This is a genomic window from Actinoplanes sp. NPDC051513 (assembly GCF_044454685.1).
In the GTDB taxonomy this organism is placed as follows: Bacteria; Actinomycetota; Actinomycetes; order Mycobacteriales; family Micromonosporaceae; genus Actinoplanes.
Window position 1 is genome coordinate 1 of the sequence record NZ_JBITDW010000033.1, and the last position, 57,326, is coordinate 57,326.

Annotated in this window: 49 protein-coding genes and 1 riboswitch (1 of these 50 running past the window's edge); of the genes, 25 read left to right on the top strand and 24 right to left on the bottom strand. The window is 70.1% G+C overall.

The features are described from left to right. Positions 1-248 (bottom strand): sigma factor (locus ACIA5D_RS46650; protein WP_396037140.1); only part of this gene is annotated, 248 nt, incomplete at its 3' end. A 283-nt stretch (positions 249-531) separates the two neighbouring features. On the opposite strand from ACIA5D_RS46650, the gene ACIA5D_RS46655 reads away from it, so the two are divergent. Genes ACIA5D_RS46655 through ACIA5D_RS46665 form a run of 3 tightly spaced genes read left to right on the top strand, consistent with a single transcriptional unit; the run spans position 532 to position 2,512 of the window. After that, positions 532-942: an ATP-binding protein gene (locus ACIA5D_RS46655; protein ID WP_396037141.1), complete on the top strand. Its 411-nt coding sequence runs from the start codon at positions 532-534 to the stop codon at positions 940-942. Between the two features lie 28 nt (positions 943-970). Then, positions 971-1,282, top strand: a complete 312-nt coding sequence (locus tag ACIA5D_RS46660; RefSeq protein ID WP_396037142.1) for an STAS domain-containing protein — start codon at positions 971-973, stop codon at positions 1,280-1,282. Beyond that, entirely contained in the window at positions 1,283-2,512 is a 1,230-nt protein-coding gene (locus ACIA5D_RS46665; RefSeq protein ID WP_396037143.1) for an SLC13 family permease, read from the top strand. Between the two features lie 132 nt (positions 2,513-2,644). Here the strand turns inward: ACIA5D_RS46665 and ACIA5D_RS46670 are convergent, their stop codons facing one another. The 5 genes from ACIA5D_RS46670 to ACIA5D_RS46690 all read right to left on the bottom strand — a co-directional run bounded on the left by ACIA5D_RS46670 (position 2,645) and on the right by ACIA5D_RS46690 (position 6,953). Next, the gene (locus tag ACIA5D_RS46670; protein ID WP_396037144.1) at positions 2,645-2,887 is read right to left on the bottom strand and encodes a hypothetical protein; all 243 of its coding nucleotides are present in this window, start codon (positions 2,885-2,887) and stop codon (positions 2,645-2,647) included. A 25-nt stretch (positions 2,888-2,912) separates the two neighbouring features. Then, positions 2,913-3,638 carry an SDR family NAD(P)-dependent oxidoreductase gene (locus ACIA5D_RS46675; protein WP_396037145.1) on the bottom strand — a complete coding sequence of 242 codons (726 nt, stop codon included), beginning with the start codon at positions 3,636-3,638 and terminating at the stop codon, positions 2,913-2,915. Positions 3,639-3,670: 32 nt separating this feature from the next. After that, complete coding sequence (locus ACIA5D_RS46680) at positions 3,671-4,492, bottom strand: helix-turn-helix transcriptional regulator (RefSeq protein WP_396037146.1); 822 nt, start codon at positions 4,490-4,492, stop codon at positions 3,671-3,673. Between the two features lie 91 nt (positions 4,493-4,583). Then, on the bottom strand, positions 4,584-6,425 hold the full coding sequence (locus ACIA5D_RS46685) for a cation:proton antiporter (protein WP_396037147.1): 1,842 nt from the start codon (positions 6,423-6,425) through the stop codon (positions 4,584-4,586). Positions 6,426-6,431: 6 nt separating this feature from the next. Continuing rightward, positions 6,432-6,953, bottom strand: coding sequence for a TetR/AcrR family transcriptional regulator (locus ACIA5D_RS46690; RefSeq protein ID WP_396037148.1), 522 nt, complete (start codon positions 6,951-6,953; stop codon positions 6,432-6,434). Positions 6,954-7,060: 107 nt separating this feature from the next. After that, positions 7,061-7,152: riboswitch (ZMP/ZTP riboswitch) on the top strand. Between the two features lie 19 nt (positions 7,153-7,171). On the opposite strand from ACIA5D_RS46690, the gene ACIA5D_RS46695 reads away from it, so the two are divergent. Then, entirely contained in the window at positions 7,172-8,596 is a 1,425-nt protein-coding gene (locus ACIA5D_RS46695; protein WP_396037149.1) for a glycine hydroxymethyltransferase, read from the top strand. Positions 8,597-8,938: 342 nt separating this feature from the next. Beyond that, complete coding sequence (locus ACIA5D_RS46700) at positions 8,939-9,439, top strand: nitroreductase family deazaflavin-dependent oxidoreductase (protein ID WP_396037150.1); 501 nt, start codon at positions 8,939-8,941, stop codon at positions 9,437-9,439. Here ACIA5D_RS46700 and ACIA5D_RS46705 read toward each other — a convergent pair. Beyond that, the gene (locus tag ACIA5D_RS46705) at positions 9,370-9,870 is read right to left on the bottom strand and encodes a metallophosphoesterase family protein (protein ID WP_396037151.1); all 501 of its coding nucleotides are present in this window, start codon (positions 9,868-9,870) and stop codon (positions 9,370-9,372) included. The two genes, ACIA5D_RS46700 and ACIA5D_RS46705, sit on opposite strands and share 70 nt — an antisense overlap. A 397-nt stretch (positions 9,871-10,267) precedes the next feature. On the opposite strand from ACIA5D_RS46705, the gene ACIA5D_RS46710 reads away from it, so the two are divergent. Beyond that, entirely contained in the window at positions 10,268-12,481 is a 2,214-nt protein-coding gene (locus tag ACIA5D_RS46710; RefSeq protein WP_396037152.1) for a discoidin domain-containing protein, read from the top strand. Here ACIA5D_RS46710 and ACIA5D_RS46715 read toward each other — a convergent pair. Further along, on the bottom strand, positions 12,478-13,458 hold the full coding sequence (locus ACIA5D_RS46715; protein ID WP_396037153.1) for a LacI family DNA-binding transcriptional regulator: 981 nt from the start codon (positions 13,456-13,458) through the stop codon (positions 12,478-12,480). The genes ACIA5D_RS46710 and ACIA5D_RS46715 overlap by 4 nt on opposite strands. Before the next feature lie 134 nt (positions 13,459-13,592). Here ACIA5D_RS46715 and ACIA5D_RS46720 point away from each other — a divergent pair, with 134 nt between their 5' ends. From ACIA5D_RS46720 to ACIA5D_RS46730, 3 genes are read left to right on the top strand one after another with little or no spacing between them, the layout of a single operon-like run. After that, the gene (locus ACIA5D_RS46720; RefSeq protein ID WP_396037154.1) at positions 13,593-14,657 is read left to right on the top strand and encodes a sugar ABC transporter substrate-binding protein; all 1,065 of its coding nucleotides are present in this window, start codon (positions 13,593-13,595) and stop codon (positions 14,655-14,657) included. Positions 14,658-14,660: 3 nt separating this feature from the next. Further along, positions 14,661-15,677, top strand: a complete 1,017-nt coding sequence (locus ACIA5D_RS46725) for an ABC transporter permease (RefSeq protein ID WP_396037156.1) — start codon at positions 14,661-14,663, stop codon at positions 15,675-15,677. Continuing rightward, on the top strand, positions 15,674-16,462 hold the full coding sequence (locus tag ACIA5D_RS46730) for an ATP-binding cassette domain-containing protein (protein ID WP_396037157.1): 789 nt from the start codon (positions 15,674-15,676) through the stop codon (positions 16,460-16,462). Before ACIA5D_RS46725 ends, ACIA5D_RS46730 begins: the two co-directional genes overlap by 4 nt. Positions 16,463-16,507: 45 nt before the next feature. Here ACIA5D_RS46730 and ACIA5D_RS46735 read toward each other — a convergent pair whose 3' ends face one another. From ACIA5D_RS46735 to ACIA5D_RS46765, 7 genes are all read right to left on the bottom strand, one after another. Continuing rightward, the gene (locus tag ACIA5D_RS46735) at positions 16,508-16,741 is read right to left on the bottom strand and encodes a hypothetical protein (protein ID WP_396037158.1); all 234 of its coding nucleotides are present in this window, start codon (positions 16,739-16,741) and stop codon (positions 16,508-16,510) included. Positions 16,742-17,104: 363 nt separating this feature from the next. After that, positions 17,105-18,271 carry an L-rhamnose isomerase gene (gene rhaI, locus ACIA5D_RS46740; protein WP_396037159.1) on the bottom strand — a complete coding sequence of 389 codons (1,167 nt, stop codon included), beginning with the start codon at positions 18,269-18,271 and terminating at the stop codon, positions 17,105-17,107. Positions 18,272-18,277: 6 nt separating this feature from the next. After that, complete coding sequence (locus tag ACIA5D_RS46745) at positions 18,278-18,616, bottom strand: L-rhamnose mutarotase (RefSeq protein ID WP_396037160.1); 339 nt, start codon at positions 18,614-18,616, stop codon at positions 18,278-18,280. 6 nt (positions 18,617-18,622) lie between these two features. Further along, entirely contained in the window at positions 18,623-19,696 is a 1,074-nt protein-coding gene (gene rhaS / locus ACIA5D_RS46750) for a rhamnose ABC transporter substrate-binding protein (protein WP_396037161.1), read from the bottom strand. A gap of 20 nt (positions 19,697-19,716) precedes the next feature. Beyond that, positions 19,717-20,724 carry an ABC transporter permease gene (locus ACIA5D_RS46755; protein ID WP_396037162.1) on the bottom strand — a complete coding sequence of 336 codons (1,008 nt, stop codon included), beginning with the start codon at positions 20,722-20,724 and terminating at the stop codon, positions 19,717-19,719. After that, positions 20,717-21,697, bottom strand: a complete 981-nt coding sequence (locus tag ACIA5D_RS46760) for an ABC transporter permease (RefSeq protein ID WP_396037163.1) — start codon at positions 21,695-21,697, stop codon at positions 20,717-20,719. Before ACIA5D_RS46760 ends, ACIA5D_RS46755 begins: the two co-directional genes overlap by 8 nt. Before the next feature lie 20 nt (positions 21,698-21,717). Continuing rightward, the gene (locus tag ACIA5D_RS46765) at positions 21,718-23,223 is read right to left on the bottom strand and encodes a sugar ABC transporter ATP-binding protein (protein ID WP_396037164.1); all 1,506 of its coding nucleotides are present in this window, start codon (positions 23,221-23,223) and stop codon (positions 21,718-21,720) included. Positions 23,224-23,382: 159 nt separating this feature from the next. Between ACIA5D_RS46765 and ACIA5D_RS46770 the strand changes: the two genes are divergently transcribed. The 8 genes from ACIA5D_RS46770 (at position 23,383) to ACIA5D_RS46805 (ending at position 32,478) form a co-directional block, all read left to right on the top strand. Next, entirely contained in the window at positions 23,383-24,408 is a 1,026-nt protein-coding gene (locus ACIA5D_RS46770) for a LacI family DNA-binding transcriptional regulator (protein ID WP_396037165.1), read from the top strand. A 118-nt stretch (positions 24,409-24,526) separates the two neighbouring features. Further along, on the top strand, positions 24,527-26,557 hold the full coding sequence (locus ACIA5D_RS46775; RefSeq protein ID WP_396037166.1) for a bifunctional aldolase/short-chain dehydrogenase: 2,031 nt from the start codon (positions 24,527-24,529) through the stop codon (positions 26,555-26,557). 77 nt (positions 26,558-26,634) lie between these two features. Continuing rightward, positions 26,635-27,978 (top strand): rhamnulokinase family protein, encoded by a 1,344-nt coding sequence (locus ACIA5D_RS46780; RefSeq protein ID WP_396037167.1) that lies wholly within the window; start codon positions 26,635-26,637, stop codon positions 27,976-27,978. 28 nt (positions 27,979-28,006) lie between these two features. Then, positions 28,007-28,735: a (Fe-S)-binding protein gene (locus ACIA5D_RS46785; RefSeq protein WP_396037168.1), complete on the top strand. Its 729-nt coding sequence runs from the start codon at positions 28,007-28,009 to the stop codon at positions 28,733-28,735. Beyond that, positions 28,732-30,156 carry a lactate utilization protein B gene (locus tag ACIA5D_RS46790; RefSeq protein ID WP_396037169.1) on the top strand — a complete coding sequence of 475 codons (1,425 nt, stop codon included), beginning with the start codon at positions 28,732-28,734 and terminating at the stop codon, positions 30,154-30,156. Before ACIA5D_RS46785 ends, ACIA5D_RS46790 begins: the two co-directional genes overlap by 4 nt. Then, complete coding sequence (locus tag ACIA5D_RS46795) at positions 30,153-30,755, top strand: lactate utilization protein C (protein WP_396037170.1); 603 nt, start codon at positions 30,153-30,155, stop codon at positions 30,753-30,755. Before ACIA5D_RS46790 ends, ACIA5D_RS46795 begins: the two co-directional genes overlap by 4 nt. A gap of 74 nt (positions 30,756-30,829) precedes the next feature. Then, positions 30,830-31,918, top strand: a complete 1,089-nt coding sequence (locus ACIA5D_RS46800; RefSeq protein ID WP_396037171.1) for a hypothetical protein — start codon at positions 30,830-30,832, stop codon at positions 31,916-31,918. Continuing rightward, the gene (locus tag ACIA5D_RS46805) at positions 31,915-32,478 is read left to right on the top strand and encodes a DUF1707 domain-containing protein (RefSeq protein WP_396037172.1); all 564 of its coding nucleotides are present in this window, start codon (positions 31,915-31,917) and stop codon (positions 32,476-32,478) included. Before ACIA5D_RS46800 ends, ACIA5D_RS46805 begins: the two co-directional genes overlap by 4 nt. Here the strand turns inward: ACIA5D_RS46805 and ACIA5D_RS46810 are convergent. The 7 genes from ACIA5D_RS46810 to kdpF all read right to left on the bottom strand — a co-directional run bounded on the left by ACIA5D_RS46810 (position 32,464) and on the right by kdpF (position 41,596). After that, positions 32,464-33,174, bottom strand: coding sequence for a LamG-like jellyroll fold domain-containing protein (locus ACIA5D_RS46810; RefSeq protein ID WP_396037173.1), 711 nt, complete (start codon positions 33,172-33,174; stop codon positions 32,464-32,466). The two genes, ACIA5D_RS46805 and ACIA5D_RS46810, sit on opposite strands and share 15 nt — an antisense overlap. After that, positions 33,174-34,298 (bottom strand): hypothetical protein, encoded by a 1,125-nt coding sequence (locus ACIA5D_RS46815; RefSeq protein ID WP_396037174.1) that lies wholly within the window; start codon positions 34,296-34,298, stop codon positions 33,174-33,176. Before ACIA5D_RS46815 ends, ACIA5D_RS46810 begins: the two co-directional genes overlap by 1 nt. A gap of 117 nt (positions 34,299-34,415) precedes the next feature. Continuing rightward, positions 34,416-36,872, bottom strand: coding sequence for a DUF4118 domain-containing protein (locus ACIA5D_RS46820; protein ID WP_396037175.1), 2,457 nt, complete (start codon positions 36,870-36,872; stop codon positions 34,416-34,418). Position 36,873: 1 nt separating this feature from the next. Next, positions 36,874-37,722, bottom strand: a complete 849-nt coding sequence (locus ACIA5D_RS46825) for a potassium-transporting ATPase subunit C (RefSeq protein WP_396037176.1) — start codon at positions 37,720-37,722, stop codon at positions 36,874-36,876. Between the two features lies 1 nt (position 37,723). Continuing rightward, positions 37,724-39,832 (bottom strand): potassium-transporting ATPase subunit KdpB, encoded by a 2,109-nt coding sequence (gene kdpB, locus ACIA5D_RS46830; protein ID WP_396037177.1) that lies wholly within the window; start codon positions 39,830-39,832, stop codon positions 37,724-37,726. Beyond that, positions 39,829-41,505: a potassium-transporting ATPase subunit KdpA gene (gene kdpA, locus ACIA5D_RS46835; RefSeq protein ID WP_396037178.1), complete on the bottom strand. Its 1,677-nt coding sequence runs from the start codon at positions 41,503-41,505 to the stop codon at positions 39,829-39,831. The genes kdpB and kdpA overlap by 4 nt, the downstream gene beginning before the upstream one ends. 1 nt (position 41,506) lies before the next feature. Beyond that, positions 41,507-41,596, bottom strand: a complete 90-nt coding sequence (kdpF, locus tag ACIA5D_RS46840) for a K(+)-transporting ATPase subunit F (protein WP_396037179.1) — start codon at positions 41,594-41,596, stop codon at positions 41,507-41,509. A 251-nt stretch (positions 41,597-41,847) separates the two neighbouring features. On the opposite strand from kdpF, the gene ACIA5D_RS46845 reads away from it, so the two are divergent. From ACIA5D_RS46845 to ACIA5D_RS46880, 8 genes are all read left to right on the top strand, one after another. Next, positions 41,848-43,761, top strand: a complete 1,914-nt coding sequence (locus ACIA5D_RS46845; protein ID WP_396037180.1) for an amino acid transporter — start codon at positions 41,848-41,850, stop codon at positions 43,759-43,761. A gap of 176 nt (positions 43,762-43,937) precedes the next feature. Next, entirely contained in the window at positions 43,938-46,844 is a 2,907-nt protein-coding gene (locus tag ACIA5D_RS46850) for a WD40 repeat domain-containing serine/threonine protein kinase (RefSeq protein WP_396037181.1), read from the top strand. A 122-nt stretch (positions 46,845-46,966) separates the two neighbouring features. Further along, the gene (gene nhaA / locus ACIA5D_RS46855) at positions 46,967-48,175 is read left to right on the top strand and encodes a Na+/H+ antiporter NhaA (RefSeq protein WP_396037182.1); all 1,209 of its coding nucleotides are present in this window, start codon (positions 46,967-46,969) and stop codon (positions 48,173-48,175) included. 288 nt (positions 48,176-48,463) lie between these two features. After that, positions 48,464-50,338, top strand: a complete 1,875-nt coding sequence (locus ACIA5D_RS46860; RefSeq protein WP_396037183.1) for a putative bifunctional diguanylate cyclase/phosphodiesterase — start codon at positions 48,464-48,466, stop codon at positions 50,336-50,338. After that, the gene (locus ACIA5D_RS46865) at positions 50,335-51,219 is read left to right on the top strand and encodes an ABC transporter substrate-binding protein (protein ID WP_396037184.1); all 885 of its coding nucleotides are present in this window, start codon (positions 50,335-50,337) and stop codon (positions 51,217-51,219) included. Before ACIA5D_RS46860 ends, ACIA5D_RS46865 begins: the two co-directional genes overlap by 4 nt. Positions 51,220-51,253: 34 nt before the next feature. After that, positions 51,254-51,880, top strand: coding sequence for a TetR/AcrR family transcriptional regulator (locus ACIA5D_RS46870; protein WP_396037185.1), 627 nt, complete (start codon positions 51,254-51,256; stop codon positions 51,878-51,880). Then, positions 51,877-52,770, top strand: a complete 894-nt coding sequence (locus ACIA5D_RS46875; protein ID WP_396037186.1) for an ATP-binding cassette domain-containing protein — start codon at positions 51,877-51,879, stop codon at positions 52,768-52,770. The genes ACIA5D_RS46870 and ACIA5D_RS46875 overlap by 4 nt, the downstream gene beginning before the upstream one ends. Beyond that, the gene (locus ACIA5D_RS46880; protein ID WP_396037187.1) at positions 52,767-54,344 is read left to right on the top strand and encodes an ABC transporter permease; all 1,578 of its coding nucleotides are present in this window, start codon (positions 52,767-52,769) and stop codon (positions 54,342-54,344) included. Before ACIA5D_RS46875 ends, ACIA5D_RS46880 begins: the two co-directional genes overlap by 4 nt. 42 nt (positions 54,345-54,386) lie before the next feature. Here ACIA5D_RS46880 and ACIA5D_RS46885 read toward each other — a convergent pair whose 3' ends face one another. Both ACIA5D_RS46885 and ACIA5D_RS46890 read right to left on the bottom strand, forming a co-directional pair. After that, positions 54,387-55,970: a hypothetical protein gene (locus ACIA5D_RS46885; RefSeq protein ID WP_396037188.1), complete on the bottom strand. Its 1,584-nt coding sequence runs from the start codon at positions 55,968-55,970 to the stop codon at positions 54,387-54,389. A 276-nt stretch (positions 55,971-56,246) separates the two neighbouring features. After that, on the bottom strand, positions 56,247-57,326 hold the 3' portion of the coding sequence (locus tag ACIA5D_RS46890; RefSeq protein WP_396037189.1) for an RNA polymerase sigma factor. Its footprint extends 120 nt past the window's final position; only the last 1,080 of its 1,200 coding nucleotides appear in the window; its start codon lies off the right edge, out of view — the gene reads right to left on this strand; its stop codon occupies positions 56,247-56,249.

The window sequence follows — 57,326 nt, forward strand, 5'->3', positions numbered from 1 at the left end:
TTGATCAGGCCGACGGTGGCGGTCTGGATCAGGTCGTCGGTGGGCTCGCCGCGGCCGGAGTAGCGGTTGGCGAGGTGGCGGGCCAGCGGCAGCCAGGCCTCGATCGCGCTGTCGCGCAGCGCGGCCCGCGACGGGTGGCCGATCGGCATCGCGGCCATCGCGTTGAGCAGCTCGGCGGCGCTGTCCACCGGCGCCTCGGCGCTCGTGGTGACGGCCGGCGCGATCTTCGAGGTCTCGGTGACGGTCATGCTTGGTCCTCCCTGGCACCTCTCCGGAGAGCCGGTCCCGTTATTTCGTGGGACCCGGTCGGTCGGGTGTCCCTATCGGCGGTCGATGGCGGTCGATCAGACCGCCTCCGACCGAGCACATTAGGCCGTTCGGATACCAAGACCCTAGCCGAGGGGATGAGAAAAGACTAGCCGAAAGTATGAGTGACTTTGCGTGATGACAACTAATACGGAGCGATCAACAGACGGTCATCACCGTATCGGCCCATGCTCCACAACGCCCGGTCCAGGCAGGATGAACGCCATGACCTCGCTGCCCGCTTCGGTCCCATACCCGGTGGCCGCGGAGATATGCCGGTGGACTTTGGCGAGCTTCGGCGACCTGCGCGGCCTGCGGGCCGAGCTGCGCGAGGCGCTCGCGGGGTCGGCCGGGGCCGGCGATGTCACCGACCGGATGACGGTGGTGGCCAACGAGCTCGCCACCAACGCGCTGCGGCACGGCCTGCCGCCGACCGTCGTGCGGCTGCTCCGCCAGGACGACCGCCTGATCATCGACGTGGCCGACCGCGACCGCGACGCCGAGCCGATGCTGGCCGAAGATCGCCCGCTCGGCGCCGGTGGCCTCGGACTTCAGCTCACCAAGACCTTCGCGATCGACGTCGGGTGGTACGCCACCGATGCCGCCAAACACGTCTGGGCCAGCTTCCCGAGCTGAATTCGCCGACTGCTGGTAGAAAGGCCCCGTGGCGGACTCCTACAAGATCGGCCAGGAGCGGGCGGCCGACGGGTCCGCGACGCTCCTGCACCTCGGCGGCGAGCTGGACATCACCGCCCGCGACGCCCTGCGCACGGTGATCCTCGCCGCCCTGGCCGTCGGCGACGTCGTGATCGATCTCGACGCCGTGACCTTCATCGACTCCGAGGCCCTGGGCGCGCTGGTCGACGGCTACAACGAGGCCCGCGCCAGGCCCGCCGGCTTCCGCGTCGTGAACGCGAACGGACTGGTCGCCCGGGTGCTGAAGGTGTCCGGCGTGCTGGAGCTCTTCGGCGCCTAGATGGCCCTCCTCGTCGCGTCTGTCCTGCTGGCCGGCGTGCTCGCCGTTGCCGTCGTGCGCCCGTGTGGCCTGCCCGAGGCCGTCGTCGCCGGGCCCGCGGCGGTCGCCGTGGTCGCGACCGGCCTGCTGCCGTGGCGGGACGCTTTCGCCGAGGTGCGAGAGCTCGGCCCCACCGTCGGCTTCCTCGCGGCGGTCCTGCTGCTCGCGTTTCTCGCGGGAGAGCACGGCGTTTTCGCGTACGCCGGAGCTTTGACCGCCCGCGTCAGCGGCCGTTCCGCGTCCCGCCTGCTGGCCGCCGTCTTCGTCGCGGCCGCGTTGACCACCGCCGTGCTCAGCCTGGACGCCACCGTCGTGCTGCTGACCCCGGTCGTCCTCGCGACCGCCGCCCGCACCGGCGCCCGGCCGCGACCGGCCGCGTACGCGTCGGCACACCTGGCCAACTCGGCGTCGTTGCTGCTGCCGGTGTCCAATTTGACCAACCTGCTGGCGTTCGCGGCGAGCGGCCTCACCTTCCTCGGCTTCGCCGCCGTGATGGCCCTGCCCTGGATGGCCGTGATCCTCGCCGAGTACCTGGTCTTCCGATGGTTCTTCCGGGAGGACCTGAGCGCCCCCGCCGCACACCGGTCGGACGGCGACAACCCGCACGCGCCTCGCTATGCCCTGATCGTGCTGGCCCTGACCCTGGCCGGCTTCGCGACCGCCCAGCCGCTCGGCGTGCACCCCGCCTGGGCCGCCGCGGCGGGCGCGCTGGCCCTGGCCTTGCCCCGGCGGATCCGTCCGGCCATCCTGCTGCGCGAGGCGAACCTGCCGTTCTGCGCCTTCGTCCTGGCGCTCGGTGTGGTGGTGCTGGCGGTCCGCCAGCACGGCCTGGATCGCGCGGTGGACGCGCTGGTGCCGCCCGGCGACGGTTGGTGGCAGCTGTTCGCGGTGGCCGGGCTGGCCGCGCTGCTGGCCAACCTGGTGAACAATCTGCCGGCCACGCTGGTGTTGGTTCCCGCCGTGCAGGGCCGCCCGGCGTTGCTGCTTGCCGTGCTGATCGGGGTGAACGTCGGGCCGAACCTGACCTATGTCGGCTCGCTCGCGACGCTGCTGTGGCGGCAGATCCTGCACACCCGCGACGCTCCGCCCGACGGCCGCGACTTCTTGAAGCTCGGCGCGGTGAGCGTGCCGGCCGCGCTGATAGCGGGCGTGCTCGCGCTGTGGCTGAGCATCTCGCTGGCGGGAATATAGAACGCACCGCCGCCGCCGCGCCGGGATCGGTCCGGGGAAAAACCGAGGTGATCCAGCGGGGGATCGGCGGCGGCGGTGCGTCCAACGCAGTCAGTCTTGTCGATGCAATTCGTAACATGCAAGCAATCTGAGTTACGGAACCGGTTTCGACACTCGGAAGTCCTGTGCGTGATCGCGGGCCCATTGCGCGTACGTGCGGGCCGGCTGCCCGGTGACCTCGGTGACCAGCGCCGAGACCTCGGCCGGTCGCCCCTGCCCGGCGGCCCACACCCGCAGGATCGCGTCGGCCGCGAACTCCGGCAGTCCCACCCGCCCGTCCGCGATGATCGAGGGCGCCCAGGCCGGCGTGTTGGTCGCGAACATCCCGGCCCGCACGAACGTCCACTCCAGACCGGACGGGTCAGAGGAGCATGCCGCCCGAGGCCTCGATGCGCTGGCCGGTGATCCACTTGGTGTTGTCGGCGAGCATGGCGACCATGACGCCGGCGATGTCCTCGGGCTCGCCCAGGCGGCCGAAGGCGATCTGCCCGCTCACGTGCGCACGGATCTGCTCGTTGTCACGCAGCAGGCCGCCGCCGAAGTCGGTGGCGGTGGCGCCGGGGGCCACCACGTTCACGCTGATGTTGCGGGGGCCCAGCTCCTTGGCCAGATAGCGGGTGAACGTCTCGACGGCGCTCTTGATGGAGCCGTACGCGGCGTAGATGCCCTCGCCGGTGAAGCGGGCGAGACCGGTGGACAGGTTGATGATCCGGCCGCCGTCGGCGATCAGCGGTAGCAGCGACTGGGTCAGGAAGAACATGCCGCGGAAGTGGACGTTGAACAGCTCGTCGAAGGCCGCCACCGGGAAGTCGGCGATCTTGCCGCCGATGCCGACGCCGGCGTTGTTGACCAGGAAGTCGAAGTCCTCGCGGCCGAACCGGTCACGCAGGACCTCGCGCAGCGACTCGACGAACGCGGGGTACGAGTCGAGGTCGCCGACGGTCAGCTTGAGCGCGACCGCGTCGATCTTCTCGCCCGGGTCGTCCCGGTAGGTGTAGATGACCTCGACGCCGTCCGCGATGAGGGCCTCGGCGGTGGCCCGGCCGAGTCCGCGGTTGCCGCCGGTGATCAGAGCGATTTTGGGCATGGTGGTGCCTTTCTCCGTTGGAACGAGGACTTTTACTCGCCGACTGCGGCGAGGAGCTGGAGCTTCTCGTGGCTCGGCGAGCCGGGTACGGCGGTGAAGACCAGCAGCACCTGCGACTGGTCGGGGTCGAGCAGGGTCTGGCAGTACAGCTCGAGCTCGCCCAGCGAGGGGTGGACGAAGCGCTTGCGGTCGAGGTGGGTGACGCCGACCTCGTGCGCGGCCCAGACCTCGGCGAACTCGGGGCTGACCGCCAGCAGGGCGTCGACGATCTCGGCGGCCCGGCCGCGGGGCGCCGCCGCGTACACCTCGCGCAGCTGGGAGGTGAAGACCCGGGTGTGGGTCGGGTGGTCCTCGACCGGGTAGATCTTGCGGGCGTCGGGGTTGGTGAACCAGCGGTAGACCGTGTAGCGGTCGAGGCCGGTGTACTGGGTCTCGCTGCCGAGCAGGGCGGCCGCCGGGCCGGTCTGCGCCAGCGTCTCGCCGAAGCGCGAGATCACCATGGCCGGGGTGTCCGCGAGCCGGTCGAAGATCCGCATCATGCCGGGGCCGATGTGGTCCTCGCGCAGGATCCGCTGTGGCGCGGGGTGCCCGCCGAGGCGGAACAGGTGGTCCCGCTCGTCGAGGCTCAGGTGCAGGCCGCGGGCGAGCGCGGCGAGCATCTGCTCGGAGGGGACCGGGCCGCGCTGCTGCTCGATGCGGCCGTAGTAGTCGGCCGACATGCCGGCCAGCGCGGCGACCTCCTCGCGGCGCAGTCCGCCGGTGCGGCGGCGCTGCCCGCGCGGCAGCCCGACGTCCTCCGGCTGGAGCGCCTCGCGGCGCGTCCGGAGAAAGTCGGCGAGCTGTGCCCGATCCATGCGATCAACCTCCCGTGGTGAACAAACAAAGAGTGGCCCGAACGGGAAACTTGAGGAAGGCCGGATCTATCCAGGGACAAGTTGTCCGCGTCTACGGCGTGGCCTGATCCTTGCCCTTCGGGGCCGGGCCCGGCCGATCGCGCCACCCGGGCGGGCCCGGCCGGCCGGGCCATGGCCGCCGGCCGAGCATCGCCTGCGGCGCGGTGTGCATGGCCGCCTGGCGCAGGTCGAGGTCCTCGATCAGCGCGCGGGCGATCTCCTCGGCCAGCCGCCGCTCCATCACCGCCGTGCCGAGCGCGCGCCGCTGGGCCTCGAAGGACGCGTCCACGTCGGCGGCCGGCTGGGCGGCGGCCTCCGCCACGATCTGCCGTCCGACCTCGCGCATCTCCTCCTCCTTGGCCTGCTCGGCGGTCAGGTCGAAGCGCAGCCGGCGGGTCAGCCAGCCGATCGTGGTGCCCTGGATCAGCAGCGTGCCGAGCGTGACGAACAGCGCGATCGCCAGGATCGCGTCCCGGCCCGGGACGCTCTCCGGGATCGAGCCCGCCGCGGCCAGCGTCAGGATGCCGCGCATGCCGATCCATCCGACGAGCAGCGTCTCCTTCTGCGTCGGCGGGCCCAGCGGCTCGCCGCCGCGTCGCTTGCGGCGCTGCCGCACGGCGTCCATCCGGGTGCGGTACCGCTCGTCGGCCGCGACCCGGCGCTTGATCAACCGGTCCTTGATCGTGTAGCGACCGAACAGCAGATACACCGCCAGCAGCCGGAACACGATCGCGACCACCAGCAGGACGCCGGCCGCCACCAGCGTGCGGGCCAGGCCCGGGTCCTCGGAGTCGGCGAGGTCGACGAGCACGAAGCGCAGCTGGAACCCGATGTACGCGAAGACGAACGTCTCCAGCATGAAGTCGAGCACCGGCCAGAAGTTCTCCTCCTGCAGCCGGGTGCGGTAGGCGCCCGAGTACTGGTGCTGAGGGTCGAGCGTGAGGTTGGTGCTCACCGCGAACGCCGCCACCACGACCGCGAGGATGCCCGAGGCGTGCACCTGCTCGGCGACGAGGAAGGCGGTGAACGGCAGCAGCAGCACGAGGGAGGTCTCCAGCGTCGGGTTGCCGAGCCGCTTGCGCAGCCACAGCGTGGCCACCGCGAAAGCCCCGCCGATGCCCATCCCGACGAAGGCGTTGCGCAGCAGCTCCAGCGCGCCGTGGCCCCAGGTGGTGTGCTCGCCGTTGACCGCGCCGATCGCGATGGCGAACAGGGTGAGCGCGGTGGCGTCGTTGACCAGGCTCTCCCCGGTCAGGATCGAGGTGACCCGTTTGGGCAGCCCGATCTCGTCGCCGTGCGAGACCGTGGTGATCGTGTCGGGCGGCGCGAGCACAGCGCCCAGCACGAACACGGCGGCGCCCATCGACGGCAGCAGCCACGAGCCGACCACGCCGAGCACGCCGGTGGTGAGCAGCACGAGCACCACGCCGAGGGTGACGACCGGGCCCAGATTGGCGCCGAACGCGGAGAACGACGCACCGCGGGTCGCCGAGTAGAGCAGCGGCGGCACCACCACCGCGAGGATGAACTCGCTCTCCAGCTCGAGCCGCGGCACCCCGGGTATGAACGACGCGGCCGCCGCCAGCACCACGATGATCAGGCCCGGTTCGAGGTTTCGTTTCTTGGCGACCGCCGAGATCGCGATGCCGGCACCGATGATGAGCAGGAGCTGCACGCCGTCCACGAAGATCAGGCTAGAGCGTCGCGGGCTCATCTCGGGCGTCGCGCTCACCCTTGTCGCGAGCCCGCTGACCGTCATCGGCACGGCGCAGGCGGCATCCGCGTCGCACTTCGAGAGCCCACCGGTCGTGCAGACCGGCTGGACCGACTCGGCGACGCCGGCGACGCGGCCTACCGCTACGACTTCGGCGCCGCGCAGGCCGAGGCGCACCATGCGCGATCACGGCCGCAGCCCGGTGGTCACGATCTCGATCATCCGGGCTCGGTCCGGCGCCGCCACGCACGCCCCGAGCAGCGCCTTCACGTCGTCGCGGGTCGCGTCGGCGCGCACCGTGCCGGCCGCTTGCGCATCGACCAGCAGGCGCTGCTCGATCCCCTCGAGGGCGCGGCCGGTGCGCCCGCCCGCCGCCTCCACGTCGAAGCCGCCGCCGGACAAGGCCTCGGCCAGCCCGCGGTTCGCCGCCGCCTGCCCGACCATGTAGGCGAAGAACCGGAAGAACGCCTCGCCCGGCGGCGCGACGGCGAGCAGCCGCTCGGCCTCGCCGACGATCTCCTCCACCCGGGCCAGCACGATCGCCTCGTACAGCGACTCCTTGGTGGGGAAGTGCCGGCTCACCGTGCCCGTGCCCACCCCGGCCCGCCGGCCGATCTCGGCGACCGGCACGGACAGCCCGTCCTTCGCGAACGCGGTCATGGCCGCCTCGATCACCTTGGCGCGATTGCGCTCCGCGTCGGCCCGCATCGGCCGCCTCCTCCGGATAATCGGGATGCCCGTCCCGACTATAGGAGTGTGGGAGACCGCGCATCGCCGAACGGGGGTGAACTGGCCCGCCGACGCCGGTATGCTCTCGGGCGGGCCGTGACTGGCGCGTTCGGATGGGACAACCATCGGGGAGCGGCCCCGTCGTCATGACGTCTTGCCGTGCGCCTGGGCCTCTTCCATCGTGATAGGGAGGTCCTATGCCTGAGCTCAGTGTTGAATCCAGCGCATTCCGCTCCGCGCTCGAGGTCGTCCGCTCCGTCGAGCCGCGCATCGCCGACGCGATCGCCAAGGAGCTGCACGACCAGCGCGAGTCCCTCAAGCTGATCGCCAGTGAGAACTACGCCTCTCCGGCGGTGCTGCTGGCGATGGGCAACTGGCTCTCCGACAAGTACGCGGAGGGCACGATCGGCCGCCGCTTCTACGCCGGCTGCCAGAACGTCGACACCGTCGAGGCGATCGCCGTCGAGCATGCGAAGGCCCTGTTCGACGCGCCGTACGCGTACGTCCAGCCGCACTCCGGCATCGACGCGAACCTGGTCGCGTACTGGGCGATCCTCGCCGACCGCGTCGAGGTGCCCCACCTTCGTCGCTTTGAGAAGCGGCAGGTCAACGACCTCACCGACGCCGAGTGGGCCGAGCTGCGCGCCGCCTTCGGCAACCAGCGCATGCTCGGCATGAGCCTCGACGCCGGCGGCCACCTCACCCACGGCTTCCGCCCCAACATCTCCGGCAAGATGTTCGACCAGCGCAGCTACGGCGTCGACCCGGCCACCGGCCAGATCGACTACGCGGCGCTGCGCGAGTCCGCGCGCGAGTTCAAGCCGCTGATCATCGTGGGCGGCTACTCCGCGTACCCCCGCAAGGTGAACTTCGCGACGATGCGCGAGATCGCCGACGAGGTCGGCGCCACCTTCATGGTCGACATGGCCCACTTCGCCGGCCTGGTCGCGGGCAAGGTCTTCACCGGCGATTACAACCCGGTCGAGCATGCTCACATCGTCACCACCACCACCCACAAGAGCCTGCGCGGCCCCCGCGGCGGCGCGGTCCTGGCCCAGCCGTCGCTGGCCGAGCAGGTCGATCGCGGCTGCCCGATGGTCCTCGGCGGCCCGCTGTCCCACATCATGGCGGCCAAGGCGATCGCCTTCGCCGAGGCCCGCCGTCCCGAGTTCGCCACTTACGCCCAGCAGATCGTCACCAACAGCCAGGCGCTGGCCGAGGGCCTCCTGAAGCGCGGCGTCCAACTGGTCAGCGGCGGCACCGACAACCACCTGGTCCTCATCGACGTGCACCCGTTCGGCCTCACCGGCCGCCAGGCCGAGCAGGCCCTCCTGGACAGCGGCGTGGTCACCAACCGCAACGCCATCCCGCAGGACCCGAACGGCGCCTGGTACACGTCGGGCATTCGCATCGGCACGCCGGCCCTCACGTCCCGAGGCCTCGGCACCGCCGAGATGGACCAGATCGCCGACCTGATCCACACAGTCCTCGCGAACACCACATCGGCCGAGGCTTCCAAGGCGAAGTACACCCTCGACCCGGCCCTGTCCGACCGCATCAGCAAGCAGGCGACCGAGCTGCTGGCCCCGTTCCCCCTATACCCCCAGGTCGATCTCGGCTGAGCCGCGTCCGCAAAGCAAGTTCAAGTTCATGATGTCGTGCGTGGGTGGTGGGTACAGACCGTCGCTCACGCCGAGGGCGGGCCGGGGCCCAGCTTTGCTGGCCCTGGCCCTTCATTCTGCGTGAGTGGTGAGTTCCCGCGCGCCGGGCGCACCACTTCACCAAGATCGCCAGCGGCGGCGGCCCCACCGCAACGCTCCACCGCAGCAGCCCCACGCCCCGGGCCACGGCTGGCCGCTGCGGACTCTGCCGACGTTTCGAGAGCACTGCTCTTGACAGTGTGCACCGCTCAGGTGTTCACTGGTTACAGGAGAGAGCAGTGCTCTCGAAATGAAGGAGGAGACATGCGTTACCTGGCCCCCAAGCGCGCCGCGAACATTTTCAACGACACGGCGAAATGGCTCACCGCGCGTGGCGTCAGCCTGATGGGCAGCCGGGTCCTGGCGGTCCGCGGCCGCAAGTCCGGCGAGGTCCGCACCACGATCGTCAACCTGTTCACCTACGAGGGCGAGCGCTATCTGCTGGCGCCGCGTGGCCACACCCAGTGGGTGCGCAACCTGCGCGCGGCCGGCGAGGGCGAGCTCCGGCTCGGCCGGCGTCGCCAGCTTTTCACTCCGGTCGAGATTGCCGACGAAGACAAGGAACCGCTGATCCGGCTCTACCTGAAGAAGTGGGCGTGGGAGACGGGCGCGTTCTTCGACGGTCTCAAGGCAGACTCCCCGCAGGCCGAGATCGAGGCCGCGGCCTCCGGCTTCCCGATCTTCCGTATCGTCGCTCAGCGGCCCGGCAGCTCGTGCAGCGTCACCTCGGTCAGCCGGCCGGCGGCGACGGTCGCGGTCATGTAGGTCGCGAAGGGCTGACGCCGCCGATCTGTCGGCGAGCCAGGGTTGAGCAGCCGTAACCCGTTGGCCGCCGTGGTGTCCCACGGGATGTGCGAATGCCCGAACACCAGCAGATCCACCTCCGGAAAGCGGGCCGCGCAACGCTCCTCGCGGCCCTGCGCCGGCCCGGTCTCGTGCACGACGGCCATCCGCAGCCCGTCGAGGTCGGCGAAGGCGACCTCCGGCAGCCGCGCCCGCAAGGCAGCGCCGTCGTTGTTGCCGTGGCATCCGATCAGTCGCGCGGCCCGCGCCGACAGGGCGTCCAGTGTGGCCACGTCGACCCAGTCTCCCGCGTGCACCACGATGTCGGCGTCGTCGATCGCCGCCCACAGCGGCGCCGGAAGGTCCCGCGCGCGCTTCGGCAGATGGGTGTCGCTGGTCAGCACGAGCCGCATATCTCCCACGATAGAGAAAGCGCTATCCCTGGAACGATCGGGGGAATTGTCCGATGAAGTGGGCGATGGACCTTTTCCTGATCAGCGCCGGAACCGGTTCCGGGGTCTTCGTTATCGCGGTGGGCGCGGAACCTCCCGGGGGATGAACGGGAAGTTACGGTACGCCATTGACCTGCGCTGATGCCCGAACGGGCAAAGTGCCATGACGAACGCTTGTGACATCCGCAAGTCCACGACGGTTATCGATCGGTTCCGGAACCTCGGCCAACTCTGGACAGGGTCACGGACCCTACTTAGCTTCGATGGCGGGGGAGCGCTCTCCCCGTACATGTGGAGAGATCAGCCTCCCCGAGGGTGCAAGCAGTCCCCCTTGCAGTTCCCCGCCCAAGGAGAAGCAATGACCATCCCCGTCACCTCCGCACCTTCGCGGAGACGCTCCCCCTGGCGCCTCGGCGCGATCGGTGGCCTCGTCGCCGCCGTCGTCGCCGGGTACGCCGCCTTCACCACCGTCGGCGCCAGCGCCGCGGAAACCCTGCTCTCGCAGGGCAAGCCGGCCACCGCGTCGTCGACCGAGGCGGCCGGGGCCTACCTTGCCTCCGAGGCCGTCGACGGCAACACCGGCACCCGCTGGTCGTCGGCGTTCTCCGACCCGCAGTGGCTGCAGGTCGACCTCGGCAGCTCGCAGACGATCACCCGGGTCGAGCTGAACTGGGAGACCGCGGCCGGCAAGGCGTTCGAGATCCAGGTCTCGAGCAACGCCAGCAGCTGGACGTCGGTCTACTCGACCACCACGTCGACCGGCGGCAACCAGTCGCTGACGGTCAACGGCACGGGCCGGTACGTGCGGATGTACGGGACCCAGCGCACCACCGGCTACGGCTACTCGCTCTGGGAATTCAAGGTCTACGGCGGCACCCCGACCACCGAACCGACCACCACCCCGCCCACCGGCCCGACCGTCCCCGCGGGCGGATCGCTGGGCGCCAATGTGATCGTGTTCGACCCGGGCATGTCGAGCGCCTCGATCCAGAGCCAGGCCGACACGATCTTCCGGCAGCAGGAGTCGAACCAGTTCGGCAACCAGCGGTACGTGCTCGCGTTCAAGCCGGGCACCTACAACGGCCTGAACATCCAGGTCGGCTTCTACACCTCGGTGGTCGGCCTCGGCCAGAACCCGCAGGACACCCGGATCAACGGCGACATCACCGTGGACGCCGGCTGGTTCAACGGCAACGCGACCCAGAACTTCTGGCGCTCGGTCGAGAACCTGTCGCTCTACCCGGTCTCCGGTGACGACCGGTGGGCCGTCTCGCAGGCCGCGCCGTTCCGCCGGATGGACATCCACGGCGGCGTGAACCTGGCGCCGAACGGCTACGGCTGGGCGTCCGGCGGCTACATCGCCGACTCCCGGATCAGCGGCGTCGAGGGTCAGTATTCGCAGCAGCAGTGGTTCACCCGCAACAGCCAGATCGGGTCGAACTCGAACGCCGTGTGGAACCAGATGTTCGTGGGTGTGCAGGGCGCTCCGGCGGCCAGCTACCCGACTCCGCCGTACACGGTGATCGGCAGCACCCCGGTCATCCGGGAGAAGCCTTACCTGTACCAGACCGGCGGCCAGTACGCGGTGTTCGTACCCAATCTGCAGTCGAATGCCTCGGGTGTCACCTGGGCGAACGGCAACACGCCCGGCACCAGCCTGCCGCTGAGCCAGTTCTATGTGGCCAAGCCGGGAGACTCGGCGGCGACGATCAACCAGGCCCTCGCTCAGGGGCTCAACCTGATCTTCACTCCTGGGATCTACCACGTGCAGCAGACGATCAACGTGACGCGGGCGAACACCGTGGTCATGGGCCTCGGCTACGCGACCATCATTCCGGACAACGGGGTCACCGCGATGCAGGTGGCCGACGTGGACGGTGTGAAGATCGCCGGTGTGCTCTTCGACGCGGGCACGACCAACTCGGCGAACCTGCTCGTCATCGGGCCGAACGGAAGCAACGCGAACCACGCCGCCAACCCGACGACCGTGCAGGACACCTTCTTCCGGATCGGCGGCTCGATCGCCGGCAAGGCCACCAACAGCCTGCTCGTCAACAGCAACAACGCGATCATCGACCACATCTGGGCGTGGCGGGCCGACCACGGCAACGGCGGCACGTACGGCTGGACGGTCAACACCGCGGACAGCGGCCTGATCGTGAACGGGCAGAACGTCACGGCGTACGGCCTGTTCGTCGAGCACTACCAGAAAACCGAGATCCTCTGGAACGGCAACGGCGGGCGGACCTACTTCCTGCAGAACGAGCAGCCGTACGACCCGCCGTCCAACGCCGCCTGGCGCAGTGACGGCACCGGGTACCCGGCGTACAAGGTGGCCGACAGCGTGACCAGCCACGAGGCCTGGGGCATGGGCAGCTACGCGTTCTTCCAGAACAACCCGGCCGTGCACTCGGCCAACGGGTTCCAGGCGCCGGCGAACGGCGGGGTGAGGCTGCACAACATCTTCACGATCTCGCTCGCCTCCGGCACGATCGACCACGTGGTCAACAACATCGGCGCCGCGGCCACGGCCGACCAGGTCGTTCCGCGCACGGTGACCAACTTCCCCTAAACCGCCAACTCACCGCTGCCGCGCGGGATCAGGGTCGTCGGGATCCTGATCTCGCGCGGTGCGCTTATTTCCCCATCGATCCGCTCGAAGAGCGCCAGCGCGGCCGTCCGCCCCATCCGCGCCGGGTCCTGCGCCACCACGGTGACCGGCGGATCGAGCAGATCGGCCAGCGGAAAGTCGTCGAAGCCGATCAGCGCGACCGCGTTCTCCATCCGCAGCCGCCGCAACGCCCGCACCACCCCGATGGTGATCGGACTGCGGGCCGCGAAGATCGCCGTGGGCGGGTCGGGCCCGCGCAGCATCGCGATGGCCGCGCCTTCCGCGGCGGCGGCGTCGCGCAGATCGTGCACCACGGGCCCGGCGCGTCCACCGAGGGCCCGCAGATAACCCCGGTGCCGGTCCCGGGCCGTCGTCAGATTGCGCCGGTCTCCCAGGTACGCGATCCGCCGATGTCCCTGCACGAGCAGATGCCGGACCGCTCCCGCGGCCCCGGCGACGTTGGTGGAGACGACCGTGTCGGCGGCCATCCCGGTGGCCTCCCGGTCGACGAAGACGATCGGCGCCCGCAGCGACGCCAGGTATGTCTGATTAGTTGCCATGGGCGCGACGATGAGGCCATCGGTCTGCCGCTGGTCGAACGCGACGGCGAGATCCCGCTCCCGCCCCTCGTCGAGAATGCCGGCGAGGACCTGGGCGCCGCGCAGGCCGGCCTCCTCGACGATCGCCCGGTGCAGGGCGGCGGAGAACGGATGGGACACGTCCTCGAGCAGCACGCCGATCGTCCGGGCATGCTGGTCGCGCCGCCGCAGCAGGCTTGCGCCGAGGTGCGGCCGATAGTCGAGCGACTGCACCGCCGCCCTGACCCGCGCGGCCAGATCGGGCGCCACCGTGGTCTCGCCGTTGACCACCCGGGAGACCGTCTTGAGGCTCACCCCGGCGGTCCGGGCAACGTCGTTCATGGTCGGCCGATGCGTCATCTACATTGACTCCTGTCAATGATGATCACCAAGCGCAACACTTTGGAAACTCATTGTTGACACACGATGAACGCGGGCGTCTACTGCGGGACAACGTTGTCTCTCGATTTCTGCTAAATCGGTTTGGAGGAGACATGCGGGATCCCACCATGTCTGGGATCGGCTCAGTCAGGGCCGGAAGGTTGGTGGCCGTCGGCTGCGTGATGGCGCTGGCGCTCGGTTCGGCCGCCGCCTGCAACAGGGGGTCCGGCGAGGACGTCGTCGGGCTGATCACCAAGACCGACACGAACCCGTTCTTCGTCCAGATGAAGAAGGGCGCCCAGGCCGAGGCCGAGGCCGAGGGCCTCGAGCTGCAGACCTTCGCCGGCAAGCAGGACGGCGACAACGAGGCCCAGGTGCAGGCGATCGAGAACCTGATGTCGTTCGGCGCCAAGGGCTTCCTGATCACGCCGAACGACTCGAAGGCGATCGTGCCCTCCATCGACAAGGCGCACGAGCAGGACATGCTCGTGATCGCCCTGGACACGCCGGTCGACCCGCCGGACGCCGCGGACGCCACCTTCGCCACCGACAACTACCAGGCCGGCAAGCTGATCGGGCAGTGGGCCAAGGCGAAGTTCGCCAAGGACAGCAAGCAGGCGAAGATCGCCATGCTCGACCTCAACGCCAACGGGGTCTCCGTCGACGTCAAGCGGGACCAGGGCTTCCTCGACGGCTTCGGCATCCCGGTCGGCGACCCCAACAAGATCGGCGACGAGAACGATCCGCGGATCGCCGGGCACGACGTCACCGACGGCGCCGAGGACGGTGGCCGGACCGCGATGGAGAACCTGCTGCAGAAGGACCCGTCGATCAACCTGGTCTACACGATCAACGAGCCCGCCGCGGCCGGCGCGTACCAGGCCCTCAAGTCGGCCGGCAAGGACAAGGACGTCACGATCGTCTCGATCGACGGCGGCTGCCCGGGCGTCGACAACGTTTCCAAGGGCGTCATCGGGGCCACCTCGATGCAGTTCCCGCTCAAGATGGCGCAGCTGGGCGTCGACGCGATCGCCGCGTACGCCAAGGACGGCACGAAACCGCAGGCGACGCCGGGCAAGGACTTCTACGACACCGGCGTCGAACTGATCACCGACGATCCGCAGGCCGGCGTGGACGCGAAAGACTCCGCGTGGGGCAAGCAGAATTGCTGGGGGTGACGCATGGCAACTGCTACAGCTAGCGAATTCGAGGTGCGCCGGCACGACTCGTTCGGCCTGCGCGTCCAACATCTCCTGCACGGCAACCCGGTCCTCGGGCCGCTGGCCGTGCTGATCGTCGCGATCATCGCGTTCTCGATCGTCAACGGCCGCTTCCTGACCGCCACCAACCTCTCCCTCGTCCTGCAGCAGGTCACGGTCATCGCCACGCTCGCCCTCGGGCAGACGCTGATCATCCTGACCGCCGGCATCGACCTGTCGGCCGGCGCCATCGCGGTGTTCTCGGCGGTCCTGATGGCGCAGTTCTGCACCAAGGCCGGCATGCCCGGGGTGATCGCGCTGGTGCTCGGCCTGGCGTGCGGCACCGCGATGGGGGCGATCAACGGCGCGCTGGTCACAAAGATCAAACTGCCACCGTTCATCGTCACCCTCGGCACGCTGACCATCTTCTTCTCGCTGAACTCGGTGGTCAGCAACAGCGAGACCGTGCGCGGCTCGGACATGCCCAGCCTGATGACCTGGACCGGCAACTCGATCCCGATCGGGGGCTTCCGGCTCACGTACGGGTCGATCATCATGCTGCTGCTGTTCGCGTACTTCTTCTACGTGCTCTCGCGCACGGCATGGGGCAAGCACGTGTACGCGACGGGCGACGACGCCGAGTCCGCGCGGCTGGCCGGCATCCGGACCGGGCGCGTGCTGTTCTCGGTCTACACCGTGGCCGGCCTGCTCTACGCGATCGGCGGCTGGATCCTCATCGGCCGGCTCGCCTCGGCCAGCCCGAACGTCGGCCTCGAGTACAACCTCGACTCGATCACCGCGGTCGTGCTCGGCGGCACCAGCCTCTTCGGCGGCCGGGGCAGCGTGATCGGCACCCTGATCGGCGCGCTCATCGTCGGCGTCTTCCGTAACGGCCTGCAGCTGGCCGGCATCGAGGTCGTCTGGCAGGGCTTCGCCATCGGCCTGCTGGTGCTCATCGCCGTCTCGCTCGACCAGTGGATCAGGAAGGTGAAGACGTGACCGAACCCGTTCTGCAGGCCAAGGGCCTCACCAAGCGCTACGGCCGGGTCGTGGCGATCGACGGCAGCGACCTCGAGCTGTACCCCGGCGAGATCCTCGCGGTGATCGGCGACAACGGCGCCGGCAAGTCCAGCCTCATCAAGGCGCTCTCCGGCGCCCTGATCCCGGACGAGGGCGAGATTTTCCTGGACGGCACGAGGGTCCGTTTCCGTACGCCGATGGACGCGCGCTCCGCCGGCATCGAGACCGTCTACCAGACCCTGGCCGTTGCCCCCGGCCTCGACATCGCCGACAACCTGTTTCTCGGCCGCGAGGAGCGCAAGCCGGGCCCGCTCGGCTCGGTCTTCCGGATGCTCGACCGCTCGCACATGCGCGCCGAGGCGAAGCGGCACATGAGCGAGCTCGGCGTCGCCACCCTCCAGAACATCGGCCAGGCCGTCGAGTCGCTCTCCGGCGGTCAGCGGCAGGCCGTGGCGGTGGCCCGCTCGGCCGCGTTCGGCAGCAAGGTGGTGATCCTCGACGAGCCGACCGCCGCGCTCGGCGTCAAGGAGGGCAACCGTGTCCTCCAGCTGATCCGCGACGTCCGCGACCGCGGCCTCCCGGTGATCCTGATCAGCCACAACATGCCGCACGTGTTCGAGGTGGCCGACCGCATCCACATCCAGCGCCTCGGCCGCCGGGCCGCGGTGATCACCCCGAAGTCCCACTCGATGTCCGAGGCGGTAGCGATCATGACGGGCGCCGCCCCGCCGCCGGACGAGCCCGCCGCGGCGGAGCCGTCGTAGGTTCCGCAACGAGGCCGGCCCCCGCGTCGGGGGCCGGCCTCGTCGTCACTTCTTCTTGTCCTTTTTCTTGCCCTTCTTGCCGCCGTCTACGCCGAGCAGCTGGTCGAGCATCATCTGGTCCCGTTCGTCCGCTATGTCGCGGACGGTCTTCGGTGGGGGCACCAGAATTTTGAACATGATGGCGGCGACCACGAGCAGCCAGGCCCACCACGGGATGCCCGATTCCGGACCAAACAGATTGCTGGTCACGGTGTAGGCGTTGTCCACGATCTGATCCATGACCGCTCCTGTTCGCTTCCGGGTCGGCCCCAAGAATCGGACGGCACCCGGCGGCGCCTTAGCGATCCCGGGAAGCAAACCTGGCCGCGCCCATCCGCCGAGCAGCCGCGCAGGTGAGCGCAGCCCGTCGCGCTTCGAGGGCGTTCCGCTTGCGATCTTGATGAGTACGGGTTCGGGGCGGGCGGGGCGTGCGGGAACTTATCAACATCGGGTTGGGATGGGCGCGGAGCGGCCATGGGGTGACCACTCACGCAGAATGAAGCGCCAGGGCCGGCGAAGCTGGGCCCCGGCGCGGCCTCGGCGTGAGCGACGGTCTGCACCACCCACCCAGGCACGACATGAATTTGACCTGGAATTTGCCCCTTATGCGCCCCAGCCCGCCTGCTCGCCGCCAACCCGGTCGGCGATGATTTTCTCGTCGTAGCCGCTTCGCTTGTAGGCGGCGATCGGGTTGGGGTCGAGGCCGGCGTCGGCGCGGACCTCGGCCAGCAGCGGGCGGACGTCGGTGTTGTAGGCGTCCATGAAGACGGCGTTGGCCTCCAGGACGTCGCCGGCGTTCTGGGCGGCGGTCAGGGCGGCGCGGTCGACCAGCAGGGCCTTGGCGGTCGCCTCCTGGACGTTCATCACCGAGCGGATGATGGCGGGGATCTTGCGCTCGATGTTGTGGCACTGGTCGAGCATGAAGGCGATGCCGTAGGCCGGGTCCAGGGCGTCTCCGCGGACGATCTCGTACATGATGCGGAAGAGCTGGAACGGGTCGGCGGCGCCCACCATGAGGTCGTCGTCGGCGTAGAAGCGGCTGTTGAAGTCGAAGGCGCCCAGCCTGCCCTGGCGTAGCAGGAACGCGACGATGAACTCGATGTTCGTGCCGGGGGCGTGGTGGCCGGTGTCGATGCAGACGGTGGCGCGTTCGCCGAGCTCGATGCAATGCGCGTAGGACGTGCCCCAGTCGGGGACGTCGGTGGCGTAGAACGCGGGCTCGAACAGCTTGTACTCGAGCAGCATGCGCTGGTTCTCGCCGAGCCGGTCGTAGGTCTCGCGCAGGGCGGCGGCCAGCCGGTCCTGGCGGGTGCGCAGGTCGTCCTGGCCGGGGTAGTTGATGCCGTCGGAGAACCAGAGCTTGAGGTCCTGCGAACCCGTCCGGTCCATGATGTCGATCGCCTCGAGCAGGTGATCGGTGGCCTTGCGGCGGATCCCGGGGTCGGGGTTGGTGACCGAGCCGAGCTTGTAGTCGTCGTCCTGGAAGACGTTGGTGTTGATCGCGCCGATGCCCACGCCGAGGTCGGTGGCGTAGCGGGCGAGGGCGGCGTAGTCGTCCACCTTGTCCCAGGGGATGTGCAGCGCGACCGTGGGGGCGACGCCGGTGAAGCGGTGCACGACCGCCGCGTCGGCGATCTTCTCCTCGGGGTTGCGCGGCACTCCGGGCTGGGCGAACACCTTGAAACGGGTACCGGAGTTCCCGTATGCCCAGGACGGGGTCTCGATGCGCTGCGCGGTGAGCGCGCGCTTGACTGCGGCCAGGTCAGCCATGGTTCTTCACATCATCTCTTTGTCGAGCACCGCGTTGTCGAGGTGGAACACCTCGGTCAGCAGCGGGAAGCCGTCGGTCGGCGTGGTGCCGGCGAAGAACGGCGCCATCTCCGCCTGCCACCGGGAGTTGACGTCCAGCGCCGCCATTGCCGCCTGGGACGCCGCAAGGTCGTCCGCCTCCACGTAGCCGATCAGCAGCCCGTCGGAGCGCAGGAACAGGGAGTAGTTGCGCCAGCCGGTGGCCCGAAGTGCTTCGCGCATCTCGGGCCACACGGACTGGTGCCGCTCCACGTACTCCGCCATCCGTTCGGGACGGACCTGGAGGTTGAAGCAGTAACGAGGCATGTCGGATCAGAAGTTGAACTTGTCGATGTTCTCCGCGGTGAACTCGGTCGGCAGGCCGAGGACGATCTCGCCGTCCTTGCCGATCGTGTAGTCACCGAGCTTGCCGGCGGTGAACTTGTCGCCCTCCTTGCCGGTGATCTTCCCGGACGCCATCGCCGCGCCGGCGTAGGCGGCGAGGTAGCCGATGTCGGCCGGGTTCCACAGGGCGAACACCTTGACGGTGTTGTCCTTGACGTACTGGCGCATCTGGTTCGGCAGACCCAGCCCGGTGACGGCGACCTTGCCCTTGTACGACGACGAGCCGATGTAGCGGGCGGCCGCCGCGATACCCACCGTGGTCGGCGCCACGATGACCTTCAGGTTCGGGAAGGACTGCATGAGACCCTGGGCCTCCTGGAACGACTTCTGGTCGTCGTCGTTGCCGTAGGCCACCTTCACCAGCTTGAGCTTCGAGTACTCGGGCTTGGCCAGCTCGGTCTTCATCACGTCGATCCAGGCGTTCTGGTTCGTCGCGTTCGGCGTCGCCGACAACACCGCGATCTCGCCGCCCGCGGCGCCGGCCTGATCGAGGGCCATCTTGGCCAGCGACTGGCCGATGCCCTCGGTGGTGGCCTGGTTGATGAACGCGTCCCGGCAGTCCTTCGACGCATCCGAGTCGAACGTGACCACCTTGATCTTCGCCGCCCGCGCCTGGTTCAGCGACGGGCACACCGCGTTCGGGTCGTTCGCCGCGATCACGATGACGTCCTGCTGCTGCTGGATCAGCGTGTTGATGTAGGAAACCTGCGACGACGCCGACGCGTCGTTCGGGCCGACCTTCTTGTACTCACCCTTGAGCTCCTTGACGGCCTCCTCACCGCCCGAAGTCTCCACATCGGAGTACGGGTTGTTCAACTGCTTGGGCAGATACGCGATCTTCAAGCCCTCTTTGAGCGCGGCGTTCGGGTCCGCGGTCGCCGAGGCCTGGGTGCCGCCGCCCGAGTTGGCGTTGCTGTCCTTCGTGGTGCCACCACAACCTGCGACGGCGAGCGTCAGGACCGAGGCGGCAGAGATGGTTACGGCCAAGCGGTGTCGGAACATGCTGGCTCCAAACGGGGGATCTACCGAGCGGCGGACTGGCGGAGCCTGCGGCGCTGCCAGTTGCCGCGAACGGAGGTGACGATGTTGGGAAGAAGGACGGACAGCACGAGCAGGGCGCCCGTGACGATGTTCAGCGCCTGCCCGGAGACGTCCTCCAGGCGCAGCGCGTTCTGCAGCGCGGTCAGCAGCACCACACCGGCGATGACGCCGGGCAGGCTGCCCTTTCCGCCGAAGATCGACACTCCGCCCAGCAGGACGGCCGCGACCACGGCGAGCTCGAGCCCGGCGCCGTTGTCGGCCCGGGCGCTGGAGTAGCGCAGCGTCCACAGCACGCCGACCAGGCCGGCGACGGCGCCGCTCACGACGTACAGCCAGAACTTCGTGCGCGCCACGCGGATGCCGGAGAAGTGCGCGGCCTGCGCGTTGGCGCCGATGGCGTAGAGGGAGCGGCCGACCGGCGTGGCATGCAGGATCACCCCGAAGACCACCGCCATGGCGACGATCAGGATCAGGACATTCGGGATGCTGCTACCGCCGATCGTGCCGGTTACCCAACCCGTGTAGTTCCACGGGAAGTCGGCGACCGCGCCGTCGCCCAGCACCACGAGGGCGAGGCCGCGGTACAGGGCGAGGGTGCCGATCGTGACCGCAAGCGACGGCAGGCCCAGCCCTGTGATCAGGAATCCGTTGAGCACCCCGGCGATCGCGCCGATCAGAATGCAGAGCGGGATGATCACTTCGATCGAGAGGTTGTGGTTCCAGAACCAGCCCATCAGCGAGCTGGTCAGGCCGAGCGTGCTGGCCACCGAGAGGTCGATCTCGCCGGTCACGATGATGAACGTCATCGGCAGCGCGACCAGGATGATCGGCATCAGGTCGAGCACCATGAAGGTGAAGTTGCGACTGGTGCCGAAGTTGTCGACGGTCAGGGAGGCGACCAGCAGCACGGCGATGGTCAGCACGATGATCGCGGTGTCCCAGTTGGCGAAGCGGCGCAGCTCGCCTGATTTAGCGGAAAAATCAGACATGCGCGTCCCTCTTTCGCAGCGAGCGGGCGATCCGCACGGCGACCAGCCGGTCGGCGCAGATGGCCAGGATGATCAGCGCGCCCACGATGGCCTGCTGCCAGAACTGGTTGATGTCGAGCACCGCGAGGGCGCTGCTGATCACCGTGAGCAGCAGGGCGCCGAGGCCCGCGCCCCAGACCGTGCCGCTGCCGCCGAAGACGGCGACGCCGCCGACCACCACGGCGGCCACGACGTTCAGTTCGTAGCCGGTGCCGGCGGACGCGTCGACCGTGCCGAACCGGGCCGCGAACAGCACCCCGGCCAGGCCGGCGAGCGCGCCGGAGAGGATGAACGCGCCGAGCAGGTTGCGGGCGACCTTGATGCCGGCCAGCTCGGCGGCCTGCGGGCTGGAGCCCATCGCGTACAGCTCGCGGCCGGCCCGGTAGTTGCGCATCACCAGCGAGACGCCGCCGACCACGATCAGCGCGATCAGCACCAGCCACGGGATGCCGAGGATGTCGTCGTTGGCGAAGCTGAGGAAGCCCGCGGGCAGCTCGTCGGCGTTGACCTGCGAGCCGCCGGCCCACTGATAGACGATGCCGCGGTACATGTAGAGCGTGCCGAGGGTGACGACCAGCGCCGGAACCTTGCCGTAGCGGACCAGCACGCCGTTGAGCAGGCCCGCCGCGGCGCCGACCGCGAGGCCGACGAGCAGGGCGACGATCATCGGGAGGCCCCGGTGCTGGCTCATCATGGTGGCGACCGTGAAGGCCGAGAAGCCCAGCACCGAGCCGACGCTCAGGTCGATGTTCCGGGTGATCACGACGACTGCCTGGCCGGTGGCCATGACCGCGAGGATCGCGGTGTTCAGCAGGTTGTCGCGGATGCTCTGCGCGGAGAGGAAGCGCGGGTTGCTGATCGTCGTGTAGAGGATGAGTGCCGCGAGAGCGAGGACAATGCCCAATTCGCGGGTTTTCAAGAAGTTTGTCTTCATGGAGGGCGCTGCTATCGGGGTCATGCCGCAGTCTCCTGGCCCATCGCGGCGTACATAACGGACTCTTCGGTAGCCTCGGCCCGGGTCAGGGTCGCCGCCACCCGGCCCTCGCGCAGCACCACGACCCGGTCGGCCATGCCCAGCACCTCGGGCAGCTCGGACGAGACCATGACCACCGCGAGCCCGTCCGCCGCGAGCGACGACATCAGCCGGTGCACCTCGGCCTTGGTGCCGACGTCGATGCCGCGGGTCGGCTCGTCGACGATCAGCAGCTGCGGGCCGGTGGAGAGCCACTTGGCCAGCACGACCTTCTGCTGGTTGCCGCCGGACAGCGTGCCGACCGCGTCGGAGAGCCGGCCGAGCTTGGTCTGCAGTTTCTCGGCCCAGGTGGCCGCCGCCCGCTTCTCCACCCCGCCGAACAGCAGGCCGAGCCGGGCCAGCTTGCGCGCCCGGGGGAGGGTGATGTTGCGCTCGATCGACAGCTCCATCACCAGGCCCTGCTGGCGCCTGTCTTCGGGGACCAGCGCCATGCCGGCGGCCATCGCGGCGCGCGGGTTGCCGGGCTTGAGGCGCTTTCCTTTGACACGGACGACGCCGGAGTCGTACGGGTCGACGCCGAAAACGGCCTGCATCACCTCGGAGCGGCCGGCGCCCACGAGGCCGGCCAGCGCGACGATCTCGCCGGCCCGCACGTCGAAGGTGATGTCGCGGAACACGCCCTCCCGGCTCAGCCCGGAAACCTCGAGCATCACCTCGCCGGGCTCGACCTCCTGCTTGGGGAAGAGCGCGCTCAGGTCGCGGCCGACCATCCGCCGGATCATCTCGTCGACGCTGAGGTCGGCGACCATCTCGGTGGCGACGTGCTTGCCGTCCCGCATGATCGTGATGCGCTCGCAGAGCGCGGTGATCTCCTCGAAGCGGTGCGAGATGAACAGGATCGCGGCGCCCTCGTCGCGCAGCGCCCGCACCACCGCGAACAGCCGCTCGACCTCGACGGCCGAGAGCGCCGCGGTCGGCTCATCCATGATCAGGACGCGGGCCTCGCTGGAGAGCGCCTTGGCTATCTCGACCAGCTGCTGGTCGGCGATCGAGAGGCCGCGCGCCGGGCGGGTCGGGTCGAGGTGGACACCGAGCCGCTGGAAGAGCCGGGAAGCGTTCGCCTGCATGGCCTTGCGGTCGATCTGCCGCAGCCGGGTCAGCGGCTGGTTGCCGATCGCGATGTTCTCGGCGACGGACAGATCGGGGAACAGCGTCGGCTCCTGGTAGATGACCGCTATGCCGGCCGCCTTGGCGTCGGCCGGGCCGGCGAACTCGGCGTCGGCGCCGTTCACCCGCAGGGTGCCGGTGTCGGGGCGGTGCACCCCGGCCAGCATCTTGACAATCGTGGACTTGCCGGCGCCGTTCTCGCCGACGAGGGCATGCGCCTCGCCGCCGTACAGCGGGAAGCTGACGCCCTGCACGGCCGCGACGGCGCCGAAGGATTTCGTCACGTCGTGGACCTCGAGCAGGGCAGTTGCCTCCGCCACGAGCCACCTCCCAGGTCGGGACTTGAAATGTTTCATAAACGTAGGTGGGCCCGATCACACCTGTCAAGCATTGGATGGAAACGTTGGCGTAACACTGCCGTTGCGCAGGTGACAGGTACCGTAGGATGCTGCAACAACGTTTCAAAGGGGGACTGGAAAGTGCTGAACGGCAGGACGCCGTCCGTCAAGGACGTGGCCGCGGCCGCCGGCGTCTCGCTCGGCACGGTCTCGAATGTGATGAATCGGCCCGAAGTGGTCAGTGCCCGCACCCGGGAACGGGTCGAGCGGGCCATGGCCGATCTCGGCTTCGTGCGCAACGAGTCGGCCCGTCAGCTGCGCGCCGGCACCAGCCGCACCCTGGCGTACGTGATGCTCGACGGCACCAACCCTTTCTTTCACGACGTGGCCCAGGGCATCGAGCTCGCCGCCGAGGACGCCGACCTGTCGCTGTTCATCTGCAACAGCAACAGCCGCGCCGAGCGCGAGGAGGCGCACCTCGACCGGCTCCTCCAGCAGCGGGTCCAGGGCATCCTGATCACGCCGGTCAACCCGGAAGCGCCGTACTTGGACGACCTCGCCCGGCGCGGTGTGCCGCTGGTGATTGTCGACCGCCGGCGCGCCGACGGCAGCTGCTGCTCGGTCGCGGTCGACGACGTGCACGGCGGCCGGATAGCGATCGAGCACCTCGTCGAGCAGGGGCACCGCAAGGTCGCGTTCATCGGCGGGCCCGAGTCGATCGGCCAGGTGCGCGAACGCCTCCAGGGCGCCCGCGAGGTGTGGGACGAGCTCGGGCTGCCCACCGACGACCTGGTCTACCTGCCGACCGAGTCATTGACCGTCGCGGAAGGACGGTCGGCGGGGGAGCGGCTGGCCGGGCTGCCGGCCCGGCGGCGGCCGACCGCGGCGTTCTGCGCCAACGACCTGCTCGCGCTGGGCCTGCTCCAGCAGGGCATCGGCGCCGGGCTGCGGGTCCCGGACGACCTGGCGATCGTGGGCTTCGACGACATCGAGTTCGCGGCGGCCGCGGCCGTGCCGCTGACGTCGGTGCGCCAGCCGCGGCAGGAGCTGGGGCGCGCGGCCGCGCAGTTGGTGCTGGACGAGGCGACCAACCCCGGCCACGAGCACCAGCAGCTGTTCTTCACGCCCGAGCTGGTGGCCCGGGCGTCGACGCGGTCTCGGGGTTAGAAGCGCGAGTCCTGGGTGCGGCTGATGCCGTACGCGCGCGAGCTCTTGACCGCGGAGGAGGCGGGCCGTAATCTGCCTGCAACGTCTGAAACGTTTCATGAGATGGTGAAGGCCGGCGATGACCAACCCCGCAGTGCGTGAGCTTCTGGAGCGCAGCAATCGGCTCGGCGCCGATCCGCGCAACACCAACTACGCCGGGGGCAACACCTCGGCCAAGGGCAGCGAGACCGATCCGGTCACCGGCGAGCCCACCGAGCTGCTCTGGGTCAAGGGCTCGGGCGGCGACCTCGGCACGCTCACCGAGAAGGGCCTGGCCGTCCTGCGGCTCGACCGGCTGCGGGCGCTCAGCGGCGTCTACCCCGGCGTCGAGCGCGAGGACGAGATGGTCGCGGCCTTCGACTTCTGCCTGCACGGGCGGGGTGGCGCGGCGCCGAGCATCGACACCGCCATGCACGGTCTCGTCGACGTCGCGCACGTCGATCACCTGCACCCCGACTCGGGCATCGCGATCGCCACCGCCGCCGACGGTCCCGCGCTCACCAAGGAGATCTTCGGCGACCGGGTGCTCTGGGTGCCGTGGCGCCGGCCCGGTTTCCAGCTCGGCCTCGACATCGCCGCCGTCCAGCGCGCGAACCCGCAGGCGATCGGCGTGATCCTCGGCGGGCACGGCGTCACCGCCTGGGGCGCCACCAGCGCCGAGAGCGAAGCCAACTCGCTCGAGATCATCAACACCGCCGCGGCCTATCTGGAGGCGCACGGCCGTCCGGCGCCGTTCGGCCCGGCGGTTCATCAAACCCTGACCGCTTCCGTACGTCGTGAGCGCGCGGCCGCGCTGTTCCCCGTGCTTCGCGGTCTCGCGTCCACCGACCGTCCTCAGGTGGGGCACTACACCGACGCCGACGTCGTCCTCGACTTCGTCAACTCCTCGCGGATGCCGGAACTGGCCGCGCTGGGCACCTCCTGCCCCGACCACTTCCTGCGCACCAAGGTCAAGCCGCTGGTCGTCGACACCGCGCCGGACGCGCCCCTCGACGAGGTGGTGGCCCGGGTCAAGGAGCTGCACGAGACGTACCGCGAGGACTATCGCGGCTACTACGAGCGGCACGCCACCCCCGACTCGCCGGCGATGCGCGGGGCCGACCCGGCGATCGTGCTGGTCCCCGGCGTGGGCATGTTCTCGTTCGGCGCCAACAAGCAGACCGCGCGGGTGGCCGGCGAGTTCTATGTCAACGCGATCAACGTGATGCGCGGGGCCGAGTCGGTGTCGACGTACGCGCCGATCGACGAGAGCGAGAAGTTCCGCATCGAGTACTGGGCCCTGGAGGAGGCGAAGCTCCAGCGGATGCCGAAGCCGAAGCCGCTCGCCACCCGGGTCGCGTACGTGACCGGCGGCGGGTCGGGGATCGGGCGGGCGATCGCGCTGCGGCTCGCGGCCGAGGGCGCTTGTGTGATCGTGGCCGACCGCGACTTCTCCGCCGCGTCGTCGGTTGCCGGCGAGATCGGCGGCGCCGATGTGGCGATCGCCGTGCAGGCCGACGTGACCAGCGCCGACGCCATCGTCGCATCGCTGCGGGACGCGGTGCTGGCGTTCGGCGGGGTCGACCTGGTGGTCAACAACGCCGGGCTGTCGATCTCGAAGCCGCTGCTCGAGACCACCGAGGCCGACTGGGACCTGCAGCACGACGTGATGGCCAAGGGCTCGTTCCTGGTGTCCCGCGAGGCGGCCCGGGTGATGATCCCGCAGGGCATGGGCGGCGACGTCATCTACATCAGCAGCAAGAACTCGATCTTCGCGGGGCCGAACAACGTCGCGTACGGGGCGACGAAGGCCGACCAGGCGCATCAGGTACGGCTGCTGGCCGCGGAGCTCGGCGCCCACGGCGTACGCGTCAACGGCATCAACCCCGACGGCGTCGTGCGCGGCTCCGGGATCTTCGCGGGCGGCTGGGGCGCGAAGCGTGCCGCGGTCTACGGCGTGCCGGAGGAGAAGCTGGGCGAGTACTACGCGCAGCGGACGCTGCTCAAGCGGGAGGTGCTGCCCGAGCACGTGGCGAACGCGGTGTTCGCGCTGACCGGGGGCGACCTCACCCACACCACCGGCCTGCACATCCCGGTCGACGCGGGTGTCGCGGCCGCGTTCCTCAGATGACTGGGCCTGCGATGACCATGCCTTCCGAACCGAGGCCATTTGCCGCGGTCGATCTTGGCGCGTCCAGTGGGCGTGTCATGGTCGGCCGGGTCGGGGCGGGCTCGGTCTCGCTCACGGAGGCGCATCGGTTCGCGAACGAGCCGGTGAACGCGGGCGGGACGCTGCACTGGGACATCCTCGGGCTGTATCGCGGGGTGCTCGAGGGGCTGCGGGCCGCGGGGCCGGTGGACAGCATCGGGATCGACTCGTGGGCCGTCGACTACGGACTGCTCGACGCCTCGGGGGCGCTGCTCGGCAACCCGGTGCACTACCGGGACGGGCGGACGGACGGGGTTCCCTCGCGGGTGGCCTCGGTGGTGACGGACGAGCGGCTGTACGAGATCACCGGGCTGCAGAAGCTGCCGTTCAACACGATCTACCAGTTGGTTTCCGCGGTGGGGACGCCGCAGTACGAGGCGGCCCAGCAGGTGCTGCTCATCCCGGATCTGCTGGCCTATTGGCTGACCGGGGAGTTGGGGGCCGAGTACACCAACGCCTCCACCACCGAGCTGCTCGATGTGCGTACGCGGGATTGGTCGTTGCCGTTGATCTCATCGGTCGGGCTGCGGGCGTCGTTGTTCCCGCGGGTGCGGCAGCCCGGGTCGACGATCGGGCTTCATGGGGAGACTCCGGTGGTGGCGGTGGGGTCGCACGACACCGCCTCGGCCGTGGTGGGGGTGCCCGCCGCCTCCGCCGATTTCGCCTACATCTCGTGCGGGACCTGGTCGTTGGTGGGGCTCGAGCTGCCGGGGCCGGTGCTCAGCGAGGCTTCCCGGCTGGCGAACTTCACCAACGAGGGTGGGGTCGACGGGACCGTCCGCTATCTGCGCAACGTGATGGGGCTTTGGCCGCTTCAGGAATGCATGCGGGAGTGGGGCTCGCCGGATATCTCGGACCTGCTGCGCGCGGCCTCGCGGGAGGCGGCGCTTCGGCACGTCGTCGACCTCGACCTGCCGATTTTCCTGCCGCCGGGGGATATGTGCGGACGGGTCACCTCGGCGGCGGGGCTGCCGCGGGACGCCGCGCCGGCGGTGGTGGCCAGGTGCATTGTGGACAGTCTCGCGCTGGCGCAGTGGCGGGCCGTCGAGCAGGCGCAGGAGCTGGCCGGGCGGTCGGTGGACGCGGTGCACATCGTCGGCGGCGGGGCGCGGAACGCGTTGCTGTGTCAGCTGACCGCGGATGCCTGCGGGCTGCCGGTGCTGGCCGGGCCGGTGGAAGCCACGGCGCTCGGGAACGTGCTGGTGCAGGCGCGTGCGGCCGGGGTGGTCGACGGGGATCTGGCGGCGCTGCGGGCGGTGTTGCGCGAGACCCAGCAGATCGTGCGGTATGAGCCCAGCGGCGATCGGGCGGAGTGGCGGGCGGCGGCCAAGCGGATCGCCTGAGTTCTCGTCGGATCGGATGTGATGAGCGATGCGAATCGCGTTGTTCGCGACGTGCCTGGCCGACACGATGTTCCCGGCCGCGGCCAAGGCGACCGTGCTGCTGCTGGAACGGCTCGGCCACGAGGTCGTGTTCCCGGTGGAGCAGACGTGCTGCGGTCAGATGCACATCAACACGGGCTATCAGAAAGACGCGTTGCCGCTGGTCCGGCGTCATGTCCAGACCTTCGAGCCGTACGACGTGGTCGTCGCCCCCTCCGGCAGCTGCGTGGGCTCGGTCCGTCACCAGCACGCCATGGTCGCGGCGGGGGATTCCCGGCTCGCGGCCCGGGCCGCCGCGGTCGCCTCGCGGACGTATGAGTTGTCCGAGCTCCTGGTAGATGTGCTCGGCGTCGAGGATGTCGGGGCGTACTTCCCGCATCGGGTGACCTATCACCCGACCTGCCACTCGCTGCGCGTGCTCCGCGTCGGCGACAAGCCGCTGCGGCTGCTGCGCAACGTGCGCGGGCTCGACCTGGTCGAGCTGCCGGCGGCCGAGCAGTGCTGCGGCTTCGGCGGCACCTTCTCGATGAAGAACGCGGACACGTCGACGGCGATGCTGGCCGACAAGATGCGCCACGTGCTCGACACGGGCGCCGACGTGTGCACGGCCGGGGACGCCTCCTGCCTGATGCACATCGGGGGCGGGCTGTCCCGGCTCCGTACGGGCGTCCGCACGGTTCATCTCGCCGAGATCCTGGCTTCCATGGAGGCGTCATGACGTTCCTCGGCATGCCGGCTCGCGCGCCGCGTGGCGTCGGCCATCTGCGGGGGGACGAGCCGTTCCCGCGGGCCGCGCGCGAGGCGCTGGGCAATGCGCAGCTGCGCCGCAATCTCCAGCACGCGACGACGACGATCCGCGGGAAGTCGGGCCGGGTCATCGCCGAGCTGCCCGACTGGGAGGAGCTGCGGGCGGCGGGGGCGGCGCTCAAGGCGTACACGATGGCGCATTTGCCGTTGCTCCTGGAACAGCTCGAAGAGAAGGTGACCGCCGCGGGTGGGGTCGTGCACTGGGCGACCGACGCCAACGAGGCCAACCGGATCGTCACCGACCTCGTGCGGCAGACCGGCGAGCGGCGGGTCATCAAGGTCAAGTCGATGGCCACCCAGGAGATCGGGCTGAACGAGGCGCTCGAGGCCGCCGGGATCACGCCGGTCGAGACCGATCTGGCCGAGCTGATCGTGCAGCTCGGCGACGACAAGCCCAGCCACATCCTGGTGCCGGCGATTCACCGCAACCGGTCCGAGATCCGCGAGATCTTCCTGAACGCCATGCCCGGCGTCGACCACGGCCTGACCGACGATCCGCCTGCGCTGGCGGGCGCGGCCCGCAAGTACCTGCGCGAGACGTTCCTGAACACGCGGGTCGCGATCTCGGGGGCGAACTTCGCGATCGCCGACACGGGGACGCTGGCGGTGGTCGAGTCGGAGGGCAACGGTCGGATGTGTCTCACCCTGCCCGACACGCTGATCACCGTGATGGGCATCGAGAAGCTGGTGCCGACCTGGCAAGACCTCGAAGTCTTCCTGCAGCTGCTGCCGCGGGCGTCGACGGGCGAGCGGATGAACCCGTACACGTCGATGTGGCGCGGGGTGACGCCGGGCGACGGGCCGCAGAGCTTCCACCTGGTGCTGCTCGACAACGGCCGCACCGCGGTCCTCGCCGACGAGGTGGGGCGGCAGGCGCTGCACTGCATCCGGTGCTCGGCCTGCCTCAACGTGTGCCCGGTCTACGAGCGGACGGGCGGGCACGCGTACGGGTCGGTGTACCCGGGCCCGATCGGCGCGGTGCTGTCGCCGCAACTCACCGGGGTGGCCGACAACCCGACGCTGCCGTACGCGTCGTCGCTGTGCGGGGCCTGCTTCGACGCCTGCCCCGTGAAGATCGATATCCCGTCGATCCTCGTGCACCTGCGGAATCAAGCGCCGCACCCGCGGTCGGAGGCGGCGGTGATGGCGGCCGCCGCGTACACGATGGACCGTCCTCGCCTTTACACGTCGGCGCAGCGGGCGGCGAAGCTCGCCCGGATCGCCGGGCGACGGGGACGAGGGCTGCCGCCGCCGCTCAACGGCTGGTCGGCGAGCCGTGATCTGCCGGCTCCGCCTTCGCAGACCTTCCGTGATTGGTGGCGGTCGCGGTGAGCTCGAAGGACGTGATCCTCGGCCGGATCCGGGCGGCGCTGGGCTCCGGCGCCGAGGCGCCTGTGGTACCGCGGGACTATCGGCGTGGCGAGGCGAGAGTAGACCTCGACCTGCTGGTCGAGCGCCTCACCGACTACAAGGCCGTCGTGCATCGGGCCTCGACGGTCCGCGACGCCGTTGCGGAAATTTTGCCCACCGGGACCGTGGTCGTGCCGCCCGGCTTGCCGTCCTCGTGGATCCCGGACGGACTCGAGGCCGTGGCCGACGACGGGCTGGACGCTTCCCGGATCGCGGCGGCCGACGGCGTGGTGACCGCGGCGGCGGTGGCCGTCGTCGAGACCGGGACCATCGTGCTGGACGCGTCCGACGACCAGGGCCGGCGGATCATCACGCTCCTGCCCGACCTGCACATCTGCGTGCTGCGGCCTTCGCAGGTCGTGGCGTCGGTGCCCGAGGCGCTGGCCCGGCTCGATCCCACGCGGCCGCTCACCTGGATCAGCGGGCCCTCGGCCACCAGCGACATCGAGCTCAACCGCGTCGAGGGGGTGCACGGACCCCGCAATCTGCACGTGATCCTGACTTCCGTCGGGTCTGAGTAGCCTGAAATGCCGAGTGCGGCCGGTGATCGGTCGGAATAGCCTGTCCTCCCGCACCCGGTGAGCGAAGGACACGAATGCGACGCAGCAGGCTGGCTCCGACCGTCGCCCTCGTCGTCACCGCGGCGGTCGTGGTGCCCGCGGTGGTGAACGTCCTGACCGGACTGCTGACCCCGGAATGGTCGCTCCGCTGGGGTCTGCTGCTGGGCGGCGTCCTCGTCGCCGGCGTCGTCGTGCTGGTCTATTTCGAGCACTACCGCGCGAGACCGGCCGGCCCGGAAGTCGCCGGGCCGATCAAGCGGGTGGCGATCAGCTCGGCGGGCGACGACACCATGCAACTCTTCGCGGTGACCGAGAACGGCTCGATCCTGGAACGGCAGTACCGCCAGCGTCGCGGCTGGGGCGCGTGGACGGATGTCAGCGTGCCGGGCCAGCCCGGGTACGACGTCGCCGCGACGGCGCCGGCACACGGGCGGGTCGACCTGCTCGTCGCCGACCGCGCCGGCGGGCTGTGGGTCCGGCGTCGTGACCGGCAGGGCTGGCGCGAGTGGGACACGATCGACGGTTCCACCCGGCTCGGCCCGATCATCGCGGTCGACATCGTGCACACGGGAACCAGCCGGCTCGAGCTCTACGCGGTGGGCGAGGGCTACCGGCTGGGACACCGCTGGCGACGCGACGGTTTCCCCTGGTCCGAGTGGTACGACCAGACCCGGATCAACTCGCGGGACGTCGCCCTCACCTATCGGCAGGGAAAGCCTCAATGCGCGGTCGTCGACCTCGACAAGCGGGTGTGGTTCCGCGGCGACAAGGAGTGGCTCGATCTCGGCAGGCCGCCGACCGGCTCGGCGCCCGTTGCCATCAGCTCCCTCCGCGGGTCGTCCGGGCATCAGGAGGTGTTCGTCGTGAGCGAGTCGGGCGAGGTCAGCCATCGCTGGAAGTGGCACGACGATCCGTGGTCCGAGTGGTATCCCATGCCCTCGCCCGACGGTGTCCTGGTCGACATCGCCGCCGGGACGACGAGCGACGGCCGGCTCGAGATCGTCGGCGTCGATGACCACGGTGGACTGTGGCAGCGCTCGTTCGGCGAGAAGGTGGAATGGTCGGACTGGCGGCGGGTCGACGCGGCCGTGTACGGCGCCGCCGGCCGTAAGCTGGCGCCGTGACGACCTCACCGGTACCGATGCCCCCGTCCGATCACGAGCGCGAGCGGGCCGCCGAGCTGCTGCAGCGTGCCTGCGGCGAGGGGCGGCTGACGCTCGAGGAGTTCGGGGTGCGGGTCGGCGCGGTCTGGGCCGCCGAGAGCTCGCAGGAGATCGAGCGGGCCACCGCCGACCTCGCGCCCACGCCGATCGTCGGGTCGGCGGAAACCGTCGACAGCGTCACCACCATCTTCAGCGAGAGCAAGCGGCGCGGGCGGTGGCGGCTCAAGTCGCCGCGGGTGTGGCTGCGCACGTTCTTCGGCTCGACCGAGCTCGACCTGCGCGAGGTGGTCACCAGCCAGAGCACCATCGAGATCGCCGGGCTCTGCCTGTTCGGCCAGGTCACCGTCATCGTGCCCGAGGGCGTCGAGGTCGACCTCACCGGCGCGGTGGTGTTCAGCAATCACAGCCTGCACCTGGCGCCGGTGCCCCGGGTGCCGGGCACGCCCGAGGTGCGGGTCGACATCGCCACCTGGTTCGGGCAGGTGCAGGTGGTCAGCAAGCCGTACTCACTGACCGATTGAGACCCACACCTCGTCGAGCGCGCCCTGGAACTGGTCGTTGTTGTCGAACGAGCCCTTGCCGCCGACGCTGAGCGGGATGCGGTTGCGCACCGAGAGATCCGCCGGGATCGTGATGCCGCCCCGGCGCTTGCCGTCGACCAGGATCGTCAGGTTGCTGCCGGCCCGGCGGCATTCGAGGGTGTGCCAGCGGCCGTCGGCCACGCTCACCGAGCTCAGCGCCAGGTGGATGGTGCGCCGCTTGTCGTCGACCATCACACAACTGGGCCGGCCCTCGCCGCCGTCGACCTGCAGCTTGTACTGGCTTCCCTCGGCCGAGTAGCCCTTCTGCAGCACGTTCTCGCCCTTGCTCGTCTCGTCGGCGGCGAGCCGAACCGATGCGCCCCAGCGGATCGCTCGCCGGCCGGGGTCGAGGTCGTCGACCGGCACGGCTTGCAGCGCGATCCGCGGGCATGGCTCGTCGTGGCAGGGCTCCGGGAAGACCAGCGCGCTGCCTTTGCCGCGGGGGACCGTGGCGTACAGGCCGCCGTGCCGGCTCACCGGGGTCAGGTCGTGCCCGTGCCCGGTGACGTCGGTCAGCGGCGCCCGGCCGTCGAAGTTGTAGAAGGCCACGTGGTTCGAGACCGTCGACGCGTGCGCGGACGGCCCGGCGACGCCGGCGAGGGCCAGCGCCACGCCGAAGAGAACGGCGCGCCGCATCAGCCGAAGGAGGCGAAGCGCCTCTGGGACCGGCCGCCGATCGTGGTGAAGTCGCCGCCGGCCGCCACCGTCCCCTGTGCTCGGTCGACCGCGATCGTGCGGACCCCGATGATGCCGTTGGCCTGCGGCGCCCAGCCGGCGAGCGCGCCGTCGCCGCCCACCGCGGCCAGCTTGACCCGGGAGACCGAGCCGTCGCTGCAGGTGCCGTGCGCGCCGGTGGCGCCGCTGGTGCAGGCCCGGTCGAAGTGCCCGCCGACGTACGCGGTCCCGTCCAGCACCGCGATGGCCTGGACGTCCCCGTCGAAGGTTCGCGTCCATCGTGTACGCCCGGCGTCGGTGAAGGCCGCCGCCCGGCCGCCCGGCCCGCCCATCGCGGCGTAGACGCCGTTGCCGTCGACCGCGATCGAGTAGACCACCGCCGGGGGCGACGGCCGGAAGCCACGGTCCAGCTCACCGCTGACGGCGTCGACCGCGGAGAGCCGCGGCGTGGAGCTCACGTCGTCGGTGCGGTGGAAGCTGCCGCCCAGATAGACCTTGGAGCCGCGGTGGGCGAGCGAGTAGACGGTGTTGTCCGCGGTCGGCGTCCAGCCGTCGTCGAGCGCGCCGGTGGTCAGCGAGAAAGCGGCGAGCCGCTGCCGTTCCCGCCGGTCGACCCGGCTGATCGTCCCGCCGAGGTAGAGCCGGCCGTTGCCGACCGCGAGAGCCCGCGGGCTGCCGTCGATGCCGTGTGCGAACGTGCCCACCGCGCCGGTCCTGGCGTCGAGCCGGGCCAGCGAGTCGCGGGCCTGGCCGGAGACGTGGCCGAAGTCGCCGGCCGCGTAGACGGACGGGCCGGAGACGGCGAGCGCGCGGACCGTGTCGTCGGCGCGCGGATGCCAGTCGAGCAGGGCGCCGGTGCGCGCGTCGAAGGCGGCGAGCCGCTCCCGGGAGACGCTGCGCCCGCCGACGGTGGTGCTGGTGAAGGAGCCGCCGACGTACACGGTGCCGCCGCGATACGCGATGGCGTACACCGAGCCGTTGAACGACGGCGTGACGCGCGCGGTCGTGCCGACCGCCGCGCCGGCGGGCTGCGCCACGGCGCAGACCGCGATGGCCGCGGCGCCGGTGACGGCGGCACGGCGCACATGCTGTGAGATACGCACGCCGGGCTAACGCGCGTCCCCCACGGCAGGATGCGACTTGGGGCCGGGGTCGAAGCGGTAGCCCATCCCCGGTTCGGTCGACGACGAGAACGCGAGGGTTCATGCGGGGGTTCCGGCCGGCAGGGAAAGAACCATGGTGAGACCTCCGCCCGGGGTGGCCGTGGGCGTGAGCGTGCCGCCCATCGCCTCGGTCAGGCCCCGGGACAGCGCCAGCCCGAGGCCGACGCCGGTGTGGTTGTCGTGATCGCCGAGCCGCTGGAACGGGAGGAAGACGTCGTCCCAGCGGTCCTCGGGAATGCCCGGCCCGTGGTCGATGACGCGGAGTTCGACGACTTCGCCGAGGGTGCTTCCGGTGACCATCGGGGGCCGGCCGGGCGGGCTGTACCGCAGCGCGTTGCCGATGACGTTGACCAGGATGCGCTCGAGCAGCCCGGGGTCGGCGCGGACGGCGGGCAGGTCGGCCGGTAGCCGGGTGGCCACGGTGCCCCCGAGGTCGTCGAGCGCGCGCGGCACGATCTCCTCGAGCCCGATGTCGATCGTGGTCATGCCGAGCGCGCCGGCCTGCAGGCGGCTCATGTCGAGCAGGTTCGACACCAGGCGGTCGAGCCGGTCGAGCGAGACGTTCGCGGTCTCCAGCAGCTCCCGGCGATCGTCGGCGTCGAAGTGCACCTCCTCACTGAGCAGGCCGGCGACCGCCGCCTTGGCCGACGCCAACGGCGTACGCAGGTCGTGGCTGACCGCGGCGAGCAGGGCCGTCCGCATGCGATCGGCCTCGGCCAGCGGCTTGGCCGCGGCCGCCTCGGCGCTGAGCCGTTCCTGCTTGAGCGCCAGCGCCGCCTGCGCGGCGAAGGCCTCGACGATCCGCCGATCCGACGCCTCGAGCGGGTGGCCACGCAGCAGCAGCGTGTGCTCGTCGTCCACCTTGACCTCGGCGTCGGCATCCTGCGCGTCGGTGCACGGATCGCCCACGCAGGCCGTGACCGCGCCGTTTTCGAGCAGCGTCACCGAGTCGAGCCCGAACGTCTCGCGCAGCCTTTCGAGCAGCCGCTCGCCACGGATGACGCCGCCGGCGATGGTGAACAGCGTCTGCGCCTCGGCGGAGGCCCGTGCGGCCTGCCGCGTCTTGCGGGCCGCGGTGTCCACCACCCAGCTCACCGCGAGCGCCACCACCACAAAGATGGCCAGTGCCAGCAGGTTGTCCCGCTCGGCGATCGTGAACTTGCCGAGCGGCGGAGTGAAGAACCAGTTCAGCAGCAGCGAGCCGGCGAACGCGGCGAGCAGCGCCGGCCCGAGGCCGCCGACCAGGGCGATGCCGACCACGGCGGCGAGAAAGATCAGCAGGTCGTTGGTGAGGTCGATCGGGGGAGCGAAGCGCAGCGCCGCGGTCAGCGCGGGCAGGCCGAGCAGCACGAGCAGGAAGCCGGCGATGCGCCGCTTGCGGGACAGCGCGGGCGGCAGCCTCCGCAGGGAGACGCTGCGGGCACGCTCATGGGTCACGAGGTGCACGTCGATCGTGCCGGACATGGCCGTGACGGTCACCCCGACGCCGGACGAGAGGAGCTGGGCGAACCGGCCACGGCTGCTCGCCCCGAGCACGATCTGCGTGGCGTTCACCCCGCTCGCGAAGTCGAGCAGCGCCTGCGGCACGTCCGACCCCACCACCTGGTGATAGGTCCCGCCGAGGCTCTCCACCAAAACCCGCTGCTTGGCCAGCGCCGCGGGGTCGGCGCCGGCCAGGCCGTCGTTTCTTGCGACATGTACGGCCAGCAGATCCGCACCTTTGTTCCGCGCCGCGATCCGCGCGGCCCGCCGGATCAGCGTCCCGCCTTCGGGCCCGCCGGTCAGCGCCACCACCACCCGTTCCCGGGTCTCCCAGGTCGCGTCGATCCGGTGGTCCGCGCGGTACTTGTCGAGCTGGTCGTCGACCTTGTCGGCCAGCCACAGCAGCGCCAGCTCCCGCAGCGCGGTGAGGTTGCCGGTGCGGAAGTAGTTCCCGAGCGCCGCGTCGATCTTCTCGGGCAGGTAGATGTTGCCGTGCGCCATCCGCCGGCGCAGCGCCTCCGGCGTCATGTCGACGAGCTCGACCTGCTCGGCTTTTCTTGCGACGGCATCGGGAACCGTCTCCCGTTGCTCGACCCCGGTGATCTGGGCGACCACGTCGTTGAGCGACTCCAGATGCTGCACGTTGACCGTGGTCAGCACGCTGATCCCGGCGTCGAGCAGTTCCTGGACGTCCTGCCAGCGCTTGGCGTGGTGCGAGCCCGGCACGTTGGTGTGCGCGAGCTCGTCGACCACCGCCACATCGGGCTTGCGGGCCAGCACGGCGTCGAGATCCATCTCCTCGAGCTCGACGCCGCGATAGCCGATCCGCTTGCGCGGGACGACCTCGAGATCACCGATCATGGCCGCGGTGTGCTTGCGCCCGTGCGTCTCGATCAGCGCCACGACCACGTCGGTGCCGCGCTCGGCCCGGCGGTGCGCCTCCTCGAGCATGGTGTAGGTCTTGCCGACACCCGGCGCCGCGCCCAGATAGATGCGAAGTTCCCCGCGCGCCATGTCAGTTGCCGTCGAGGGCCATGTTGAGCTCCAGCACGTTGACCGCGGGCTCGCCCATGAAGCCGAGCGCCCGTCCGTCAGTGTGCTCCTCGATCAGCTTGTGCACCTGGTCGAGGCTCAGGCCTCTTTCTCGCGCGATGCGGGGGGCCTGGAGGTTCGCGTACGCCGGGGAGATGTCCGGGTCGAGGCCCGAAGCGCTCGCGGTGACCGCGTCGGAGGGGACGACCGGCTTGGCCGGCGCGTTTCCGCGGATCGGCGTGATCACGCCGCCCTCGGCGACGTAGTCCTCGCCGTTCCTGGCCGGCTCGACCGTGACGCCCTTGTAGGTGGCGATGAAGGGTGTGCCGGTCTGGTTCACCGAGACCACCCGGGTGATCGGGCCGGTCAGCCCGTCGCGGAAGAAGACCGCGAGGACCGCCCCGACGCCGTCCGGGGTGCAGTAGGGCCGGCTGCCGTCGACGCCCTCGAGCCGGCCGATCGCCAGGCTGCGCGAGCAGACCTGGGTCAGCAGGCTCGGCGACGCGTCGTCCGGATTGTCGGAGAGGGTGTCGACCACGCTCTCCGGGCCGAGGTTGCTGGCCGAGGTGGCGGTCGGGTCGTACCCGTCGCCGGCCGCGGACGGCCGGCTCTGGAAGTACTTCTCGACCGGGTTGCCGTCGGCGTCGGTGAACGCTTGTCCGATGATCTTGCTGCCATGGGCCACGATCTGCCCATTCGCCTTGTCGGACAGGCCGGGAATCTTCCCGACGGCGACGAAGGCGAGCGGGTAGGCGAGTCCGAGCAGGACGGTCATGACGAGCAGCGCGCGCAGCGCCGCTACATGCTGGGAAAGCCACAGAGGGAGTCGCATCTCAGATCCCTGGAATGAACTGAACGAGCAGGTCGATGAGCTTGATGCCGAGGAACGGCGCGATCACGCCGCCCAGGCCGTAGATCCACAGGTTGCGGCGCAGCAGCGCGCTCGCGCTCGACGGCCGGTACCGCACACCGCGCAGGGCGAGCGGGATCAGCGCGACGATGACCAGCGCGTTGAAGATGACCGCGGAGAGGATCGCCGAGCCCGGCGAGTGCAGCCGCATCACGTTCAGCGTGTCGAGGCCGGGATACACCGCCGCGAACATCGCCGGGATGATCGCGAAGTACTTGGCGATGTCGTTGGTGATCGAGAACGTGGTCAGCGCGCCGCGCGTGATCAGCAACTGCTTGCCGATCTCGACGATCTCGATCAGCTTGGTCGGGTCGGAGTCGAGGTCGACCATGTTGCCGGCCTCCTTGGCGGCTGACGTGCCGGTGTTCATGGCCACGCCGACGTCCGCCTGGGCCAGCGCCGGCGCGTCGTTGGTGCCGTCGCCGGTCATCGCGACCAGCCGGCCGCCCTCCTGCTCCTTGCGGATGTAGGCGAGCTTGTCTTCCGGCGTGGCCTCGGCGAGGAAGTCGTCGACGCCGGCCTCGTCCGCGATCGCCTTCGCGGTGCGCGGGTTGTCGCCGGTGATCATCACGGTGCGGATGCCCATCTTGCGCATCTCGTCGAAGCGCGCCCGCATGCCGGACTTCACCACGTCCTTGAGGTGGATGACGCCCAGGACCTGGTCGTTCTCGGCGACCACCAGCGGCGTGCCGCCGGAGGCGCTGATCCCGTCGACGATCTCTCCGACCTGCTCGGTCGGGTGACCGCCCTGCTCGCGCACCCACTTCATGACCGCGGTGGCCGCGCCCTTGCGGATCCTTCGCTCGCCGATGTCGACGCCGCTCATCCGGGTCTGCGCGGTGAACGGCACGAACGTCGCGCCGGTCATCAGACCCGGCTCGCGCTCGCGCAGGCCGTACTCGTTCTTGGCGAGCACCACCACCGAGCGCCCCTCGGGCGTCTCGTCGGCGAAGCTGGACAGTTGCGCGGCGTCGGCGAGGGTCTTCGGGTCGACACCACCCACGGGTACGAACTCGGAAGCCTGCCGGTTTCCGAGCGTGATCGTGCCCGTCTTGTCGAGCAGCAGGGTGCTCACGTCGCCGGCCGCCTCGACGGCGCGGCCCGACATGGCCAGCACGTTGCGCTGCACGAGGCGGTCCATGCCCGCGATGCCGATCGCGCTCAGCAGCGCGCCGATCGTGGTCGGGATCAGACAGACGATCAGCGAGACCAGCACGATGCCGGTGACGCCGTGCTGGTTGATCGCGAGGGTGTCCGGCGCCGCCGCGTTGTACGCCTTCGAGAAGATGGCCAGCGGCTGGAGCGTCACCACCGACAGCAGGAAGATGATCGTGAGCGCGGCGAGCAGGATGTTCAGCGCGATCTCGTTCGGCGTCTTCTGCCGGTTGGCGCCCTCGACCAGCGCGATCATCCGGTCGATGAAGCTCTCGCCCGGCTTCTGGGTGATCTTGATGACGATCCGGTCGGAGAGCACCTTGGTGCCGCCGGTGACCGCCGAGCGGTCGCCGCCGGACTCCCGGATGACCGGGGCCGACTCGCCGGTGATCGCCGACTCGTCGACGCTGGCGATGCCCTCGATGACGTCGCCGTCACCGGGGATGATGTCGCCGGCCTCGGCCACCACGATGTCGCCCTGCTTGAGCTCGGGCGCCGGGACCGCGACCTCGCGGCCGTCCTTGAGCAGCCGCGCGACGGCGTCCTGCTTGGCGGCGCGCAGCGCGGCGGCCTGCGCCTTGCCGCGGCCCTCGGCGACCGCCTCGGCCAGGTTGGCGAAGACGACCGTGAGCCACAGCCAGACGACGATCGTCCAGGCGAACACGCTCGGGTCGACGATGGACAGCACGGTGGTGAAGACCGCGCCGACCTCGACGATGAACATGACCGGGTTGCGCCACAGGGTGCGTGGGTCGAGCTTGACCAGCGCGCTCGGCAGCGACTTCCACAGCTGCTGGGGGTCGAGCAGGCCGCCCTTGACGGCCGACGGCTTCGACTGGGACGAGGGGGATGCCGGCTTTTCGGCTAGCACCGTCATGACAGGCCTTCCGCAATGGGTCCGAGAGCGAGAGAGGGGAGGAAGGTCAGGGCGACGAGCACGACGGTGACGCCGACGACCATTCCGACGAAGAGCGGTTTGTGGGTGGGCAGCGTGCCCTCTGATTCGGGCACCGGCTTCTGCCGGGCGAGCGAGCCGGCCAGGGCCAGCACGAGGACGAGCGGCAGGAAGCGGCCGACCAGCATGGCCAGGCCGAGCGCGGTGTCCCACCACGGCGTGTTGACCGTGATGCCGCCGAAGGCCGAGCCGTTGTTGTTGGCGGCGCTGGTGAACGCGTACAGGACCTCGGAGAGGCCGTGCGGCCCGATGTTCAACGCGGTCGAGTTGTTGCCGGTGGCGAACGCCGCCGCGGCGCCGGTCAGCACCAGGGCCGGTGTCACCAGGAAGTACAGCGAGGCGAGCTTCATCTCCCGGGCGCCGATCTTCTTGCCCAGGTATTCGGGCGTGCGCCCGACCATGAGTCCGGCCACGAAGACCGTGATCGTCGCGAGGATGAGCAGGCCGTAGAGGCCGGAGCCGACGCCACCGGGCGCGACCTCGCCGAGCATCATGTTGATCATCGGCATCATGCCGCCGAAGGCCGTGTACGAGTCGTGGAACGAGTCGACCGCGCCGGTCGAGGTCAGCGTCGTCGACGCGGCGAAGGTGGCCGAGTTCGGTATGCCGAACCGGACGTCCTTGCCCTCCATGGCCGCGGCCGCCGCCTGTGGCACCGTGCCGGCGCCATGCACCTCGAAGCCCACGGTCAGCGCGATGCTGGCGATGGCGAGCACCGCCATGACCGCGACGATCGCGTAGCCCTGCCGGTTCTGCCCGACCATCCGGCCGAACACCCGGGGCAGGCTGAACGGGATCAGGAAGATCAGGAAGATCTGCAGCCAGTTCGTCCAGGCCGTCGGGTTCTCGAACGGGTGCGCCGAGTTGACGTTGTAGAAGCCGCCGCCGTTGGTGCCGAGCTCCTTGATCGCCTCCTGGCTGGCCACCGGGCCGCCGGTGATGTGCTGGGTGGCGCCGGTCAGCGTGGTCACGTCGGTGCCGCCGGAGAGGTTCTGCACCATCCCGGCGATCATGAAGACCAGCGTTGCCAGTACGCAGATCGGCAGCAGGACGCGCAGCGTGATCCGGGTGAGGTCCACCCAGAAGTTGCCGAGCGTGTGTGCTTTTCGTGCCGCAAAGCCCCTGATCAAAGCGACGGCCACGGCGATGCCGACGCTCGCCGACACGAAGTTCTGCACCGCGAGGCCGGCCATCTGCACCAGGTGACCCATGGTCGACTCGCCGGAGTACGCCTGCCAGTTGGTGTTGGTGACGAAGCTGACCGCGGTGTTCCAGGCGATGTGCGTGGGCACGCCGGAGAAGCCGAGCGACAGCCACAGCTTGTCCTGGATGCGCAGGAACAAGTAGAGGAAGAGGATCGAGACCGCCGAGAAGGCGAGCACGCTGCGGGCGTACACGCCCCAGGTCTGCTCGGTGCTCGCGTCGACCCCGACCAGCTTGTAGATGCCGCGCTCGACGACGTTGTGCTTTTTGTGCGCGACGACCCGGTACATGTAGTCACCGAAGGGCCGGTGGACCGCGATCAGCGCGATTGCCAGCGTGATGACGAAAAGCCAGCTGTCCCGCCCAGACCAGAACTGCGACAAGAGGGCCATGTCAGAACTTCTCCGGGAAGAGCAGTGCGGCCACCATGAAGGCGGTCAGCAGGACGGCGACGATGCCACCGATGAGATTGACGGCGCTCACGAGCGTTCCACCGCCCGGATCAGCACGGTGAGCGCTGCGAACAGCACCACCGTGAGCCCGACGAACAGCAGATCGGCCACGGGACTCGACTCCTAGGAAGGGGGTTTCGGTTCTGGCAGACCGAGCGAATCTCGACCGGGCCCGACCGGACAGGGGTGTTAATGCCATGCATACGAGCGCCCCGTCTTTTTTCACGCGGTTTTGACGCGCGACCTCTCTGCCTTGCGCCCCAGGGGTGAAACCATCGCCCGGTGACCGTCACAGAGTTCCGGAATTGGCTGCTCTCCGGGCTGAATGAATCAGCGCAGTATCATCAGGGCCCGCACGGTGAGCCTGCCCACGCCGACGGCAAACCCCACTCCTGGTGGAAGGTCATGTGCCTCACCGGCGTGGACTACTTCTCGACGCTCGGGTATCAACCGGGCATCGCCGCGCTCGCCGCCGGCGTGCTCTCGCCGATCGCGACGCTCGTGTTGGTGCTGGTCACACTTCTGGGGGCGCTGCCCGTCTACCGCCGGGTGGCGGCCGACAGCCCCAACGGCGAGGGCTCGATCGCGATGCTGGTCAAGCTGCTCTCCTTCTGGAAGGGCAAGCTTTTCGTCCTGGTTCTGCTCGGCTTCGCGGCCACCGATTTCATCATCACGATCACGTTGTCGGCCGCCGACGCGACCGCGCACATCGACGAGAACCCTTTCCTCCCGGACGGCTTCCGGGGCCATGAGGTAATCGTCACATTGTTGCTTGTAGCACTTCTCGGCGCCGTTTTCCTCAAGGGCTTCACCGAGGCGATCGGCATAGCGGTCGGGCTTGTCGGCGTCTATCTGGCGTTGAATGTCGTGGTGGTCGGCGACGGGCTGTGGCGGGTGATCACCCACCCGCAGGCGGTCGGCGACTGGACCACGGCGCTCACCACCCAGCACGGCAACCCGCTGCTCGTGGTCGGCATCGCCCTGCTCGTCTTCCCCAAGCTCGCGCTCGGCCTGTCCGGCTTCGAGACCGGGGTGGCGGTCATGCCGCATATCAAGGGCGACCTGCCGGCCCGCATCCGCGGCGCGAAGCAGCTGCTCACCACCGCCGCCGGGATCATGAGCGTCTTCCTCATCACCAGCAGCCTGGTCACCACCGTGCTGATTCCGCAGCAGGAGTTCGAGCCCGGAGGCGAGGCGAACGGCCGCGCCCTCGCCTACCTCGCCCACCAGAACCTGGGCAGCGTCTTCGGCACCGTCTACGACGTCGCCACCATCGCCATCCTCTGGTTCGCCGGCGCCTCGGCCATGGCCGGGCTGCTCAACCTCGTCCCGCGCTACCTGCCCAAATTCGGCATGGCGCCGTCGTGGGCCCGCGCGGTGCGGCCGATGGTCCTGGTGTTCACGGGGACGGCGTTCCTCATCACCTGGATCTTCGAAGCCGATGTGGACGCTCAGGGCGGCGCGTATGCCACCGGCGTGCTCGTGCTGATCACCTCGGCCGCGACGGCCGTGACCCTCTCGGCCCACCGTCGCCGGCAGAAAGGCCGGCGGATCGCCTTCGCGATCATCGCGTTGATCTTCGCCTACACCACTATCGCGAACGTCGCCGAGCGGCCGGACGGCGTGAAGATCGCAGCCTGCTTCATCGGCGGGATCCTGCTGGTCTCGCTGCTCAGCCGGATCTACCGGGCGTTCGAGCTGCGGGTCACGCACATCGACGCCGACGAGGTCACGCTCGGCTTCCTGCGTGAATGCGGCCGGCGGCAGATCCGGCTGGTCGCCAACGAGCCCGACCGGCGCGACGCCCGCGAGTACAGCGACAAGATCGCGCAGATCCTCGCCGACAACGACATGGCCGACGACCGCGATGTGATCTTCGTCGAGGTGACCGTCACGGACGCTTCCGACTTCGAGACCGAACTGCACGTACGCGGCGAGGTCATGCACCACCGCTACCGCGTGCTCAGCCTGGCCAGCTCGTCGGTGCCGAGCGCGCTCGCGGCGCTGCTGCTCTGGATCAGGGACACCACCCATCGGCGGCCGCACATCTACTTCGAGTGGACCGAGGGCAACCCGGTCGCCAACGTCGTCCGATACCTGATCTTCGGGCAGGGCGAGGTGGCACCGGTGACCCGCGAGATCCTCCGCCGGGCCGAGCCCGACCGGCAACGGCGCCCGCATGTGCATGTCGGCTGACGACTGACCGGTCGGGCGGCAACGGGTGTTGACGGAGCTTTGACAGAAGTCTTCCGTGGGTGCGCGCCGGTTGTAATGTGCTGGTGCGCGACTCATATCGATCTTCATGAAAGACGTCGGCCGTGACGACAGGCGCGCTGCGATTTGGCGACCCGGTACTGCTAGGTGGATACGAATTGCTGGCTCGCCTCGGCGAGGGCGGCATGGGCACCGTTTACCTCGCCCGGGGTCGCGACGGCCGGGCGGTTGCCATAAAAGTCATCAAACCGGAAAATTCGCGCGACCCTGAATACCGCGCACGGTTCCGCAGCGAGGTGGAACGGGCCCGGCGGGTGCCGCCGTTCTGCACCGCCGAGGTGCTCGACGCCGACCCCGATCATGAGACCCCCTACCTCGTCGTCGAGTTCGTGGACGGCCCGAGCCTCGCCGACGTGGTCCGCGACCAGGGGCCGCTGACCGCGGCGAACGTCCACGGCGTGGCGATCGGGGTGGCCACCGCGCTGGTCGCCATCCACGGCGCCGGCATCATCCACCGTGATCTCAAGCCGGCCAACGTGCTGTTCGCGCTGGGTACGCCCAAGGTCATCGACTTCGGTATCGCGCAGCCGACCGAGCCGACCAGCCAGCACACGCGACCCGATCATGTCGTCGGCACGATCGCGTACATGGCGCCGGAGCGCTTCGACACCGACCGGCGCCGGCCGCTGACGCCGGCGTCCGACGTGTTCGCGTGGGGCGTCGTCGTCACGTACGCGGCGACCGGCCACCTCCCGTTCGCGGGCGACTCGCCGGTGGCGACCGTGGGGCAGATCCTCATCCAGCCGCCCGACCTCGACGGCCTGACCGGCGGGCTGCGGGAGCTGGTGGCATCGGCGCTCGAGAAGGACCCGGCGCGGCGGCCGTCGGCGGCCGAGCTGCTCGATCGCCTGTTGATCGCCGAGCCGGTCGATCCGGAGGTCCGCCGGGCCGCGCACGCGGCCCGCGACCGGCTGCGGTCGCGTCGCGCCACGCGGCGGGTGGTCCGGGTGGTCGCGGCGGCGTGCGTGCTGGCGCTGGCCGCCGGCGTCCCGGCCGCGATCGCGATGCGCCAGCGGACGGCGGACCGGGCGGAGGCGGCGGCCGCCCGGCAGGTGGCACGCACGGCCGTGGCGGACAACCTGGTGACGAAGTCCCGGGACACACGTCGCATCGACCCGGGGTTGTCGCTGCGGATGGCGACCACGGCGGTGGGCCTGACCCCGGACGAAGCCACCAGGGCCAACCTGACCGACGCGATCACGGCCGGATATCTCGGCGAGATCCCGGCGCGTCAGCCGATCTCGGTGGCGCGGTACCGGGCGGACGGGAAGGCCGTCGCGCTGGCGGGCACCGACGGGACGCTGACGCTCTGGGCGGGCGCGACTCTCGCCGGCACAGTGAACAGCGGCGACGACCTCATCGGCGACGTGGCGTTCAGCCCGGACGGGCGAACCCTCGCGACGATCGGGAAACGGCTGCAGCTCTGGGACGTGCACGACCTGGGCGCGCCGCGTCCGCTGTACTCCGTCGCCGCCGAGCGCGGTGACGGGCGGCTGGTCGAGTTCGCCGGCCCGGGACGGCTGATCTCGAGCGCGGGCGCGGGCTTCGCCATGTGGGACGTCCGGGATCCGCGCCATCCCCGGCGCCTGTGGCGGGTGACCGGGCCGGGCGAGTTCGCCGGATCCGTGGCCGTGAACGCCGCGCACGGGCTCTACCTGCTGGAGACCGGCAACGACATCACCGTCTACTCGGGCGCCGGGCCGGCCAAGCCCCGCGTGATCTCGCACTACGACAAGCCGGGCCCGGTCAAGGACATCGCGATCAACCCGGCCGGCACGATCGTCGCGATCGCCCTCGAGTCCCAGGACAACCCGGTGTGGCTCTACGACCTGACCGACCGCGCCGAACCGCGCCGGCTCGTCTACCCGCCCGACGCCACACACGCCGCCAAGGTCGCCTTCGCGCCGGACGGCGGCCTGCTGGCCGCCGTGGACGACGACAAGCACGTGACGCTGTGGGACGTCCGGAACCCGTCGACGCCGATCTTGACCGGCACGCGCGACGGCAACGGCGACACGGTGACCTCGGCGGCCTTCGCGCCCGACGGCCGCACCCTGCTCACCACGAGCCTCGGCGTCGCGCACACCGCGATGTTATGGCGCGCCACACCCGCCCTCGCGCCGCTCAAGATCTCCTCGATCCGGCCGTCCGAGGCGGTCGCCTCGCTGGATGTGTCGGCGAACGACATCCTGGCGGCCGGGACGTCGAGATGGGACATCGCCGATCCCGTGCATCCACGCGCCATCGTCGGGCCGGAAGCGGCAACTCCGGGCGACGTGGTCGGTCTCGACCGCGCCGCCGGGCTCGCCGTCGCCGACTCCGGCAACACGCTCGCCCTCTACTCCATCGCGGCCGGCCGGGCGCCTCGCAAGATCTCCGCGATCGCGGTGCCGCAACCGATCAGCGCGACGTTCGTCCCCGGACGCAGCGAACTGGTGGTGATGTCCATCGGGGCCGGTCACAACGAATCCATCGCGCTGTGGGATCTGCGCGACCCGGCCCACCCGCGCCAGGTCGCCGCCCACCGGTACCCGGGCTTCGGAAGCGGCTCCGCCGTCAGCATCGACGGGGGCACGGTCGCGTACTGGACCACCAACGGCGTACGCGTCTGGCAGCCCGGCACCGGTGCCGACTCGATCCTGGTCTCCGAGGTGTCGCGTCGCGCGCTGAGCGGAAGCACCCGGATCGAGGGGGCGTCGTTCTCGCCGGACGGGTCGATGCTCGCGCTGAGCACGCCCGAGCGGGTGGAGCTGTGGAGCGTTCCGTCGACCGGTCAGGCGGCCCTGCTCGCCGTGCTCCGCGGGCACTTCGACGGGGTCGGGATCAGCCGCACCCGGCCGATCCTAGCGACCGGCGATGGCACGTACGTGAATCTCTGGAACCTCGACCGCACGCTCGCGACGCTGCACGACCCGGTGCCGGAGGCCTGCCGCCTCGGCGGCGGTCTCACCCCGGCCGACTGGCCGAGCTACGTCAAGGACCTCCCGTACGCGCAGGTCTGCTGACCGGCATCGCGGCCCTGCTCGGTCGCGGACAGCGACTGATGCGGCGCGCTGTGCACTAATATTGGCCGCGGTGTGCCGGGAAGCCTGGTCGGCGTTTCCGTTGCCGACCCCTGGAGGCGCCCGTGACCGCCCCACGCCTGTTCGCCCATGGCACCCGCCGCGAGCTCGGCCGCATCGCCGCGATCCTGCGCACCGAGACCACCGGCGGGCTGCTGATGCTCGCCGCCGCGGTGCTCGCGCTGGTCTGGGCCAACTCACCCTGGTCGGCGTCGTATCACGAGATCTCGGCGATCCGGATCGGGCCGCACGCACTGCACCTCGACCTGACGCTGGCGGCCTGGTCGGCCGACGGGCTGCTGGCGATCTTCTTCTTCGTGGCCGGGCTCGAGCTCAAGCGCGAATTCGTCGTCGGCGACCTGCGTGACCCCCGCCGTGCCGCGCTGCCGGTCGCGGCCGCCGTGGGTGGCATGGCCGTGCCCGCGCTGATCTTCACGGTGATCAACATGGTCGCCCCCGGCGGCGCGCCCCGTGGCTGGGCCGTGCCGACCGCGACCGACATCGCCTTCGCCCTGGCCGTCCTCGCCGTGATCAGCAGAAACCTGCCGGCCGCGCTGCGTACCTTCCTGCTGACCCTCGCGGTCGTCGACGACCTGCTCGCCATCGTGATCATCGCCGTCTTCTACACCACCTCGCTGCACCTGATCCCGCTGCTGCTGGCGCTGTTGCCGCTGGCCGCCTTCGCGGTGCTCGCGCGGCGCAAGGCGGCCGCCTGGTGGCTGCTCCTCCCGCTCGCCGCGGCGACGTGGGCACTGGTGCACGCCTCGGGGGTGCACGCCACGGTCGCCGGGGTGCTGCTGGCCTTCAGCGTGCCGGTCGGCGTCGGCGAGCGCTTCGAGCACTGGTTGCGGCCCATCTCGGCCGGCGTGGCGGTGCCGGTCTTCGCGTTCTTCGCGGCCGGCGTGACGATCTCCGGCGGCCTCGGCGCGAGCCTGCGCGACGCCGTCACGATCGGGGTCGTGGCCGGCCTGGTCGCCGGCAAGGCCATCGGCATCACCGGCGCCACCTGGCTCGTGCAAAGGTTCACCCGGGCCGAGCTCGCGAAGGAGCTCGACTGGTGGGACGTCGTCGGGCTGGCCACGCTCGGCGGGGTGGGCTTCACGGTGTCGCTGCTCATCGGCGAGCTGGCCTTCGGCGCCGGCAGCGCCCGCGACCACGATTCCAAGATCGGCGTACTGCTGGGCTCGCTCATCGCGGCGACGCTCGCCGGCATCCTGCTCCGCGTCCGTGACCGGCACTACCGCCGCCTGTGCGAGGCCGAGGACCTGTCATAGCGCCGGCTGTGCGACGCCGAGGACCTGTCATAGTGCCGTCGACAAACGCCCGCCGGCCGCACCAAGGCCGTGAACGGCCCGCGCCTCCCGGGAGATGCGGCCGGCCAGCCGGGCCTCGTGTGGCTCGCCGCAGGTGCAGTCCGGGCCGTCGACGGTATCGGCGTCCAACGGATGTTGACGGACTTTTCTCAACCGAACGGCAACCGAGTCGATAAGCGTCCCGTGTGGCGGCGTAGGGGTTCACGGCGAGGGGCGCGATCGGGATCGCGCCTCTTCGCCACCTATGCCGTGGCCAGCCTCCTGCCGGTGGGCGCGCTCGGCGTGCTGCTGCTCCGCGGCGTGCACGACGACGCCGCCAAGCAGGGCCAGGATCAGGGCACCGCGCAGGCCGCGGTGATCGCCGAGATGGCGATCGCGCCGGCTCTCGACGACGCCGACCTGACCCGGGGCATCACCGCCGGTCAGCGCGACAGCCTGGCGAAGGCCACCGACCTGGCGCTGTACCACGGCTCGGTGCTGCGGATGCGGTTGCGCAACTTCAGCGGTCAGGTGGTCTTCTCGGACGACGGATCCACCTCGGGTGGGGTGCCGGTCGGCGACCCGGCGTTCCGATCGGCCTCGGTCGGGCAGGCCGCGGCGACCCTGGTCAAGGACGACGCCGCGCCCGGCGGGCAGATCATCCGGGTGCTCCAGCCGGTCTTCGCCCGGGCGTCCGGCGAGGCCATCGGGGTGCTGGAGCTCTATCTTCCGTACGACAAGATCGCCGCTCGTCTGCATCAGCAGATGGGCGTCACCTACCGGCGGCTCGGCATCGGCCTGGGCCTGCTCTACCTGGCGATGGCCCTGATCTCGTGGTCGACCACCCGCTCGCTGCGCCGGTACGCCGCGCGGCAGGAGCACGAGGCGCTGCACGACGGGCTCACCGGCCTGCCGAACCGGGAGGCGTTCCGGCAGCGGGCGACGGCCGCGCTGGCCACCCGCGTCGGCGGGGCCGTGGTGGTCGTCGACCTCAACCGGTTCAAGGAGGTCAACGACACGCTCGGGCACCACGCCGGCGACGACCTGCTGCGGGTGATCACCGAGCGGCTGCGGACGTCCCTGCGGGCCGAGGACACCGCGGCCCGGCTGGGCGGCGACGAGTTCGCGCTGATCCTGCCGGGGCTGGACGGTCCCGCGGTGCTGGGGCTGCTGGAGCGGGTGCGGGCGTCGCTGACCCGCGAGGTGGTGCTCGACGGCGTGCCGCTGACCATCGAGGCGAGCTTCGGCGTGGCGCTCTACCCCGACCACGGCGAGGACGTCGAGCGGCTGCTGCGGCACGCCGACGCGGCCATGTACCAGGGCAAGCGCGGCACGGCGGACATCGTCGTGTACGCCGGCGAGCGGGCGGCCCACCCCACACAGTGGCTGGTCGTGCAGGCCGAGCTGCGGCACGCGCTGGAACGCGACGAGCTGGTGCTCTACTACCAGCCCAAGGTGCGGCTGGCCGACGGCGTGGTGTGCGGGGTGGAGGCGCTGGTGCGCTGGCAGCACCCGGCGCGCGGGCTGGTGCCGCCGTCGGACTTCCTGCCGGCCGCCGAACAGTCGGGGCTGATCGAGCCGCTCACCGCCTGGGTGCTGCGCCGCGCGCTCACCGACCAGGTGGCGTGGACGGCCGCGGGTCGCGATTGGACGGTGTCGGTGAACGTGTCGGCCCGCAACCTGGAGTCCCCCGGGTTCTCGGCGCTGGTCTCGTCGCTGCTGACGGAGCTCGGCGTGGCGCCCGCGCGGCTGACGCTGGAGATCACCGAGACCGCCATGGTCGACGACATCGCCTCGGCCCAGCAGGCCCTGCGGGCGCTGGCCGAGATCGGGGTCGGCATCTCCGTGGACGACTTCGGCGCCGGGTACACGAGCCTGGCGCGGCTGCGCGGGGTGCCGCTGACCGAAATCAAGATCGATCGCAGTTTCGTGGACACGGTTCGCGAGGAGCCGGAGAACCAGGCCATCGTGCGCGCGGTGATCGCGCTCGCGCACGGCCTGGGCTGCCGGGTCACCGCGGAGGGCGTCGAGACGGCCGAGGTGGCCGCGTGGATCGCGGCGGCCGGCTGTGACGAGGCGCAGGGGTATCTCTACTCGAAGCCGGTGCCCTGGGCGCAGGTGCCAATGATGGAGGCAGTTCGGTGAAGAAGGTCCTTTCCGCTTTGGCCACGGTGGCACTTCTGGGCGGCTGTGCCTCAACGCCGCAGGCGGACGCCGCCACGGTCGACAACAGCCTCCAGTTCGACCAGGCGCTGCACGACGCGCTCCCGCTGTCGGTGCGGAACACCGGGACGATCCGCTTCGTCACCGACGCGAGCTACCCGCCCATGGAGCAGTTCGCGCCGGACGGCCGTACGATCGTGGGCTTTGAACCTGATCTTGCCGACGCCCTCGGCCGGGTGCTCGGCGTCCAGATCCAGATGGTGACCGGCACCTTCCAGACGGCGCTCGACAAGGTCGCCGACGGAACCTACGACGGTGTGATGTCGGCCATGACCGACACCGAGGAGCGGGAGAAGAAGGCCGACTTCGTCGACTACTTCTCGGCCGGCACCTCGATCATCGTGCAGCGCGGCAACCCGGCCGCGATCGCCGAGCTCACCAACCTGTGCGGGCAGATCGTCGCGATCGAGCAGGGCACCGTGCAGGCCGACCTGCTGCACCGGTCGCAGAGCGGCTGCGGCGACCGGCCAATGAAGATCAACGAATACAAGACCAACGCCGACGCGCTGCTCCAGCTGCGGACCGGGCGGGCGGTCGCGGTGCTCAACGACTTCCCGGCGGCGGCCTATCTCGCATCCGACAGCCGCACCGGCAACTACTACGAGCTGGCCTCCGGCGCGCAGTACGAGCCCGGCTTCATCGGCATCCCGTTCGCGAAGGGGAACACCCAGCTCAGGGACGCGATCAAGGCGGCGCTCGACAAGGTCATCGCGTCCGGGACGTACGCGGATCTGCTCACCCGCTGGGGCCTCGCGAGCAGCGCGGTGAAGACCGCGGTCGTCAACGGCGCGTCAACGGACTAGCGCTCACTACACATGCGTGTAGTAGGCTACACGCGTGAGTAGTCCAGAGGATCTGACGGCACGAGCACGCATCCGCGACGCCGCGATCGAGCTGTTCGCCGACCGCGGCATCGACGGCGCCACCATCCGCGACATCGCGCAGAAGGCAGGCGTCTCGTCCGGGCTGTTGCGGCATCATTTCGGCTCCAAAGAGGGTCTCCGCGACGCCTGCGACGAGTACGTGCTGAACGAGCTCACCGCGCTGGGTAACCGCTTCATCGAGTTCCAGGTCGTCGACCGGATCACGCCCGGCATGCTGCGCATGCAGCGCTACATGACGCGCTCGGTGCTGGACGGGTCGCCCGCCGGTTCGGCCCTGTTCGACCGGCTGATCGACTACGGCGAGCGCTGGTTCGCGACCACCGACCTCAAGGTCGAAGATCCCCGGGCCTTCATCGCGGTGATCTCCGTGATGAAGATGTCCATGCTCACATCACGTGACCAGCTGTCACGAGTCCTCGGCGTCGACACCGCCGAGCCGGAGGGCTGGGCGCGGGTGCTGCGCGCCTCCCTCGAGATCTTCTCCACTCCGCTGGTCACTCACGAGCAGGCCGATCTCGCGCGCACGGCGCTCGACGGCCTGTACGACACCCCCTCGCCTTCGACGGAGGATCAACCATGACCGAGGCTATTGACGCCGAGGGACTGATCAAGCGGTTCGGCAAGGTCACCGCCCTGGACGGGCTCGACCTGCGAGTGCGGACCGGTGAGGTGCACGGCTTCCTGGGCCCCAACGGCGCCGGCAAAACCACGACCATCCGCATCCTGCTGGGGCTCATGCGCCACGACGGCGGCAAGGTGAGCCTGCTCGGCGGCGACCCGTGGGCGTCGGCCACCGAGCTGCACCGCCGTCTCGCGTACGTGCCGGGCGACGTCACACTGTGGCCCAACCTCACCGGCGGTGAGGTGATCGACCTGCTGGGCCGGCTGCGCGGCGGGCTCGACCCGGCACGCCGGGCCGAGCTCCTCGAGCGCTTCGAGCTCGACCCCCGCAAGAAGGGCCGCACGTACTCCAAGGGCAACCGGCAGAAGGTGGCGCTGGTCGCGGCGCTGGCGTCCGACGTGGAGCTGTTGATCCTCGACGAGCCGACCAGCGGCCTCGACCCGCTCATGGAAGAGGTCTTCCGCGAGGTGATCCTCCAGGAGAAACGGCGTGGCGACCGTACGGTGCTGCTCTCCAGCCACATCCTGGCCGAGGTCGAGGCGCTCTGCGACCGGCTCACGATCATCCGCGACGGGAAGGCCGTGGAGACCGGCACCCTCGACGACCTGCGCCACCTCACACGTACGTCGATCCAGGCCGAGCTGGTCGGCGCGCCGGACGGCCTCGCCACCCTGCCCGGCGTGCACGATTTCCGCACCGACAACGGCAAGATCCGCTTCGACGTGGACACGGACGCCTTGGAGCCGGCGCTCCAGACGCTGGTCAAGGTCGGGGTGCGCAGCCTGGTCAGCCAGCCGCCGTCGCTCGAGGAGCTGTTCCTCCGGCAGTACCAGCGGGGCGAGCGATGACCGGCGTCGGCAGGCTGATCCGGCTGATCCTGCGGCGCGACCGGTTCCTGCTGCCGATCTGGGTGATCGTCTTCGGCGTGCTGCCGGTCGGCTACTACGCGTCGTTCGAGGGCCTGTTCCCGACGGACGCCGAGCGCATCTCGTACGCGACGGTCAGCGCCAATAATGCCGGATTTGTCGCTCTGTATGGGCTCCTGCACGGTGACTCCTTCGCCGTGCTGACCAACTGGCGGGCGGGATTCGTCCCCGTGATGATCGGGCTGGTTGCCCTGCTCACGGTCATCCGTCATACGCGTACGGATGAGGAAGCCGGCCGCGCCGAGTTGATCGGCTCCACCGTCACGGGGCGGCATGCGGTCCTGGGCGCCGCGCTTCTGGTCACGGGTGGAGCTTCCGTTCTGCTCGGCCTGATCACCTTCGCCTCGATGGCCGGGCGAAGCTCCGATGTGGCCGGCTCGCTGGCGTTCGGCGCCGAGTTCGCCCTCAGCGGCATCATCTTCGCGACCGTCGCCGCCATCACGGCGCAGCTCACCAGCAGCGCACGGGCGGCCCGCTCGATCGCGATCGTGGCCCTGGGCGTCTCCTACGCGCTGCGGGTCGGCGGCGACATCTCGGCGCTGGGCGACGGCAGCCTATCGTGGCTCTCCTGGATCTCGCCGCTCGGCTGGGTGACGCGGATCTTCCCGTACGGCCCGCTGAACTGGTGGCCGGTCGTGCTGTCGGTGCTGCTCAGCGGGGTATTGGTGTCCGTCGCGGTGTACCTGCGCGGCCTGCGCGACCTGGGCGACGGTCTCGTGGCGGCGCGGCTGGGCCGTGCCACCGCGGTAGCCTCGCTGCGGACGCCGCTGGCGCTCGCGTGGCGCCTCCACCGTGGACTGCTGATCGGCTGGACCCTCGGGCTTGCCCTGCTTGGCCTGATCTTCGGCGGGGTGGGTGGCAGCGTGCTCGACATCGCCCAGGACAACAAGGGGTTGTCGGACATCTTCGCCCGCCTGGGCGGCTCGTCGCAGCTGGTCGACAGCTACTTCGCCGGCACGGCCGGGATCGTGGGCCTGATCGCCGCCTGCTACGGCGTCCAGGCGACGCTGCGGCTGCGCGACGAGGAGACGACCGGCCACGCCGAGGCGGTCCTGGCGACGGCGGTCTCCCGGTATGCGTGGGCCTTCAGCCACCTGCTGTTCTCGCTGCTGGGGCCGGCATTGGCATTGTTCGCCGAGGGGTTGGTGGCCGGGCTGACCTACTCCTCCGGCAGCGTGGGCGAGATCCTCGCCGGCACGATGCTGCAGCTGCCGGCGGTCTGGGTGCTGGCCGGGCTGACGGTGCTGGTGTTCGGGCTGCTGCCGCGCTGGTCGCTGCTGGCGTGGGCCGCGCCCGCGGCGTGCCTGCTGATCCTGCTGGTGGGGGAGACCCTGCAGCTCAACCAGTGGCTGCTGGACATCTCGCCGTTCACGCACACCCCGCGCCTGCCGGGCGGCGACGTCTCGGCGACACCGCTGGTCACGCTGGTAGCGGTCGCTCTGATGTTCGGTGTGCTGGGGATCGCCGGACTTCGTCGCCGGAACATTCCCGACTGATGGCGAAAGGGGCCGGGCCCTTGGCGGCCCGGCCCCTTCGCGTCAGACCTCGAAGCGGGTGCGACGGCGGCGGGCGAACAGCACCCCGCCGACCCCGGCGACGACCAGGATCAGGCCGGCGGCGCCGAACAGCGCGGTCTGCGGGCCGGTGATCGGCAGGCCGCCGCCCTCACCGCCGGTGTCACCCTCGCCGGCTCCGCCGTTGCCGTTGCCCGGCGCGGCGACCGGGTTGACGACGATCTTCGCGACGTCGTTGCCCTTGTTGAGATCCTTCTGGAAGACGTCACACTCGCAGGCCGGATTCACCTCGACCCAGCCGGTCGCGTTGTCGGCGACCTTGGTGATCTCCAGCTGGAACGGCCAGGTCACCGTGGTCTTGGCCGGGAATACCGTGTCACTGAAGCAGGCGTACTGCTTCTCGCCCTTGCCCCGCGGCGTCTTGAGGAACTCGTAGTCGGACAGGGAGCAGGCGTCCGGCAACCCGACGACCTTCGTGCCGTCCGGGATCGTGACGATGGCGACGGCGGCGGGGCCACCGTTGCGGCTGCTGTCCCGCGTCGCCGGGCCGTTGTTGCGCACGCCGATGTTCGCCGTCACCTTGTCGCCGGTCTTGCCCTTCACTGTCGCGCCGACCGCGGCGAAGTCGGTGCCCTGGTTTCCGGTCACCTGGATGGACAGCTGCTGCCAGTTGTTGTCCGGGTCGGTGTCGGTCTGTTTCTGCTTCGCCAGCGACTTGGCCGCCGGCAGCGCCTTGAGGGTCAGCTTCCCGCCGTTGCCGGCCTGGCCGGGACCCTCGTAGCCGTTGGTGTCGACGAACTTGATCAGGTCGTCGTAGTCGCCCGCGGTCAGCCACTCGAACTCGCCGGCCTGGTTGCTCGGCGCGGCGGTGGTGGCCCGCAGCTGGTACGGCAGGACGACCTGGTAGGTGACGCCCGGCTCGAGCTCCTGGTCGAACTGGCACGCGTTGAGCTCGTCGACGTTGTAGAAGCAGTTGGAGAACTGCTCAGGCGCGACGAACGCGTAGTCGGTGCCGAACACGAGCGCGGCGCCGTGCACGACCGCGTCGGTGGTGTTGTGCACCTGCAGCGACGCGTCGAACTTGGCGCCCGGCTTGAGGCTGATCGACTTCTCGGCGCCGGCCGCGAGGTCGACCCCCTCGGCCACGGTCACGTCGACGGACTGCGAGACCGGCGCGAGGCCGTCGGCCGAGAACGTGGCGGTGATCTTGCCGGTCTCGCCGAGGGCCGCCTCGGCCGCGTCGATCGCGACCAGGAAGTCACCGATCGCGCCGCCCGGCCCGACGTACGTCGACCAGGTGGTGGTGCAGGTCAGCTTGGTCGGCCCGTCCTCGGTGCAGTCCGGACCGTCCTCGGTGTCGTCGTGCAGCGTGACGCCGGTCAGCCCGTCGCTGAGCTCGTACGTCATCTTCCCGCCCTCGAGCACGACCTCGGTGGGCGAGTAGAGGATCGGGTTGATGAAGGTGCTGCCGCCGGCGGCAACGGTCGCCGGCAGCACCGCGATCTCCACGGTGGGCGCGGGCGCCGCGTTGGCGGGAGCGGCGAACGTGCACGCGAGGGTGGCCGCGGCGAGACCGGTCAGCAGACGCCGGCCGAAGTTGCGGTGCATCAAAGATCTCCTCGAGGGGGGCGATGGGAGAGCACGGAGCATAAGGTTCGCTGCCGCGCCCCTGCCGTCCCGAGAGAACGGAACCGTTCCGTTCGTTGCCGATTCGAGACCTTTTCACGTTCCTTATTCACCCGCAGGTCACCGAACTACACCGAAACACGCGAAGACACTTAGCGTCTTTCCCGACCCGGTGGCTGCTCTTGACTTTCGATATGCGACGCAGTGACGTTCGGTTTGCGGGGACCGGTCGAACTCGTCTCGCGGTGCGCGCGCCGTCTAGGCGCCGAGTTCGGCGGCACGGGACAACAGGGCGCGCCGTTCCACCTCGGACGGCGCCGCGGCCGCGGCCGCCCGGAACAGCGTGACCGCCCCGGCCGTGTCGCCGGAGCGGGCGGTCAGGTCGGCCTGCACCGCGATCGCCGCCGCGTAGTCGTCCAGGGCGCCGCCCGACCGGGCCTCGGCCAGCAGCGCCAGACCGGCGGCCGGCCCGTGGGCGTAGCCGTGGGCCACCGCCCGGTTCAACGCCACCACCGGCGATGGTTGGATGCGGGCCAGCTCGTCGTACCAGCCGGCTATCGATGCCCAGTCCGTGTCGGCGAAGCTCTCGGCCATCGCATGGCAGGCCGCGATCCGGGCCTGCACGCCGTACGGGCCCGTGACCGGCGTCCGCAACAGGATCTCCACGCTCTCGGCTATCGCCGGCCCGTCCCAGCGGGAGCGGTCCTGCTTCTCCAGCGTCACCAGGTCGCCGAGCGCGTCCCGCCGGGCATTCCGCCGCGAATGCTGCAGCAGGAACAGGGCCAGCAGCGACGCCACCTCCGGATCGCCGGGCATCAGGCCGGCCAGCAGACGGGCCAGGCGGATCGCCTCCGCGGCGAACGCGGGCTCGCCGTCCGCGTCGTACCCCCTGGTGAAGAGCAGGTAGAGGACGGCCAGTACGCCCGGCAGGCGCTCGGCGAGCGCCGGTCCCTCCGGCACGCGGTAGGGGATCCGGGCGTCGGCGATCTTCGACTTGGCGCGGGTGATGCGCCTGGTCATGGTCGACTCGGTGACCAGGAAGGCGCGCGCGATGTCGGGTGTGGGGACGCCCGCGATGGTGCGCAGGGTGAGGGCCACGCGGGCCTCCAGCGACAGCGCGGGGTGGCAGCACGTGAAGATCAGGCGCAGGCGGTCGTCGTCGATCTCCTGCGGCGCGGAGGAACCCGAAGTGAACAGCATGGCGACCTCCTGGAGCTTCGTCTTCTCCACGGCGGCGCGTCTCAGCGTGTCGATCGCGCGGTTCCGGGCGGTGGTCAGCAACCAGCCGCCCGGGTTCGCGGGCACGCCGTCGCGCGGCCAGCGTTCCAGGGCGGCCGC

Excerpts from the sequence above, each read along its gene's own strand:
- ACIA5D_RS46655 (WP_396037141.1), top strand. The coding sequence starts at position 532 with ATGACCTCGCTGCCCGCTTCGGTCCCATACCCGGTGGCCGCGGAGATA.
- ACIA5D_RS46665 (WP_396037143.1), top strand. The coding sequence starts at position 1,283 with ATGGCCCTCCTCGTCGCGTCTGTCCTGCTGGCCGGCGTGCTCGCCGTT.
- ACIA5D_RS46675 (WP_396037145.1), bottom strand. The coding sequence starts at position 3,638 with ATGCCCAAAATCGCTCTGATCACCGGCGGCAACCGCGGACTCGGCCGG.
- ACIA5D_RS46680 (WP_396037146.1), bottom strand. The coding sequence starts at position 4,492 with ATGGATCGGGCACAGCTCGCCGACTTTCTCCGGACGCGCCGCGAGGCG.
- ACIA5D_RS46685 (WP_396037147.1), bottom strand. The coding sequence starts at position 6,425 with ATGGTGCGCCTCGGCCTGCGCGGCGCCGAAGTCGTAGCGGTAGGCCGC.
- ACIA5D_RS46690 (WP_396037148.1), bottom strand. The coding sequence starts at position 6,953 with ATGCGGGCCGACGCGGAGCGCAATCGCGCCAAGGTGATCGAGGCGGCC.
- ACIA5D_RS46695 (WP_396037149.1), top strand. The coding sequence starts at position 7,172 with ATGCCTGAGCTCAGTGTTGAATCCAGCGCATTCCGCTCCGCGCTCGAG.
- ACIA5D_RS46700 (WP_396037150.1), top strand. The coding sequence starts at position 8,939 with ATGCGTTACCTGGCCCCCAAGCGCGCCGCGAACATTTTCAACGACACG.
- ACIA5D_RS46705 (WP_396037151.1), bottom strand. The coding sequence starts at position 9,870 with ATGCGGCTCGTGCTGACCAGCGACACCCATCTGCCGAAGCGCGCGCGG.
- ACIA5D_RS46710 (WP_396037152.1), top strand. The coding sequence starts at position 10,268 with ATGACCATCCCCGTCACCTCCGCACCTTCGCGGAGACGCTCCCCCTGG.
- ACIA5D_RS46715 (WP_396037153.1), bottom strand. The coding sequence starts at position 13,458 with ATGACGCATCGGCCGACCATGAACGACGTTGCCCGGACCGCCGGGGTG.
- ACIA5D_RS46720 (WP_396037154.1), top strand. The coding sequence starts at position 13,593 with ATGCGGGATCCCACCATGTCTGGGATCGGCTCAGTCAGGGCCGGAAGG.
- ACIA5D_RS46725 (WP_396037156.1), top strand. The coding sequence starts at position 14,661 with ATGGCAACTGCTACAGCTAGCGAATTCGAGGTGCGCCGGCACGACTCG.
- ACIA5D_RS46735 (WP_396037158.1), bottom strand. The coding sequence starts at position 16,741 with ATGGATCAGATCGTGGACAACGCCTACACCGTGACCAGCAATCTGTTT.
- rhaI (WP_396037159.1), bottom strand. The coding sequence starts at position 18,271 with ATGGCTGACCTGGCCGCAGTCAAGCGCGCGCTCACCGCGCAGCGCATC.
- ACIA5D_RS46745 (WP_396037160.1), bottom strand. The coding sequence starts at position 18,616 with ATGCCTCGTTACTGCTTCAACCTCCAGGTCCGTCCCGAACGGATGGCG.
- rhaS (WP_396037161.1), bottom strand. The coding sequence starts at position 19,696 with ATGTTCCGACACCGCTTGGCCGTAACCATCTCTGCCGCCTCGGTCCTG.
- ACIA5D_RS46755 (WP_396037162.1), bottom strand. The coding sequence starts at position 20,724 with ATGTCTGATTTTTCCGCTAAATCAGGCGAGCTGCGCCGCTTCGCCAAC.
- ACIA5D_RS46760 (WP_396037163.1), bottom strand. The coding sequence starts at position 21,697 with ATGAAGACAAACTTCTTGAAAACCCGCGAATTGGGCATTGTCCTCGCT.
- ACIA5D_RS46775 (WP_396037166.1), top strand. The coding sequence starts at position 24,527 with ATGACCAACCCCGCAGTGCGTGAGCTTCTGGAGCGCAGCAATCGGCTC.
- ACIA5D_RS46780 (WP_396037167.1), top strand. The coding sequence starts at position 26,635 with ATGGTCGGCCGGGTCGGGGCGGGCTCGGTCTCGCTCACGGAGGCGCAT.
- ACIA5D_RS46785 (WP_396037168.1), top strand. The coding sequence starts at position 28,007 with ATGCGAATCGCGTTGTTCGCGACGTGCCTGGCCGACACGATGTTCCCG.
- ACIA5D_RS46790 (WP_396037169.1), top strand. The coding sequence starts at position 28,732 with ATGACGTTCCTCGGCATGCCGGCTCGCGCGCCGCGTGGCGTCGGCCAT.
- ACIA5D_RS46800 (WP_396037171.1), top strand. The coding sequence starts at position 30,830 with ATGCGACGCAGCAGGCTGGCTCCGACCGTCGCCCTCGTCGTCACCGCG.
- ACIA5D_RS46810 (WP_396037173.1), bottom strand. The coding sequence starts at position 33,174 with ATGCGGCGCGCCGTTCTCTTCGGCGTGGCGCTGGCCCTCGCCGGCGTC.
- ACIA5D_RS46820 (WP_396037175.1), bottom strand. The coding sequence starts at position 36,872 with ATGGCGCGCGGGGAACTTCGCATCTATCTGGGCGCGGCGCCGGGTGTC.
- ACIA5D_RS46825 (WP_396037176.1), bottom strand. The coding sequence starts at position 37,722 with ATGCGACTCCCTCTGTGGCTTTCCCAGCATGTAGCGGCGCTGCGCGCG.
- kdpB (WP_396037177.1), bottom strand. The coding sequence starts at position 39,832 with ATGACGGTGCTAGCCGAAAAGCCGGCATCCCCCTCGTCCCAGTCGAAG.
- kdpA (WP_396037178.1), bottom strand. The coding sequence starts at position 41,505 with ATGGCCCTCTTGTCGCAGTTCTGGTCTGGGCGGGACAGCTGGCTTTTC.
- ACIA5D_RS46875 (WP_396037186.1), top strand. The coding sequence starts at position 51,877 with ATGACCGAGGCTATTGACGCCGAGGGACTGATCAAGCGGTTCGGCAAG.
- ACIA5D_RS46880 (WP_396037187.1), top strand. The coding sequence starts at position 52,767 with ATGACCGGCGTCGGCAGGCTGATCCGGCTGATCCTGCGGCGCGACCGG.
- ACIA5D_RS46885 (WP_396037188.1), bottom strand. The coding sequence starts at position 55,970 with ATGCACCGCAACTTCGGCCGGCGTCTGCTGACCGGTCTCGCCGCGGCC.